At 52.1% G+C, this 56,502-nt stretch carries 59 protein-coding genes, 2 tRNA genes and 2 pseudogenes (1 of these 63 only partly in view); 43 read left to right on the top strand and 20 right to left on the bottom strand.

Annotated elements, in window-relative coordinates; translation table 11 throughout:
• From GXN74_RS08260 to GXN74_RS08170, 19 genes and pseudogenes are all read left to right on the top strand, one after another.
• Positions 1–633: the 3' portion of an aminotransferase class I/II-fold pyridoxal phosphate-dependent enzyme gene (locus tag GXN74_RS08260; RefSeq protein WP_162370461.1), read on the top strand. 795 nt of this gene lie to the left of the window's left edge; only the last 633 of its 1,428 coding nucleotides appear in the window; the start codon falls outside the window, past its left edge; the stop codon is at positions 631–633.
• Positions 634–653: 20 nt separating this feature from the next.
• The gene (gene tmk / locus GXN74_RS08255; RefSeq protein WP_162370460.1) at positions 654–1,283 is read left to right on the top strand and encodes a dTMP kinase; all 630 of its coding nucleotides are present in this window, start codon (positions 654–656) and stop codon (positions 1,281–1,283) included.
• A 33-nt stretch (positions 1,284–1,316) separates the two neighbouring features.
• Complete coding sequence (locus tag GXN74_RS08250; protein ID WP_162370459.1) at positions 1,317–1,646, top strand: cyclic-di-AMP receptor; 330 nt, start codon at positions 1,317–1,319, stop codon at positions 1,644–1,646.
• 13 nt (positions 1,647–1,659) lie between these two features.
• Entirely contained in the window at positions 1,660–2,649 is a 990-nt protein-coding gene (gene holB / locus GXN74_RS08245; protein WP_162370458.1) for a DNA polymerase III subunit delta', read from the top strand.
• A gap of 54 nt (positions 2,650–2,703) precedes the next feature.
• Positions 2,704–3,600 (top strand): annotated as a pseudogene (locus GXN74_RS08240) (PSP1 domain-containing protein); the annotation flags it as partial.
• A 160-nt stretch (positions 3,601–3,760) separates the two neighbouring features.
• A complete protein-coding gene (locus GXN74_RS08235; RefSeq protein WP_162370456.1) occupies positions 3,761–4,495 on the top strand; it encodes a tRNA1(Val) (adenine(37)-N6)-methyltransferase in 735 nt (244 codons plus the stop codon).
• A 17-nt stretch (positions 4,496–4,512) separates the two neighbouring features.
• On the top strand, positions 4,513–5,352 hold the full coding sequence (gene rsmI / locus GXN74_RS08230) for a 16S rRNA (cytidine(1402)-2'-O)-methyltransferase (protein WP_162370455.1): 840 nt from the start codon (positions 4,513–4,515) through the stop codon (positions 5,350–5,352).
• A 521-nt stretch (positions 5,353–5,873) separates the two neighbouring features.
• Complete coding sequence (trpE, locus tag GXN74_RS08225; protein WP_162370454.1) at positions 5,874–7,289, top strand: anthranilate synthase component I; 1,416 nt, start codon at positions 5,874–5,876, stop codon at positions 7,287–7,289.
• A gap of 36 nt (positions 7,290–7,325) precedes the next feature.
• The gene (locus tag GXN74_RS08220) at positions 7,326–7,895 is read left to right on the top strand and encodes an anthranilate synthase component II (RefSeq protein ID WP_162370453.1); all 570 of its coding nucleotides are present in this window, start codon (positions 7,326–7,328) and stop codon (positions 7,893–7,895) included.
• Positions 7,896–7,915: 20 nt separating this feature from the next.
• Positions 7,916–8,929: an anthranilate phosphoribosyltransferase gene (gene trpD / locus GXN74_RS08215; protein WP_162370452.1), complete on the top strand. Its 1,014-nt coding sequence runs from the start codon at positions 7,916–7,918 to the stop codon at positions 8,927–8,929.
• A gap of 12 nt (positions 8,930–8,941) precedes the next feature.
• On the top strand, positions 8,942–9,757 hold the full coding sequence (gene trpC / locus GXN74_RS08210) for an indole-3-glycerol phosphate synthase TrpC (RefSeq protein ID WP_246208640.1): 816 nt from the start codon (positions 8,942–8,944) through the stop codon (positions 9,755–9,757).
• The gene (locus tag GXN74_RS08205; protein ID WP_162370451.1) at positions 9,747–10,391 is read left to right on the top strand and encodes a phosphoribosylanthranilate isomerase; all 645 of its coding nucleotides are present in this window, start codon (positions 9,747–9,749) and stop codon (positions 10,389–10,391) included. Before trpC ends, GXN74_RS08205 begins: the two co-directional genes overlap by 11 nt.
• Positions 10,388–11,596, top strand: coding sequence for a tryptophan synthase subunit beta (gene trpB / locus GXN74_RS08200; RefSeq protein WP_162370450.1), 1,209 nt, complete (start codon positions 10,388–10,390; stop codon positions 11,594–11,596). The genes GXN74_RS08205 and trpB overlap by 4 nt, the downstream gene beginning before the upstream one ends.
• 12 nt (positions 11,597–11,608) lie before the next feature.
• Positions 11,609–12,394, top strand: a complete 786-nt coding sequence (gene trpA / locus GXN74_RS08195; RefSeq protein WP_162370449.1) for a tryptophan synthase subunit alpha — start codon at positions 11,609–11,611, stop codon at positions 12,392–12,394.
• A gap of 61 nt (positions 12,395–12,455) precedes the next feature.
• Positions 12,456–12,929: a MarR family winged helix-turn-helix transcriptional regulator gene (locus GXN74_RS08190; protein WP_212505737.1), complete on the top strand. Its 474-nt coding sequence runs from the start codon at positions 12,456–12,458 to the stop codon at positions 12,927–12,929.
• 137 nt (positions 12,930–13,066) lie between these two features.
• On the top strand, positions 13,067–15,019 hold the full coding sequence (gene metG / locus GXN74_RS08185; protein WP_162370448.1) for a methionine--tRNA ligase: 1,953 nt from the start codon (positions 13,067–13,069) through the stop codon (positions 15,017–15,019).
• A gap of 13 nt (positions 15,020–15,032) precedes the next feature.
• Positions 15,033–15,797: a TatD family hydrolase gene (locus GXN74_RS08180; RefSeq protein ID WP_162370447.1), complete on the top strand. Its 765-nt coding sequence runs from the start codon at positions 15,033–15,035 to the stop codon at positions 15,795–15,797.
• A 42-nt stretch (positions 15,798–15,839) separates the two neighbouring features.
• Positions 15,840–16,850 (top strand): DUF3881 family protein, encoded by a 1,011-nt coding sequence (locus tag GXN74_RS08175; protein WP_162370446.1) that lies wholly within the window; start codon positions 15,840–15,842, stop codon positions 16,848–16,850.
• A gap of 76 nt (positions 16,851–16,926) precedes the next feature.
• Positions 16,927–16,998: transfer RNA gene (locus tag GXN74_RS08170), tRNA-Arg, on the top strand.
• Positions 16,999–17,100: 102 nt separating this feature from the next.
• Here the strand turns inward: GXN74_RS08170 and GXN74_RS08165 are convergent.
• Positions 17,101–17,394 carry a Dabb family protein gene (locus tag GXN74_RS08165; RefSeq protein WP_162370445.1) on the bottom strand — a complete coding sequence of 98 codons (294 nt, stop codon included), beginning with the start codon at positions 17,392–17,394 and terminating at the stop codon, positions 17,101–17,103.
• A gap of 149 nt (positions 17,395–17,543) precedes the next feature.
• Between GXN74_RS08165 and typA the strand changes: the two genes are divergently transcribed.
• A complete protein-coding gene (gene typA, locus GXN74_RS08160; RefSeq protein ID WP_162370444.1) occupies positions 17,544–19,364 on the top strand; it encodes a translational GTPase TypA in 1,821 nt (606 codons plus the stop codon).
• A gap of 191 nt (positions 19,365–19,555) precedes the next feature.
• Complete coding sequence (gene trmB / locus GXN74_RS08155) at positions 19,556–20,206, top strand: tRNA (guanosine(46)-N7)-methyltransferase TrmB (RefSeq protein ID WP_162370443.1); 651 nt, start codon at positions 19,556–19,558, stop codon at positions 20,204–20,206.
• Here trmB and GXN74_RS08150 read toward each other — a convergent pair.
• Complete coding sequence (locus tag GXN74_RS08150; RefSeq protein ID WP_162370442.1) at positions 20,197–21,192, bottom strand: CPBP family intramembrane glutamic endopeptidase; 996 nt, start codon at positions 21,190–21,192, stop codon at positions 20,197–20,199. The genes trmB and GXN74_RS08150 overlap by 10 nt on opposite strands.
• 149 nt (positions 21,193–21,341) lie before the next feature.
• Between GXN74_RS08150 and trxA the strand changes: the two genes are divergently transcribed.
• Both trxA and GXN74_RS08140 read left to right on the top strand, forming a co-directional pair.
• Complete coding sequence (trxA, locus tag GXN74_RS08145) at positions 21,342–21,659, top strand: thioredoxin (protein WP_162370441.1); 318 nt, start codon at positions 21,342–21,344, stop codon at positions 21,657–21,659.
• 151 nt (positions 21,660–21,810) lie between these two features.
• Positions 21,811–22,869: a hypothetical protein gene (locus GXN74_RS08140; RefSeq protein ID WP_162370440.1), complete on the top strand. Its 1,059-nt coding sequence runs from the start codon at positions 21,811–21,813 to the stop codon at positions 22,867–22,869.
• Positions 22,870–22,911: 42 nt separating this feature from the next.
• Here GXN74_RS08140 and GXN74_RS08135 read toward each other — a convergent pair whose 3' ends face one another.
• Positions 22,912–24,111 (bottom strand): AI-2E family transporter, encoded by a 1,200-nt coding sequence (locus GXN74_RS08135; RefSeq protein WP_162370439.1) that lies wholly within the window; start codon positions 24,109–24,111, stop codon positions 22,912–22,914.
• Between the two features lie 148 nt (positions 24,112–24,259).
• Between GXN74_RS08135 and GXN74_RS08130 the strand changes: the two genes are divergently transcribed.
• Positions 24,260–24,333: transfer RNA gene (locus GXN74_RS08130), tRNA-Lys, on the top strand.
• A 92-nt stretch (positions 24,334–24,425) separates the two neighbouring features.
• On the opposite strand, the gene GXN74_RS08125 is transcribed toward GXN74_RS08130, so the two are convergent.
• The 16 genes from GXN74_RS08125 to GXN74_RS08050 form a co-directional block, all read right to left on the bottom strand.
• Positions 24,426–25,307: a tyrosine-type recombinase/integrase gene (locus tag GXN74_RS08125; RefSeq protein WP_162370438.1), complete on the bottom strand. Its 882-nt coding sequence runs from the start codon at positions 25,305–25,307 to the stop codon at positions 24,426–24,428.
• An 8-nt stretch (positions 25,308–25,315) separates the two neighbouring features.
• A complete protein-coding gene (locus GXN74_RS08120) occupies positions 25,316–26,806 on the bottom strand; it encodes a hypothetical protein (RefSeq protein ID WP_162370437.1) in 1,491 nt (496 codons plus the stop codon).
• A 219-nt stretch (positions 26,807–27,025) separates the two neighbouring features.
• Positions 27,026–27,328, bottom strand: coding sequence for a hypothetical protein (locus GXN74_RS08115; protein WP_162370436.1), 303 nt, complete (start codon positions 27,326–27,328; stop codon positions 27,026–27,028).
• A gap of 710 nt (positions 27,329–28,038) precedes the next feature.
• On the bottom strand, positions 28,039–28,641 hold the full coding sequence (locus GXN74_RS08110; RefSeq protein WP_162370435.1) for an ATP-binding protein: 603 nt from the start codon (positions 28,639–28,641) through the stop codon (positions 28,039–28,041).
• A gap of 12 nt (positions 28,642–28,653) precedes the next feature.
• Entirely contained in the window at positions 28,654–28,971 is a 318-nt protein-coding gene (locus tag GXN74_RS08105) for a hypothetical protein (protein WP_162370434.1), read from the bottom strand.
• The gene (locus GXN74_RS08100; RefSeq protein ID WP_162370433.1) at positions 28,971–29,264 is read right to left on the bottom strand and encodes a hypothetical protein; all 294 of its coding nucleotides are present in this window, start codon (positions 29,262–29,264) and stop codon (positions 28,971–28,973) included. The genes GXN74_RS08105 and GXN74_RS08100 overlap by 1 nt, the downstream gene beginning before the upstream one ends.
• A gap of 14 nt (positions 29,265–29,278) precedes the next feature.
• Positions 29,279–29,536: a hypothetical protein gene (locus GXN74_RS08095; protein WP_162370432.1), complete on the bottom strand. Its 258-nt coding sequence runs from the start codon at positions 29,534–29,536 to the stop codon at positions 29,279–29,281.
• A gap of 114 nt (positions 29,537–29,650) precedes the next feature.
• The gene (locus GXN74_RS08090) at positions 29,651–29,821 is read right to left on the bottom strand and encodes a hypothetical protein (protein ID WP_162370431.1); all 171 of its coding nucleotides are present in this window, start codon (positions 29,819–29,821) and stop codon (positions 29,651–29,653) included.
• 376 nt (positions 29,822–30,197) lie between these two features.
• Positions 30,198–30,341, bottom strand: a complete 144-nt coding sequence (locus GXN74_RS08085; protein WP_162370430.1) for a hypothetical protein — start codon at positions 30,339–30,341, stop codon at positions 30,198–30,200.
• Positions 30,342–30,378: 37 nt separating this feature from the next.
• Positions 30,379–30,645: a hypothetical protein gene (locus GXN74_RS08080; protein ID WP_162370429.1), complete on the bottom strand. Its 267-nt coding sequence runs from the start codon at positions 30,643–30,645 to the stop codon at positions 30,379–30,381.
• A gap of 82 nt (positions 30,646–30,727) precedes the next feature.
• The gene (locus tag GXN74_RS08075) at positions 30,728–31,102 is read right to left on the bottom strand and encodes a hypothetical protein (protein WP_162370428.1); all 375 of its coding nucleotides are present in this window, start codon (positions 31,100–31,102) and stop codon (positions 30,728–30,730) included.
• Positions 31,099–33,216 (bottom strand): hypothetical protein, encoded by a 2,118-nt coding sequence (locus GXN74_RS08070; RefSeq protein WP_162370427.1) that lies wholly within the window; start codon positions 33,214–33,216, stop codon positions 31,099–31,101. The genes GXN74_RS08075 and GXN74_RS08070 overlap by 4 nt, the downstream gene beginning before the upstream one ends.
• Positions 33,155–33,379, bottom strand: a complete 225-nt coding sequence (locus tag GXN74_RS08065; RefSeq protein ID WP_162370426.1) for a hypothetical protein — start codon at positions 33,377–33,379, stop codon at positions 33,155–33,157. The genes GXN74_RS08070 and GXN74_RS08065 overlap by 62 nt, the downstream gene beginning before the upstream one ends.
• A 201-nt stretch (positions 33,380–33,580) precedes the next feature.
• Complete coding sequence (locus GXN74_RS08060; protein WP_162370425.1) at positions 33,581–33,901, bottom strand: hypothetical protein; 321 nt, start codon at positions 33,899–33,901, stop codon at positions 33,581–33,583.
• Between the two features lie 21 nt (positions 33,902–33,922).
• On the bottom strand, positions 33,923–34,183 hold the full coding sequence (locus GXN74_RS08055) for a hypothetical protein (protein WP_162370424.1): 261 nt from the start codon (positions 34,181–34,183) through the stop codon (positions 33,923–33,925).
• Between the two features lie 68 nt (positions 34,184–34,251).
• Positions 34,252–34,521: a hypothetical protein gene (locus GXN74_RS08050; RefSeq protein ID WP_162370423.1), complete on the bottom strand. Its 270-nt coding sequence runs from the start codon at positions 34,519–34,521 to the stop codon at positions 34,252–34,254.
• 148 nt (positions 34,522–34,669) lie between these two features.
• Between GXN74_RS08050 and GXN74_RS08045 the strand changes: the two genes are divergently transcribed.
• The 4 genes from GXN74_RS08045 to GXN74_RS08030 all read left to right on the top strand — a co-directional run bounded on the left by GXN74_RS08045 (position 34,670) and on the right by GXN74_RS08030 (position 38,683).
• The gene (locus GXN74_RS08045; protein ID WP_162370422.1) at positions 34,670–35,029 is read left to right on the top strand and encodes a helix-turn-helix domain-containing protein; all 360 of its coding nucleotides are present in this window, start codon (positions 34,670–34,672) and stop codon (positions 35,027–35,029) included.
• Positions 35,030–35,409: 380 nt separating this feature from the next.
• Positions 35,410–36,252, top strand: coding sequence for an L-ribulose-5-phosphate 3-epimerase (locus GXN74_RS08040; RefSeq protein WP_162370421.1), 843 nt, complete (start codon positions 35,410–35,412; stop codon positions 36,250–36,252).
• A gap of 23 nt (positions 36,253–36,275) precedes the next feature.
• Positions 36,276–36,965: an L-ribulose-5-phosphate 4-epimerase gene (locus GXN74_RS08035; protein ID WP_162370420.1), complete on the top strand. Its 690-nt coding sequence runs from the start codon at positions 36,276–36,278 to the stop codon at positions 36,963–36,965.
• On the top strand, positions 36,962–38,683 hold the full coding sequence (locus tag GXN74_RS08030) for a cache domain-containing sensor histidine kinase (RefSeq protein ID WP_162370419.1): 1,722 nt from the start codon (positions 36,962–36,964) through the stop codon (positions 38,681–38,683). The genes GXN74_RS08035 and GXN74_RS08030 overlap by 4 nt, the downstream gene beginning before the upstream one ends.
• Positions 38,684–38,735: 52 nt before the next feature.
• Here GXN74_RS08030 and GXN74_RS08025 read toward each other — a convergent pair whose 3' ends face one another.
• Positions 38,736–40,331 (bottom strand): response regulator transcription factor, encoded by a 1,596-nt coding sequence (locus GXN74_RS08025; RefSeq protein ID WP_162370418.1) that lies wholly within the window; start codon positions 40,329–40,331, stop codon positions 38,736–38,738.
• Between the two features lie 422 nt (positions 40,332–40,753).
• Here GXN74_RS08025 and GXN74_RS08020 point away from each other — a divergent pair, with 422 nt between their 5' ends.
• From GXN74_RS08020 to GXN74_RS07950, 15 genes and pseudogenes are all read left to right on the top strand, one after another.
• Complete coding sequence (locus GXN74_RS08020; protein ID WP_162370417.1) at positions 40,754–42,190, top strand: ABC transporter substrate-binding protein; 1,437 nt, start codon at positions 40,754–40,756, stop codon at positions 42,188–42,190.
• 168 nt (positions 42,191–42,358) lie between these two features.
• Positions 42,359–43,285, top strand: a complete 927-nt coding sequence (locus GXN74_RS08015; protein ID WP_343032808.1) for a carbohydrate ABC transporter permease — start codon at positions 42,359–42,361, stop codon at positions 43,283–43,285.
• 14 nt (positions 43,286–43,299) lie between these two features.
• On the top strand, positions 43,300–44,130 hold the full coding sequence (locus GXN74_RS08010) for a carbohydrate ABC transporter permease (RefSeq protein WP_162370416.1): 831 nt from the start codon (positions 43,300–43,302) through the stop codon (positions 44,128–44,130).
• Positions 44,131–44,143: 13 nt separating this feature from the next.
• Complete coding sequence (locus tag GXN74_RS08005) at positions 44,144–45,280, top strand: ABC transporter ATP-binding protein (RefSeq protein ID WP_162370415.1); 1,137 nt, start codon at positions 44,144–44,146, stop codon at positions 45,278–45,280.
• The gene (locus GXN74_RS08000) at positions 45,280–46,401 is read left to right on the top strand and encodes an ABC transporter ATP-binding protein (protein WP_162370414.1); all 1,122 of its coding nucleotides are present in this window, start codon (positions 45,280–45,282) and stop codon (positions 46,399–46,401) included. Before GXN74_RS08005 ends, GXN74_RS08000 begins: the two co-directional genes overlap by 1 nt.
• Positions 46,402–46,412: 11 nt before the next feature.
• Complete coding sequence (gene rpiB / locus GXN74_RS07995; protein WP_162370413.1) at positions 46,413–46,871, top strand: ribose 5-phosphate isomerase B; 459 nt, start codon at positions 46,413–46,415, stop codon at positions 46,869–46,871.
• A gap of 1 nt (position 46,872) precedes the next feature.
• The gene (locus tag GXN74_RS07990) at positions 46,873–47,877 is read left to right on the top strand and encodes a dihydroxyacetone kinase subunit DhaK (protein ID WP_162370412.1); all 1,005 of its coding nucleotides are present in this window, start codon (positions 46,873–46,875) and stop codon (positions 47,875–47,877) included.
• Positions 47,878–47,904: 27 nt separating this feature from the next.
• Positions 47,905–48,537 (top strand): dihydroxyacetone kinase subunit DhaL, encoded by a 633-nt coding sequence (gene dhaL / locus GXN74_RS07985; protein WP_162370411.1) that lies wholly within the window; start codon positions 47,905–47,907, stop codon positions 48,535–48,537.
• Between the two features lie 52 nt (positions 48,538–48,589).
• Entirely contained in the window at positions 48,590–49,666 is a 1,077-nt protein-coding gene (locus tag GXN74_RS07980) for an MDR/zinc-dependent alcohol dehydrogenase-like family protein (protein ID WP_162370410.1), read from the top strand.
• 90 nt (positions 49,667–49,756) lie between these two features.
• Positions 49,757–51,280, top strand: coding sequence for an FGGY-family carbohydrate kinase (locus GXN74_RS07975; protein ID WP_162370409.1), 1,524 nt, complete (start codon positions 49,757–49,759; stop codon positions 51,278–51,280).
• Positions 51,281–51,301: 21 nt separating this feature from the next.
• Positions 51,302–52,342 carry a 2-hydroxyacid dehydrogenase gene (locus GXN74_RS07970; protein WP_162370408.1) on the top strand — a complete coding sequence of 347 codons (1,041 nt, stop codon included), beginning with the start codon at positions 51,302–51,304 and terminating at the stop codon, positions 52,340–52,342.
• A 39-nt stretch (positions 52,343–52,381) separates the two neighbouring features.
• Positions 52,382–53,905 (top strand): xylulokinase, encoded by a 1,524-nt coding sequence (locus tag GXN74_RS07965; protein WP_162370407.1) that lies wholly within the window; start codon positions 52,382–52,384, stop codon positions 53,903–53,905.
• A gap of 18 nt (positions 53,906–53,923) precedes the next feature.
• Entirely contained in the window at positions 53,924–55,423 is a 1,500-nt protein-coding gene (locus GXN74_RS07960; RefSeq protein ID WP_162370406.1) for an FGGY-family carbohydrate kinase, read from the top strand.
• A 5-nt stretch (positions 55,424–55,428) separates the two neighbouring features.
• A complete protein-coding gene (locus GXN74_RS07955) occupies positions 55,429–56,076 on the top strand; it encodes an L-fuculose-phosphate aldolase (protein ID WP_162370405.1) in 648 nt (215 codons plus the stop codon).
• Positions 56,077–56,102: 26 nt separating this feature from the next.
• Positions 56,103–56,502, top strand: a pseudogene (locus tag GXN74_RS07950) (transketolase); the annotation flags it as partial.

Below are 56,502 nucleotides of genomic sequence, written 5' to 3'. Positions count from 1 at the left end.
GACCGGGAGAAGGAACGCTTCCAGGAGTATGCCGGGCATCTGGAACGGTTGCGGAGCGGAATCGAGGCCTTGGAGTTCGGAACCCTCCTGGGAAAGAGGCACCAGGGATTCCATGGAATCCAGGCGGTGGACCTGGGGAAGATTTGCCTTTTCACCCATGCCCATCTGCCAAACGGAGCGGTTTTGGAGCGGTTCCTGCGGAATCAAGGTGTCCAATTGGAGATGGCGGGTTTGGGTCATGTGGTGGCGATCACAAGTGTGGCGGACAGCAGGGAAGGATTTGCTTTGCTTCTGCAGGGCCTTGAAAAGGCCAAAGAATTTTTCAAAAACAGCCGGGGTTGTGCTATAATGGAAACAGGCATCAGCGGCAAGGAACCTTTCAAACAACCGGTTTCCACGGCTCCCCTGACCCTCTTCGAAGCAGGTACGGCGCCCAAAAGGATGTGCGGTCTGCTGGAGGCGGAAGGGTCCGTTTCGGCGGCCATGGTGCATGTGTATCCCCCAGGGATTCCGCTGCTTGTTCCAGGGGAACGGGTGGAGAAGAAGGCCATTGCCATCCTGCAGGAATGTTTGGAGTCGGGGTTGCATGTGGTGGGATTGGAAGATGGATTGTTGCCGGTGGTGGCGATTTGAGAAAGCAAAGGACAAGAGCCATGAGAGGATTGTTCATTACGCTGGAAGGCATGGATGGTTCGGGGAAATCGACCCAAATCAACCTGCTGGAGGCATATTTCAAGAGCCGGGGAGCCGAAGTGGTCTTGACCCGGGAACCCGGTGGGACCGTCATCGGGGAAGAAATCCGGTCGATGCTCCTGAACAGGGAGTACGCAGAAATGGCGGAAACTACGGAAGCATTGCTTTATGCGGCATCCAGAGCCCAACTGGTGGAGGAGGTCGTGCGGCCGGCCCTGGCTGAAGGGAAAATGGTCATCTGCGACCGGTTCCTGGACTCTTCCCTGGCATACCAGGGAATCGCCCGGGAGCTGGGTGTGGAGCGGGTCGTTTCAATCAACGATTTCGCCTTGGAAGGTTTGCGGCCGGACCTGACCATATTCCTGGATCTGCAGGCAGAGGAAGGTTTGAAAAGGAAAAAGGACCAGAAGGATCTGGACAGGATGGAAATGGAGAAGGTGGATTTCCATCGGAAAGTCAGCGATGCCTACCGGTTCCTGGCCCGGCAGGATTCCGCAAGGATCCTCCAGCTGGATGCAAGTCAGGACCAGGAAGAAATCCACAAGGCCATCGTGGAGAGGATCCGAAAGACATTTACAGACGGACCATGACAAGAGACAGTACGATTGGAAAGGGGTTTTACCATGAAAATGATCATCACCATCATCCATGACGAGGATTCACACAGGCTTCTGCACAGGTTGAACAGCGAAGGCGTCATGGCGACGAAGCTGGCCAGCACGGGAGGCCTGTTGAAGACGGGAAACACCACCTTCTTCATCGGAATCGAAGAAGAGAAGGTGGATTTTGTGATCGGACTGATCAAAGAGGAATGCCAGACGACGAAGCAGATGTCCTTGATCAATCCCCCCATTTCCAACATGCCGGAGGGATTCATGTCCTATCCTGTGGAGGTGACCGTGGGAGGTGCCACGATTTTTGTCATCGATGTGGACCAATACCTGAAGATCTGAGGGCGGAGGGAGCATGTTCGATTACCAGGACGTCATAGGCCATGAAGATGTGCTGTTGCATATGAGGAACGCTGTAAAACGGAACAAGGTCTCCCACGCCTATCTGTTCGCAGGCGAGGAAGGGAGCGGAAAGACACTGCTCTCCCAGGTGTTCGCCAAGGTTTTGCTGTGTGCCGAAGAACAAGAGGAGCCATGCAACGGGTGCTCCTCTTGTATACTTTTCAATGCCGGAAACCATCCGGACCTGGTCCATGTGCGGGCCACGAACAAGACCAGCATGGGGGTGGAGGATGTGCGGGTGCAGGTGCAGGAAGAACTCCATCTGCTGCCCTACCAGTCCAGATACAAGATCTACCTGCTCCATGGGGCGGACCAGATGACCATACAGGCGCAGAACGCCCTGTTGAAGACCTTGGAGGAACCTCCGGAATACGCCATGTTCTTCCTATTGGCGGAAAACCCCGGAAACTTCCTGCCCACCATCCTGTCCCGCTGCGTGCTGCTGCATGTGAAGCCGGTCCCCCATGCCCTGGTGGACCATTACATCCGCACCGTCCTGAAGAAACCCGACTACCAGGCCAGGCTGCTGACCGCCTTTTCCAGAGGCAACATCGGGAGGGCGATCCAACTGTCTTCCTCCCAGGCTTTTCTGGAAGCAAGGGAGTCTGTGATGGGGTTGATGGAAGTGTTTATCAAAGGGAACGAATATGATATAATCGAAGCTGCAGGCGGTCTGGACCAGTACAAGGGAGACTTCCACACGGTGATGGAGCTGTTCCAGACATGGCTGCGGGATTTGCTGGTGGTGAAGGAGGTGGGCGACAGCGCCTACCTGGTCCATCAGGACCAGTACCAGGTTTTGCAGCGGCAGGGGATGCATCTGTCCTATGGACGGATCGGCAAGCTGCTGGAGAATCTGGATCTGCTGCAGCAGCAGATCCGGTTCAATGTGAACTTGACTTTGGCGTTGGAGATGATGTTCCTGAACGCCATGCATGTATAGGCCCAAGGGGGAGAGGAAACTGCCGGAAGGCAAAGAATGGACAAGGAGAACAAGATGGTTAAAGTCATAGGTGTGCGTTTCAAGAAAGCGGGAAAGGTCTACTATTTCGATCCCGAAGGCAAGGATATAGCCAAAGGCCAGCATGTGATCGTCGAGACGGTCCGCGGTGTGGAATATGGGAAGGTGGTCCTGGGCACAAAGGAAGTGCAGGACGAATCGGTGGTGCAGCCGCTGCGGAAAGTGCTTCGGGTGGCCACGGCGGAAGACGACGCACTGGAAGAGGAAAACAAGGCCAAGGAAAGAGAGGCCTTTGCGCTGTGCCAGAAAAAAATAAAAAAACACAACCTGGAGATGAAGCTCGTCGACAGTGAATATACATTCGACAACAACAAGCTGCTGTTCTATTTCACCGCAGACGGACGGATCGATTTCCGCGAGCTGGTGAAGGACCTGGCCTCCGTGTTCAAGACAAGGATCGAGTTGCGCCAGATCGGTGTGCGGGACGAGACCAAGCTGATGGGAAGCATCGGCATCTGCGGGAGGTCCCTGTGCTGCAATTCCTTCCTGAGCGAGTTCCATCCCGTATCCATCAAGATGGCAAAGGAACAGAACCTGTCCTTGAACCCGACAAAGATTTCCGGTGTATGCGGACGGCTGATGTGCTGTCTGAAATATGAGGAATCCACCTACGAGATGCTCCATGACAGCCTGCCCCAAGTGGGGGACATCGTGACGACGCCGGGCGGAAAGGATGCGGAGGTCATCAACATCAACATCATCCGGCAGTTGGTGAAGGTGGTGGTGCGCAACGAAGAAGCCCCTGAAATCCTGGAATACAAAACTTCCGAACTTACGGTCAAGAGCAGGTCCAGGCGTTTCCAGAAGGCTTCCCTCCCCAAGGAGGAATATGCGGAGCTTAAGAAGCTGGAAACCATGGAGAAGACCCAAGGGGAACAGGAACCGGCCACGGAGAAGAAAAGGGAACCGAAAAGGGAACAGCGGCGGGAGCCCAGAAAGGAACAGAGGAAAGACCCAAGGAGGAAACCCCCAAAGGATGCCCCCAAGGACGGACCCAAGGAGCCTTCCGGGGAACCGAAGAAAGAGAGAAGGAATGAAGGCCCTAAGAAAAGGTGAGCGGGTCGATGACCTGCATCGCAACGGATACAAGATCATCCAGCATCCGGAAAGATTCTGTTTCGGCATGGATGCGGTCCTATTGTCGGGATTCGCCCAGGTGAAGAAGGGGGAAAAGGTCCTGGACCTGGGAACAGGCACGGGCATCATCCCCATCCTCCTGGAGGCAAAGACGGAAGGGGAACACTTCACCGGCCTGGAGATCCAGGAGGAAAGCGCGGACATGGCCAGACGTTCTGCTGCCTTGAACGGATTGGAGGAAAAGGTCTCCATCGTGCAGGGGGACATCCGCCAGGCGCCGGAACTGTTCCCGTTGGCCAGTTTCGACGTGGTCACTTCCAACCCCCCCTATATGAATGTGGGGTATGGGTTGAAGAATCCGGATTCCGCCAAGGCCATCGCCAGGCACGAGGTGCTCTGCACCTTGGAGGATGTGGTCCGTGCCGCCGCGAAGCTACTGAAGGTGGGGGGGCGTTTCTATCTGGTGCACAGGCCCCATAGGCTGATTGAAATCATCGGAGCCCTCCAGGGGATGGAGTTGGAGCCGAAGAGGATCAAGATGGTCCATCCCTTCCTGGAGAAGGAGGCCAACATGGTGCTGATCGAGGCGGTCCGGAAGGGAAGGTCCATGGTCAAGGTGGAGCCGCCGTTGGTGGTTTACAGGGAACCAGGGGTCTATACGCCGGAAATATATGACCTGTATGGATACTGACGAGAAAGGAGGAACAGATGGCAGGACAACTGTTCTTGGTGGCCACCCCCATAGGCAATCTGGAGGACCTGTCCGCCAGAGCCCTCAGGACATTGGAAACGGTGGATTACATCGCTGCGGAAGACACGCGGCACACCCTGAAGCTGCTCAACCATTTTGGAATCAAAAAGGAAATGACCAGCTACCATGAGCACAACCAGGTGGAGAAGGGGGAGAAGATCCTGCAGGACCTTCTGGAAGGAAAGCAGGTGGCCCTGGTGAGCGATGCGGGAACCCCCGGGATTTCCGATCCCGGAGAGCTCCTGGTCCGGTCCTGCCACCAGGCGGGGGTGGATGTGACCGCAATCCCCGGTCCGGCGGCCTTGATCCTGGGACTGGTGCTTTCAGGCTTGTCCACCCGCCGTTTCGTCTTCGAAGGATTCCTTCCCGTGCAGAAGAAGGCCAGGCAGAAGATCCTGGAATCCCTGGAGGATGAGACCAGGACGGTCCTGTTCTATGAGGCGCCCCACAAGCTGCGGACAACCCTGCAGGACATGCACCAGGTCCTGGGGAACAGGAAAATCGTCCTGGCCCGGGAATTGACCAAGAAGTTCGAAGAGGTCGTCTCCATGGACCTGGAGGGAGCCATCCATAAATACGCCATGGAGGATCCCCGGGGGGAATACGTGCTGGTGCTGGAGGGGCAGTCCGAATCCTCCCTGGAAGCCAGGGAGTTGGCCCGGTGGGAAGAGATGTCCCTGGAGGAGCACCTGGTGTACTATGAGGAAAGGGGCATGGACCGGAAGGAGGCCATCAAGCAGGTGGCAAAGGACAGGAAGCTTCCCAAGCGGGAGGTCTATGGGCATTTCCATCGATAGTCCATCGATAGAAAAAGATCCGCTTTACAATGAAAATATTCCATGCTATAATTTATTCAATTAGTTTGCATCAACAATTGCATAAGACAAGTCAGTGATTGGAAAGAGTACTTTTTATGGAGTGTTTCAGCGAGCCGTCGGTGGTGTGAGGTACGGTACATGAAGTGATCAGGAATGGGTCCATGAGACGTGAGGCGAAAGCTCCTTGGGAGCCAGTAGCCGCATCCGGGTTCTCCCGTTACAGAGATGGGATATCGGCGGTGATTTGAACCGCATCGTATCTAAAAGCACGCAATTGAGTGGCATGGTAGGCACTTCGTCTCAATGATGGAGGGGCTTATTTTTTTACCTGTTACCAATGGAATGGGTGGCATAGCGAAAGGCATTTTCGTCCCAGAGAAGGGATGGAATTGCCTTTTTTTATACACTGGGAAAGTTCGTCCTAGCTTGTTTGGGACCAAACTTTCCCAGTGTAGTCTGAAAGCATATGAAGTATGCTTTCTTGGTTGTAGGAGGCAGAAATGGACAAGATGGTTTTGAAAGTGTATGAAGAGAAGATTTTTGGAGATGTGGAAACCCCCATCACCCTGTACAAGAAATATGTGAGGAATTCCACAGGGTTCCTGCTGGAAAGCAAGGAGCAGCCCAAAGGCAGGTATTCCTTCCTGGCCGCCAATCCCTTCCTGGAGATCCGGGCATATGGGAACCAGGTCCAGATCTACAAGGAGGATGTCCGGGGCGTGCTGGACAAAAGCCAGGTGGAGGTGCGGGAAGGCAAGGCCTTGGATTTCGTGAAGGAGGAAATCGAGCGGTACGAAATCCGGAACACCACCAGCATCCCTTTCGTAGGGGGGGCCGTGGGAACCGTGGGGTACGACATGATCAAGCAGTACGAGAAGATCCCCCAGGAGAACCTGGACAGTGTGGGGACCCCGGACTTGCATCTGCTGTTCATCCGGGAACTGGTGGTGTACGACCATTACCACCACATGATCCACCTGCTGGTGCTGGAAGAGGAGAACGATGCGGGTGCCAAGAAGGCGGAGGAGAAGCTGGCGGACCTGCACCGCATGCTGAAGAAGGATGTGCTGATCGAGGGGGAATCCTCCCAGCCTCCCCTGCAGTTCCAGAGCAATGTGAGCAGGAAGACCTTCATGGACGCGGTGGAGAAGGCGAAGGACTACATCTATGAGGGGGACATCTTCCAAGTGGTGCTGTCCCAGAGGTGGAGCGCCAGAACGGACTTGGATCCCTTCAGCATGTACCGCAAACTCCGTAGGGTGAACCCCTCCCCCTACCTGTACTACTTCAACATGGGGGATTACCAGATTGTGGGAAGCTCCCCGGAAATGCTGGTGGACCTTCGCAGCGGGACCATCCAGACCTGCCCCATCGCAGGCACCCGGAGGAGGGGGCGCTCGACGGAAGAGGACCAGGAGCTGGCGAAGGAGCTGCTGGCGGACCCGAAGGAGAGGGCGGAGCATGTGATGCTGGTGGACCTGGGCAGGAACGACATGGGGAAGGTCTCCCAGATCGGATCCGTCCATGTGAAGCAGTTCATGGAAGTGCAGAACTATTCCCATGTGATGCACATCGTATCCCTGGTGGAAGGGGAGAAGCGGGAGGACAAGGACATGTTCGAGGTCCTCATGAGCTTCCTGCCGGCAGGGACCTTGTCCGGAGCACCCAAGATCCGGGCCATGGAAATCATCGAAGAGCTGGAAATCTCCAAGCGGGGAATCTATGGCGGCGCCATCGGATATTTCGGCTTCAACGGGAACATGGACATGTGCATCGCCATCCGCACCATTGTGGTGAAGGACGGCGTCGTCCACATCCAGTCGGGAGCGGGAATCGTGGCGGATTCCGAACCGGAAGCCGAATACGAGGAAACCGTGAACAAGGCAAAGGCCATGATGGCCGCCATCAACCAATGACAGGTCCGTAAAAAACGGTTTTGCAGGAGGAATCCCATGATCCTATTGATAGACAATTACGATTCGTTCACCTACAATCTGTACCAGTACATCGGGGAATTCGAGCAGGACATCCTGGTGGTGAGGAACGACGCCATGACGGTGGAGGAAATCGAAGCCCTGGCCCCGGAAAAAATCGTGCTCTCCCCCGGACCCAAGGCCCCCAAAGACGCGGGCATCTGCATGGATGTGATCCGGCATTTCGGAGGAAAGGTCCCCATCCTGGGGGTATGCCTGGGACACCAGTGCATGGGGGAAGCCTATGGAGGGAAAGTGGTCCATGCCAAGCGCCTGGTCCACGGGAAGAGCTCGGTGATCCGGTTGGCCCGGGACCCCCTGTTCGAGGGGGTGGGGGAGGAAATCCAGGTGGCCCGGTACCATTCCCTGATCGTGTCCAAGGAGGGTTTCCCCGATTGCCTGGAGGTCCTTTCCCAGACAGGCGAGGAGGAGATCATGGCAATGAAGCACAAGGATTTTCCCGTCTATGGCCTCCAGTTCCATCCGGAGTCCATCCTGACACCCGAGGGCAAGATCCTCATCCGCAACTTCATCGAGAAGATCCATTGACCGAAAGGGAGGAAAAAACCATGATCCATGAGAACATCCAGAAGATGATGGCAGGGAACAACCTGACCGAGGAAGAGATGCTGGAAACCATGACCAAAATCATGAGCGGAGAGGTGACCGAGAGCCAGATGGCCAGTTTCCTCACCGCATTGAAGATGAAGGGGGAATCGGTTTCCGAAATCGTGGGAGGCGCCAGGGCCATGCGCGGCAAGGCGGACAGGCTGGAGCTCCAGAACTACTACACCGTGGACACCTGCGGCACCGGCGGGGACCATTTCGGAACCTTCAACATCTCCACCGCAACGGCCATCGTGGCCGCAGCCGCGGGCATCAAGGTGGTGAAGCACGGGAACCGTTCCGTGTCCAGCAAATCAGGAAGCGCGGACGTGCTGGAAGCATTGGGGGTCAAGATCGACCTGACCAAGGAACAGGTGGCCCGCTGTCTGGAAGAGACGGGCATCGGATTCTTTTTCGCCCCCATTTTCCACCAGGCCATGAAGCATGTGGGCAAGACCAGGAAGGAGCTGGGATTTCGGACCATCTTCAACATCCTGGGACCCCTGGCGAACCCGGCCAACGCCAATGCCCAAGTGCTGGGCGTGTTCGACGGCGCCCTTCTGGAACCCATGGCCAACGTGCTCCTGAACCTGGGCGTGGAGCGGGCACTTGTGGTCCATGGCCAGGAAGGGCTGGATGAACTGTCCATTTCCGCCGATACGGAAGTGGTGGAAATAAAGGACGGGAAACTGCACCGGTACACCCTCCGGCCGGAAGATTTCGGCATCCGTCGGGTGGGCATCGATGAAATCAAGGGAGGCGATTCCCAGGAGAATGCGCGCATCATCCGGGACCTGCTGGAGGGGATGCAAGGCCCCAAGCGGGATGTGCTGCTGCTGAACGCCGCCGCCGCCCTATACGTGGGGAAAAAGGCGGACAGTCTCCAGGAAGGCATGGGGATGGCGGCTTCCCTGATCGACAGCGGCCAGGCGGCCCGGAAGCTGGAAGAGTTCATCGCCGCATCCAACCGGGTCTGAAAGGGGAAAGCCATGATGGAACAGGATAAGAACATATTGGACAGGATTGTGGAGAAGAAGAGGGAAAGGCTGCAGGAAAAGGGATGGGACCTGGAAGAACTGGTGGGCCAGGTCAATTCCCTGGAGCCCTCCAAGGAACCCTTTCTCTTCTACAAGGCCATGGCCAAGGAAGGGATTTCCATCATCGGGGAAATCAAGAAGGCCTCGCCCAGCAAGGGTGTGATCAAAGAGGACTTCCGTCCTTTGGAACTGGCCAGGGAGTACGAGGGGGCGGTGGATGCCATCTCCGTCCTGACGGAAGAGGACTTCTTCCAAGGAAGCGAAGCGTATCTCCAGGCGGTGAGCCAGGCGGTTTCCCTTCCCACCCTCTACAAGGACTTCATCATCGACAAGGTGCAGGTCTACCGGGCAAAGCTTGCGGGAGCCAGCTGCATCCTGCTGATTGTGGCCATCCTGAAGGAGGAAACCTTGAAGGAGCTGCTGGAACTGGCCGAAAGCCTGGGGATGGATGCCCTGGTGGAAACCCATGACGCGGATGAAATCCAGACGGCCCTTAGGGCCGGAGCCAGGATCGTGGGGGTGAACAACCGGAACCTGAAGACCTTTGCAACAGACCTGGACCTGACCCTGGAGCTGGCGGACCTGATTCCAGAAGGGGTGCTGCTCATCAGCGAAAGCGGCATCGACACCATGGAAGACGTGCAAAAGCTGGCGGGCGCCGGGGTGGACGGCATCCTGGTGGGGGAAAGCTTCATGCGCAGCGGGGACATCAAGGCCAAGGCGGAAGCGTTCAAAAAAGGAGGTCAGGCGGGAAACCATGCAGGTTAAGATCTGTGGCATCAAGCGGATGGAGGAAGTGGAGATCCTGAACCGGTATCCTGTGGATTATGCGGGCTTCATTTTTGCGGCGAGCAAGAGGCAGGTTACGCCGGAGCAGGCAGGGGTCCTGATCGCCCGACTTCGGCCTGGAATCACGCCTGTGGGGGTCTTCGTGGACGAGTCCCCCCAGCGGGTCAACGACTTGGTCCGGGAATGCGGGCTGGAGGTTGTCCAGCTCCACGGGCGGGAATCTGTGGAAGACATCCGGAGGATTAAGGCCAGGGTGTGGAAAACCATCCCGGTGGATGTGGAGGATCCCTCCAGCCTGGAAATCCTGGAATCCTGGGAAGCGGCCCTGCCGAAACTGCCCAACCTGGAGGGATTGCTGCTGGATGCCCGGGTGGGCGGACAGTCGGGGGGGACGGGGAAGGCCTTTCCCTGGTCCTGGGCGGCCGGGCTGGAGGAAAGGTTTCCGCTGTTCCTGGCGGGAGGACTTTGCCCGGAGAACATCCGGGAGGCCATCAGGACCCTGCACCCCGCCCTGGTGGACGTGAACTCGGGTGTGGAAACGGACCTGCTCAAAGACGAGGAGAAGATCCGGCGCCTATTTGAAGAGATCGACAAGGAGGAAAAAGATAGATGAAGAAGAAATTTGGAGAATTTGGCGGCCAGTATGTGCCGGAATCCCTGATGATGCCCCTCCAGGAGCTAGAGGCGGCGTTCATCGACGCCATGGCGGACCCGGCGTTCGTCAAGGAGTACGAGTACTACCTGGAGGAATACGCGGGAAGGGAAACCCCCCTCTACTATGCGAAGCACCTGACGGAAAAGACCGGCGGGGCAAAGATCTATTTGAAAAGGGAGGACCTGAACCATACGGGCGCCCACAAGATCAACAACGTGCTGGGACAGGTCCTGCTGGCCAGGCGGATGGGCAAGAAGCATGTGATTGCCGAGACCGGCGCCGGACAGCACGGGGTTGCCACAGCCACAGCGGCGGCCTTGTTCGGCATGACCTGCACCGTCTACATGGGCGAGGAGGATGTGCACCGGCAGGAGCTGAATGTGTTCAGGATGCAGCTCCTGGGTGCGGAAGTGGTGCCGGTGGTTTCCGGTTCCAAGACCCTCAAGGACGCCACCAACGAGGCCATCCGGGAATGGGTGAAGCGGGCGGAGGACACCTTCTATGTCATCGGGTCCGTCGTGGGTCCCCATCCCTACCCCACCATGGTCCGGGATTTCCAGCGGGTCATCGGGGACGAGACCCGCAGGCAGATCCTGGAGAAGGAGGGACGGCTGCCGGACAGGATCTACGCCTGCGTCGGAGGCGGAAGCAACTCCATGGGCATGTTCTACCCCTTCCTGGACGACACCCAGGTGGAACTGGTGGGCGTGGAGGCCGGGGGGCTTGGGATCGCCTCCGGGAAGCATGCGGTGGTCCTCCATCCGGAAGCCAAAGGCACCCTGGGCGTCTTCCAGGGAATGAAGACCATCCTGCTGACGGACAAGAACGGGAACATCATACCCGCCCATTCCATCTCCGCCGGCCTGGACTATCCCGGTGTGGGACCGGAGCATGCCCATCTGAACCATATCAAACGGGCCCGCTACGAAGTGGTGACGGACCAGGAGGCCCTGGAAGGGTTTGAAATTCTGACCAGGACGGAGGGGATCATCCCGGCCCTGGAAAGCTCCCATGCCATCGCCTGCGCCCTGAAGGAGGCGGCCGCCATGCCGAAGGACAGCATCATCGTCATCAACGTTTCCGGCCGGGGGGACAAGGACACCCACACCATCATGGAATACTACAAACAAGGGAAAAGCGGGCTGGAAAGCCTGAACAAATAGGAGGGGTGCGAAATGAATCCATTGGAAAGAAGGCTACGGGACTTGAGGGCCCAAGGCAAAAAAGGTTTTATCGGATATCTGACCGCGGGGGATCCGTCCATAGCGGAGACGCTGGGACTGATGGAGGCCCTGGACCGGGGAGGATGCGATGTGATCGAGGTGGGCATCCCCTTTTCGGATCCGCTGGCGGACGGACCGGTGATACAGGCCGCCGGCCAAAGGGCCATAGAAAAGGATCTGGGGGTGGAGGAGATCTTCCAGGTGGTCCGCCGTTTCAAGGAAAAAAGCGGCACCCCCTTGGCGTTCCTGGTCTATACCAACACCATCGTGGTGTACGGGAAGGATGAATTCATGCGGGCCTGCAAGGAGATCGGCGTGGACGCCCTGATCGTCCCGGACCTCCCCTACGAGGAGCAGGGGGAAATCAAGGCGGAGGCCGACGCTGCGGGCATCGCCCTGATCCCCTTCGCTTCCCCCACCTCCGGGGATCGGCTGACCTACACCCTCAAGGAAGGGGAAGGATTCGTCTACTGCGTTTCTTCCATGGGGGTTACAGGCAGGGACTCGGAATTCCACAAGGACCTGGACAAGTACATCGCCGCCGTGAAGGAGAACACGGACCTGCCCGTGGCGGTGGGCTTCGGAATCTCCACAAGGGAGGACGTGGTCCGGATGGCGGGCATCGCGGATGCGGTGATCGTGGGTACGGCCATCGTGCGGAAAATCGAGGAAAGCAAGGGAAATCCGTTCGTGGTGGAGGCTTTCGTCCGGGAGCTCTCTTCCGCCCTGGAAAGCTAGGCTTTCCTTGACAGTACTGGAAATGTAGGCTATACTTTGATTATCAAAGTAAAAGTTGGTGATGCATTTGAGCGATCTCTACGAATCCCTGAACGGGCTTCTTGTACGCCTATTCAACCATATCATGACGATTGAAGAAAAAGCACTGATCATCGATGCGTTCAAGGACATTTCCATTACGGACATGCATGTGATAGAAGCCATCGGCTATGACACCGCCCGGAACATGAGCGCCATAGCCCAGGACTTGGATGTGACGGTGGGCACATTGACCATCGCCATCAACAATCTGGTGAAGAAGGAATATGTGCGCAGGGTCCGCAGCGCCAAGGACAAGCGTGTGGTCCTCGTATCCCTCCTCCCCAAAGGGCAGGCGGCGTATCTGCACCATATGGAATTCCACAAGGAGATGGTGGACAACATCATCAAGATGCTGAAGCCGGAGGAAGCGGAAGTGCTGAACAGCGCCCTCCACCAGTTGGAACGGTATTTCGATGCGACCTACAAGGCGGCACAGAGGACATCAGGAAAATGAACAGCAGAAAAGACGCCCCGGATGGGCTTCCGGGGCGTCTTTTCTGCTGTTTCCATTGTATTTGGGGGATGCATGGTGTATAATCTAATGTGCGTTTAACATGGAAATCAATACTAGAATCGGAGGTTCCAACATAGATGAAACCCTATTACATCACCACGGCCATCGCGTACACATCCCGCACCCCCCATATCGGAAACACCTATGAGGCGGTTCTTGCGGACAGCATCGCAAGGTTCAAGAGACAGACGGGCTATGACGTGTTCTTCCAGACAGGCACGGACGAGCACGGCCAGAAGATCCAGCAGCAGGCCCAAGCCAGCGGCGTCACTCCCAAGGAGCTGGTAGACCAGATTGCAGGGGAAGTGAAGCAAATCTGGGATATGATGAACACCAGCTACGACAAGTTCATCCGCACGACCGACGGGGAACACGAAAGGGCCGTCCAGAAGATCTTCCGCAAGCTGTACGACCAGGGGGACATCTACAAGGGAACCTATGAAGGCCTCTACTGCACCCCCTGCGAGTCCTTCTTCACGGAGAGCCAGCTGGTGGAAGGAAAATGTCCGGACTGTGGCCGGGAGGTGGAAAAGACCAGCGAGGAGGCCTATTTCCTGCGGCTGAGCAAGTACCAGGACCGTCTGATGAAGCACATCGAGGAAAATCCGGAGTTCATCCAGCCGGAGTCCCGCAGGAACGAGATGGTGAACAACTTCCTGAAGCCCGGACTCCAGGACCTTTGCGTCTCCCGGACCTCCTTTTCCTGGGGCATCCCTGTTGATTTCGACGACAAGCATGTGGTCTACGTATGGGTGGACGCCCTGTCCAACTACATCACAGGGTTGGGCTACGACCCGGACGGCGAACCGGGGGAGCTCTTCAAGAAATACTGGCCTGCGGATGTCCACCTCATCGGGAAGGACATCCTGCGATTCCACACCATCTACTGGCCGATCATGCTGATGGCCCTGGGGGTGGAGCTTCCCAAGAAGGTGTTCGGCCATCCCTGGCTGATGACGGGGATGGACAAGATGTCCAAGTCCAGAGGGAATGTGATCTATGCGAAACAGCTGGTCCGCCATTTCGGCGTGGACGCCGTGCGCTACTACGTGCTGCATGAGATGCCCTTCGCCCAGGACGGGACCATGACCTACAGCCTGCTGGTCAACCGGATCAACTCCGACCTGGCCAACATCCTGGGGAACCTGGTGAACCGGACGGTGGCCATGGTGGACAAATATTTCGGAGGCGTGGTCCAGGCGCCGTCGGCACCCGGGGAGTTTGACCAGGAGCTGGTGGACCTGGCCCTTTCCACACCGAAGAAGGTGGAGCGGAAGATGGACGACCTGCGGGTTGCGGACGCCATGGACGAGATCTGGACGCTGCTGCGCAGGAGCAACAAATACATCGACGAGACCACCCCCTGGATCCTGGCAAAGGATGAAGCACAGCGGGAGCGGCTGGGGACCGTCCTCTACAACCTGCTGGAATCCATCCGTTTTTCCGCGGTCCTGCTCAAGTCATTCATGCCCGAAACGGCGGAAAAGATCCTGCGCCAGATCAATGCGAAAAAGGAAGCTTGGGAATCCCTGGCGTCCTTCGACGGAACGCTTCCGGGAGAGCCGGTTGGCAAGGCGGAGGTCCTGTTCGCCCGGATCGACGAGGCGGTGAAGCTGGAGGAGATCGAGAAGGAGATGGAACAGGAGGCGACTGGTACGGAGTCGGCGGAAGCCACGGAACCGGAGGAGGAAGCGGCGGCAGTCGAACCCATCACCATCGACGATTTCTTCAAGGTGCAGATGAAGATCGGGGAAGTGCTTTCCTGCGAGCCGGTGAAGAAATCCGACAAGCTCCTGGTTTCCCAGATCAAGGTGGGCAAGGAAACCTGCCAGATCGTATCCGGCATCGCCAACTGGTACAAGCCGGAAGAGATGGTGGGCAAGAAGGTTGTGGTCGTCATGAACCTGAAGCCGGTGAAGCTGAGGGGGGTGCTGTCCGAAGGGATGATCCTGGCCGCCAGCGACGAGGAAGGCAACCTGAATGTGCTCACGGTGGACGGCGGCATCGGAAACGGAGCCGATGTGGGCTGAGGGAGGTGCACCCATGATATTTGAGAGCCATGCCCATTATGACGACGAACGTTTCCAGGAGGACCGGGACCAGGTCCTGTCGTCCTTGGGGGAACACAACATCGGCTATGTGGTCAACATCGGCGCCAGCATGGAATCCACCCGCATGAGCCTGGAGCTGGCCCGACGATATGACTTCGTCTATGCGGCCGTGGGGGTCCATCCCCATGAGGTGGGGGACATGACCGAACAGGACTTGGAGCTGCTGCGGGAATACGGACGCCAGGAGAAGGTGGTGGCTGTGGGGGAAGTGGGCCTGGACTATTACTACGACACGGCCCCACGGGAAGCCCAGAGACGCTGGTTCAGGGAGCAGACCAGACTGGCGGTGGAGCTTGGCCTGCCGGTCGTCGTCCACAGCAGGGACGCCTCCAAGGAAACCTTCGACATCCTCCAGGAGGAGGCCTTCGGCAGGATCTTAGGCGTCATCCATTGTTTTTCCGGAAGCAGGGAAACCGCCTTGGAGTATGTGAAGCACGGGTTTTACATCGGTGTGGGGGGCGTGCTGACGTTCCCCAATTCGAAGGCCCTCCAAAGGGTCGTGGATGCGGTCCCCTTGTCCAGCATCCTTGTGGAGACGGATGCACCTTATCTTGCCCCTGTGCCCAACAGGGGAAGAAGGAACGACAGCAGGAATCTGCCCCATATCATCGAGGCGATCGCCCGGAGGAAAGGGCTGGAGCCGAAAGAAGTGGAGGATGCGACCTTCGAGAACGCGCGAAGGCTGTTTTCCTTGTAACAGGTTTGCATTTGCCGCCAGACGGACGAAGGAGGTGTGGTCATGATTCTATATATCAAGGCATTGGGATTCAGTGAGTACGACAGCAGGGAGAAGGCGGAAGCCCTGGTGGGGGAGGTTCTGAAGGAACCCAGCAAGCGCTTTGCGTCCAACCACCGGTCCAACCAGATCCATGTGGAATACTACAAGGAATACGGTCCCCATTACGGCCTTGTGGCCAGAGGGGAACTGGACGATAAAGAGGAATTGAAGATCCACGCCCTGCTCCCCTACGCGCTGGGAAGCCAGCGTACGGACACACATGAGGTGGATGTGGTCCAGGGGGACAAGCCGGATGTGTTCAGCGGCTACTGCGAGGAAAGCAGGTCCGGCACCCCCATTTCATTCTTCCTGCAGAATGTGATCGACTACTGGGACCTGGAAGACGAGGAGGATGTCTACATCGAAGGCGTGCGGTTGGCGGCGTTTTCCATCGAAGGCACGGTCGTCCTTCCCATCGACAAGGATGAGGAGGAGCTCCTGCTGGAGGCGGAAGAGGACAGGATCCGGGAGGAGCTGCTGGAGGAGGCCCGCAGGGGCAACGAGGAAGCCATGGACATCCTGGAAGAGGAGGCGGACGAGGCCACCGAAATGCTCCATGAGCGGATGAAGTCGGAAGACATCCTGAGCATCCTGGAGGGGTATTTCGTTCCCTTGGGGGACGACGACGACATCTATTCCCTCCTGGGGACCATCGAAAAGGTGAAAAAGCTGAAGAACAAGGTCACAGGAGAAAGCATCTACCAGCTGGTCGTGAAATGCATGAACATCACCATCGACTTGTACATCAACGTGCAGGACATGGTGGGAAAACCTATGGTGGGGATGCGCTTCAAGGGTTCCTGTTGGATCCATGGGACCATCGACTTCATCGACAGCTCCAGCAGAAGGAAGGCCCAGGCGGAAAAATCGGCCGCAGAGGAGACCGGGAAGACCAAGGAAGAAGCGCCTCCTCAAGACGAAGACGAAGACGACTGGGATGCGGACGGGGAAGACGGGGATTTTGAAAATTAGTGCTTGAAAAAGTGGAGCATTGTTGTTATAATAGTCATGCTTGCGTAGTGGAAGCAGGCATGGCTATCATACATCTGCTGGTATAGTTTAATGGATAAAACGAGCCCCTCCTAAGGGTTAGCTATAGGTTCGATTCCTATTACCAGCGTTCTACGGAAAGAGAGACAAAATCCCGCCCAGACAGCGATGTCACGGCGGGATTTTGTCGATGTGGAAATCCATGCATGGAGTGTGCAGGAATAGGGGTGCTCTAAACCTCGTAGTCCACCACAACCCGGTCCTTGACTACGGAGCGTACATACTTGCCGACCTCCACATGGGCCGGATGGACCACATAGGCGTCCAGGTCTTCCTTGGAGTCGAATTCGGTGTACAGGGACACGTCGTGGGACGAATCCGAATCGTTGAAGTTGATGCCCACCTCGATTTTGCGCAGGAAGCCGATCTCCTTGGTGAGGGCTTCCAGCTTTGCCTTCAATGTCTGCAGGACTTCGGCCTTCTCCGGGCCCTCCTGGATGTTCCACAATACGATATGCTTGACCATCTTTTCCTCCTTGATTTGGGATGCCCCCATTATAAGGGATATATTGATGTCTTGTCAAATGCTGAAAAAAATGGTATGATGAATTGCTATGCAATAAAACGGAATACTGTAACGGCCATATCGGCCATCGATCGATGAATGGAGTAAAGATGGAAAAAAGAAGGGATATCATCAATGTGGCGGTAATCGCCCATGTAGATGCCGGAAAATCCACCCTGGTGGATGCGATGCTCAGCCAGAGCGGAGTGTTTAGAGAGAATCAGGAAGTAGTGGAATGCGTGATGGACAGCAACGACCTGGAAAGGGAGCGGGGCATCACCATTTATTCAAAGAATTGTGCCATAGAGTATGAAGGTGTGAAAATCAACATCGTGGATACCCCGGGCCATGCGGACTTCTCCTCGGAAGTGGAGCGGATCATCAAGACGGTGGACACGGCCATCCTGCTGGTGGATTCCAGCGAAGGGCCCATGCCCCAGACCCGGTTCGTGTTGCAGAAGGCGCTGGAGACAGGGATGCGCCCCATCCTGCTGATCAACAAGATCGACAAGAAGGACCAGCGGGCGGAGGAAGTGGTCGACATGACCTTCGACCTGTTCGCGGACCTGGGAGCGGAAGACCACCAGCTGGACTTCCCCATCCTGTATGGGGAGGCCAGGAACGGCGTGGTGAAGTATGAGATGCACCATGAGAACGAGGACATCAAGCCCCTCTTCGACCTGATCCTGAAGCATGTGCCCACCTATCCCCGGAGGGATGACGAGCCCCTGCAGATGCAGGTTTCCGCCCTGGCCTACGACGAGTACATCGGACGCCTGGGAATCGGCCGGGTCACCCGTGGAATCCTGCGCCAGGGACAAGTGGTTGCCGTGGCGGACCAGGAGGACGGCGTACGCAAGGCCAAGGTGACGAAGGTGTTCGTGAACGAAGGCCTGGCCAGGAAAGACGTGAAGGAAGCCTTCAGCGGAGACATGGTGATCATCGCCGGAATCCCGGACATCTCCATCGGGGACACCATCTGCGACGAGAACGTGGTGGAACCCATGGAGAAGATCCGGATCGAGGAGCCCACCCTGTCCATGAACTTCCTGGTCAACAACTCCCCTTTCGCGGGAAAGAGCGGGAAATACGTGACAACGCGCCATATCCGCGCCCGGCTTGAAAAGGAGCTGGAGACCAACGTAGGTCTGAAGGTGGAGGAGATGGAAGGAACGGAAGGATACAAGGTATCCGGCCGTGGAGAGCTGCACCTTTCCGTCCTGCTGGAAAACATGCGCAGGGAGGGCTATGAGCTGTCCGTATCCAAGCCGGAAGTGCTGCTGCACAGGGATGAAAACGGCAAGCTGCTGGAGCCCTTCGAGAAGGTTCTGATCACCGTGCCGGATGAATACAGCGGAACGGTCATCTCCAAGCTGAACATCCGCAAGGGGAACATGGAAGGGATGCTGGCGGAGAACGGATACACGAAACTGGAGTACCTGGTTCCCACCAGGGGGCTGCTGGGATACCGGAGCGAATTCATCAACGATACCCGTGGAGAAGGGGTCCTGGTCCGCTCTGTGGAAGGATACCATCCCCACGTGGGAGAGATCCCCAAACGGAACAACGGCGTCCTGATTTCCCAGGAGGCAGGCTCCACCATGGCCTATTCCCTCTTCAACCTCAGCGAGCGGGGAACCATGTTCGTAGGACCCGCCACAGAGGTCTACGAAGGCATGATCATCGGCATGAACAGCCGTAGGGACGACATGGTCGTGAATCCATGCAAGAACAAGAAGCTGACCAACACCAGGTCCTCGGGTGCGGACGACGCCATCAAGCTTCTGGAACCCAAGGAATTCACCTTGGAGGAGGCGCTGGAATTCATCGAGAGCGACGAATGGGTGGAAGTGACCCCAGACAACATACGTCTCAGGAAGAAGATCCTGAACAATGGCGAACGGGCCAAGGCCAACAAGGCAAGCAAGTAGAATCGGGGAAAATCGATAAAATATACAATATCGTTAAATACTATTCATACTCTGGACATATTTGTTTGGTAACATAGGAAATGTAATAACTATCCCCCCTTTTATTATATATATTATGCTTAGTCCTACCCGTATCGGTTTTGTTGGGTAGGTTTTTTTTGCAAAAAAACATCCAAAGGAGGAGAATGGAGATGAGGATCAGAAATGTGCCGGGAGCCTTCGAGAAGATCATGGCCCATTCCCATGTGGTCTCCAAACCCATGGAACATAAAGGGAGATGGAAGGAGGTCTTCGGAAACGGCAACCCCATCCATCTGGAATTGGGAATGGGCAAGGGAAGGTTCATCCTGGGGCATGCCCAGGCCCATCCGGATGTGAATTATATCGGGTTCGAGAAGTTCAGCAGCGTCCTGTACAGGGCGACGGAAAAGATCGACCATCCCGGCCATCATCCCAATGTCCGCCTGCTGCTGGAAGATGTGGCGAACCTGACGGACATCTTCGAGGAAAACGAGGTGGAAAGGATCTACTTGAACTTCTCCGACCCCTGGCCGAAGGACAGGCATGTCCGCAGGCGGCTCACCCACCGGGATTTTCTGGAAAAATACAGCAGGGTCCTGGGACCCTGCTGCGATCTGGTGTTCAAAACGGACAATCAGAAGCTGTTCGATTTCAGTGTGGAAGAAATGAAGGCGTACGGACTGGAAATCGTGGAATATACCAGGGACCTGCACAACATCCCCTATGCCGAAGGAAACATCATGACGGAATACGAGAAGAAGTTCAGCGGCAAGGGCCATCCCATCTACCGGGTGGCGGTCCGTTTCCGTCCTCAGCCATAGGTCATGAAACGGGGCAGCAGGATTTCGAACAGCACCACATACAGCAGAAAAAGGAAGATCATGAAGAAGAATTGGGGAGTCCATATGGACTCCTCTTCCATTTCCGGCATCGCCGGTTCCCCGGGAACCTGGGGAAGGAACGCCCCCGTAGGGGCATTGGCCTTCAACAGCCCCGCCTTGCCGTTGTACAGGGCCATCAGGCGCAAGACCAGGAGCAGGAGGGGGAACGTCAGGAGGTTCACCAGCAGCAGGGCCCCAGCCGCCGTCAGCAGGCTGTAGTTGTCCACGCCTCCTGCGGGCACCAAAGTGCCCAGGTCCGCCCCCATCCCGTCCATCACATCAAAGATCAGGCGCTGGTAGACCAGCATGGAGGCGTTGATGGTGAAGTGGATGGCCATGGCCGAGAAGATGGAACCTGTCAGGTGGACCACCAAAGCCAGCAGGATCCCCATGAGTACCGCATAGGAAAACTGGTTGAGGTTCAGGTGGAGGATGCCGAAGAAAAGCCCGCTGACCAGGCAGGTCGTCCTGACCGGCTTGCCCCGGTAGTTGCTGAGGATGATGGAACGGGCGGAGAGCTCCTCGAAAATCCCGGGAAAGACCCCGATGAAAAGTATGGAGGTTCCCAGGGAGAGGTCCTGCATCTCCATCAGGCTCTCGGCAATGTAGTTCTTCACCAGGAACTGGGAGAGGATGTTCACCAGGGACAAGGCAGGCATGACGAGAACGGCGATCCCCAGGGAAAGCAGGAGGTTGACGATGTCCAGGCGGTACAGCTGGAAGGTGGGACGGAGGGGGACGCGGGTATACAGGACATAAAGAAGCACGGGCAGGAACACCAGGCCCAACTGGGAAATGGCGGTCAACCCCAAAAAGGGGATTTCCAGGCCGAACCCCTGTATGATCAAACCAAGGGAATTGCTTCCCAACAGGAAAAACAAAATCGCAAACAACTGGTAGTTGTTGCCTCTTCTAACGGAATACATGGACTTTTCCTCCTTAAATGCGGCTCTGTAGACTCATCATACCATAGGTCAAGAAGGAATGGAAAGAAAACTGTTGACTATATCGTATAAACGTAATATAATAATACCAACGCAAGAAATCAATGGTTTTCATATGAGGAGGAAGCGCAATGGCACTTATATTATCAGACGCAACATTCAAAGAGCAAGTATTGGAATCCGATGTTCCTGTATTGGTAGATTTCTACGCTGACTGGTGCGGACCATGCAAGATGATTGCCCCCATCGTGGAAGAGCTTGGAAAGAAATTCGAAGGAAAAGCCAAAGTAGGCAAGCTGGATGTGGACAGCAACGGTGTGACGGCACAGCAATACAGGGTCATGAGCATCCCCACCCTCCTGATCTTCAAGGACGGAAAAGTGGTGGACACCATCGTGGGCGCCGTGCCCAAACAACATCTGGAAGCGAAATTGAACGCAGTACTTTAATGGAATCCGGAAAGCCAAGGGCCTTTGGGAAGAGGGAAAACCTTCTTCCCGGGGCCCTTTCTTCTCGATTGACACCGAAAACGGCGCATGTTATAATTTTGTCAAAGACTGGTGTGCATAATGGCGCATGGAAAGGGAGAGGAGGAAGCTGATGAAGACAATCGCCTACTACATATCGGATGCGGGTTTCGGCCACATGACACGCTCGCTGGCCATCATCGAGCATCTGCTGGAAACCACCGAGCATGACATCTACATCTCTGGAAGCGAGGTCCAGACGGACTACACCAAAATATACCTGGCATCCCATCTGGACAGGATCAAGTTCGACAAGGTACAGACGGACGCCAGGACGGTCTATGTGGACCACAGTTTCGAGGTGGACGTGAAAGCGACGGAGGACAACATCCGGGAGTTCCTGGCAGGACTGGGGGAGGCGGTGGAAACGGAGATGCTGCGTCTGAAGCACCGGAATGTGGCCTGCGTGGTCACGGACCTTTCCATCCTGGGCATCAAGGTGGCAAAGGCCTTGGGAAGGCCGGTGGTGGGCATTTCCAACTACACCTGGTACCACCGGTACAAGAAGTACGGAATCGGGGAAGAACTCATCGCACCCTACCTGGAAGCCTATAATGAAATGGACAAGATGCTGACCTTGGGCCTCTCCGACAGCATGGACGGCTTGGCCTGTCCTACGGAACAGGTGGGTTTCGTGGCCAGGAAGACCAACAGCGCCGCGGACAGGATGCTAAGGACCTCCTATTGGCCCAGCGCCTATGTGTCCATCGGACAGATGGCCAACTACAGCGAGAAGGAGATCGCCGTGGACTTTCCGGACGGGCATGTGTTCGCCACCGGGAATGTGAAGCTCCGGGGCAATGTCCACGTCGCACCCCTTCCGGCCAGGGTGGGGAACACCCAGGATTATGTGGCCTCCAGCTCCATGGCCATCATCAAACCGGGGTGGGCTTCCGTTGCGGAATGCCTGGTGTATGGCGTCCCCTTCGGCGTGGTGAAGACCAACCGGGCGGAAGACGGGGAGATTGTGGAGAAGCTGGTGAAGGAGGGCTGGTGCTTCGCGATGGACCTTGCGGAGCTGCACACGCTGGAAATCCACCGGCTGTACCGGGTGGCGGTCCACCTGCGGGCACCCAAGATGCCCAACAGCGTGCCGGGCATCGTCCAGCGGATCCTGGACATGGCGGTATGAGAAAGCGGATGCGAACCCCGGCAAGGGAGCGCATCCGCTTTCTCATGGCTTTCTTTTCTCTTCCACAGGCAGCACGCTGGACATCCGCCGGTCATACTTGGCGTTGATGCTTTTCTGCACGACCGTGCTGATGACCGCGAAGAAAGGAACACCCAGGAACATCCCGATGAAGCCGAAAATCTTCCCAAAGATGATGATGGAAAAGATGACCCAAAAGGGGCTCAGGCCCGTCGAATCCCCCAGGATCTTGGGTCCCAGGATGTTGGCGTCGAACTGCTGGATGACCAGGACGATCAGCAGGAACCAGAGCGCCCTGGCCGGATCCAGGACCAGCAGGAGGAAAAAGCCGACGCCGCCGCCGATGAAGGGTCCGAAATAGGGGATGATGTTCGTCACGCCCACCAGCACGCTCAGAAGCAGGGTGTAGGGGATTCCGGCGAACAGCAGGACGAAGAAGGTGAGGATCCCTATGAGCAGGGAGTCCAGGAGCTTGCCGATGAAGAAATTGGTGAAGATCCGGTGGCTGTCCTTGAACACGTTCATCAGATAAATGGCCAGCTCCGGAGAAAACACGGCCAGCACCCCCTTTTTTGCCGCCAGGACGGACCGTTCCTTGGCGAAGAGGATGTAGATGGCGATGATCAGCCCCAGAACCAGGTTGAGGAGGCCGGCAGCCAGGCGGGTAATGGAAGTCACCAAAGTGGGAGCGAAGCTCTTCAGCATCTCGGAGAGCTGCTCCAGGGAATCCGGCAGATAGGAATTGATGTAATCGCTGAAAAGGCTCAGGTCCAGATAGTAGTCCGTATCGCCGATCCAGTATTTTCCCTCCTCCATATGCGCCATGATGATCGGCAGGAACCGCTGGGGAAAGTCCGCCACCTCCCGGATGCTAAGGAGCAGCTGGGGAAGAACGAAGGCCAGCAGGATGACCACAAAGCCCAGGATCACCACATAGGCGAGAAAGATGGAGAGCCCCCGCTGCAGCCCCTTGTGGGGAAGGTGGAACTTTCCGATCCGCAACCTGGAAAAAAGCTTCCTTTCGAAAAAATTGACCATGGGGCTGATGAAATAGGCCAGCAGGAAGGCCATCAGGAAGGGATACAGCACGCCGGCCACGGATTTGACCCCCACCAGCGTATTCTCCCAGTTGTCCGTGAATTTATAGATGCCATAGCATACGGCAAAGACAATGACCGCATAGGCCGCTATGGTCGTGTATTTCCGGTTCCAGTCCAATCGCATAAAAAACCTCCTCCATTCGATACATGCATCATAGCAAAAATATCGGGAACATGCCACAGGAAACCGGGAGGAAAGTGAAAAAAACCTTGAAAAAAAACGGTTGACGGATGGGACATTGTTGGGTATAATTAAGTTCGTTCTAGAGAATGCCTCATTAGCTCAGCTGGCTAGAGCACCTGACTCTTAATCAGGGTGTCCACGGTTCGAACCCGTGATGGGGTACTACCTGACAGACATTGAAAAAAGCCATGTTTCAGGCTTTTTTTTATTGTCCAAATGTGGATACCTTATTTTGATTTGTATTGCAGGGAACGTTATAGTATGGTATCCAAGTATGATATTCCTTTCTTCCTGCGGATGAATTGAGTGTTTGCAGCAATGTTCAAGTAGATTTCTGTTGTCTTGCTGCTTGTATGTCCCAAAAGCCGGGAAAGCTGGTAGATGTCTCCCAGGTCGTTGATGAGGAAATTCGTTGCAAATGTGTGCCGAAGAAGATGGGCATGAAGCCGGATGATTCCCGTTTCCATCTTTAGATCCTGGAACATCATCTTTATAACGTTGCTGCTTAATCCATGCCCTTGCTTGTCCAGAAAAAACATTTCCTCTTTAGGATTTTTTGGGGTCCTCTTGTACATGTACTGGAGAAGGGCCTTCTTGGTATTCAGGCCGAAAGGAACAATACGCTGCTTGTTACCTTTTCCCCTCAAAACGATATATTTTTCATCGAAATTGATATCTTTCAGACGAATTTGTTCTATTTCCGATTTCCGGGGGCCGGAATCAAGGAACAACATGCAAATGGCTTTGTTGCGGATCCCTACGGTGGAATTGTCGAAAGAAGAAAACAAAGTGTTGATTTCATCATCCGACATTATTTCAATAGCCACCTTGTTGGCTTTGGGGACCTTGATGTCATCATACCATTTTTCCTTGATATGCTTCTGTTCATACATCGTTTTTATGTAAAACTTGATATGCCTGATATAGGTCTGAATGGATTTGTTTGATATCCCCTTTTTCCTCAAGTGAAGATGATAGTTGTTCACATCCTGAAAAGTAAGCTCTTCAAGGTCCTTGTCTTTCAGATGATCCGCAAACCTAGTGACTATTTCCCGGTAATTCCTGATGGTCTTTGGGGTATTCCCCTTTAGCTCCTGTTCTATTTCGAAAATAGGGATAGATTCCTTTATGGTCATGTTTCAATTCATCTCCTTTTATCCAACAATGGTTTTATCCTTCTTGTGGCTTTTTGTTTGTAAAGGTCATAATCCTTAAGATATTTGCTATTTCGTATGATTTGAATGGGTTCCTTTGTCCTGCTGTCTATCAGCTCATAACGTTTATGGTTGTCGTTCAGATTTGATAGAACATTAAGGATATCATGCTCAAACCCTGTTTCATAGTCCTGGTTGTAAACGGCTGCTTTACCAATCTTGTTGACGGTCATTTGAAGCTGACGCTCCTTGTGCAACCTGCTGCTGTAATCTCTTATAGCAATAGCATCTGAATCTTTCCACCAGTCAATTTTAAGTCGGTTCAAACGGTCCCACCAATCGCAGCGCTTTTCCCCATCGGTGAAGTTCAAAGTGCTTGTTTGCAAGTAGTTTAGAAAAAGCTTCCTGTTGTCCAAAATCCTGTAGATCCTGACAAGCTCCGGGGAGCATTCCTGATGGGGGAGAGTCTCAATCATGGAATCCGAATTATAATAGAACTTGCGTTTTGTCTCGAATTCTATGTTAGTGACTTTCGTCACCTCCGGGAAATACCTGGTTGCGAACCGCTCCCGGTCACACAGAGTTGTGTTGGGGTCCTGGAGGATGCTGTTGATGGCATCCTTAACAATCTGGTCATTGCCATATTCAAGATAATAAAGCATGGCTGCTTCATAGACATAATCAAATTCCTGCTTTTTGAAAGCGTGTTCTAGACAATAACGGTCATACCGTGATATAATTTTGTTGTCAAACCAGATTTTTATGAAGTAGTTTTTTCCAGATGCTTCAATGATTTCCAGGGTTTTATTGTATATCCGAATAAAGGTATTGTTGGACTTGCGCCGTCCAAGAGCTAAATATTCCTTGTTTAGCTTATTTTTTTTGATTCTTCCTGATTGTGTGTAGAATTCCATTTCGGTTTGAAGGTATTTTTCAATGTTTTCATCCTTGAAGAATTGGTTGGGGTTCTGAATGCAGTTGGTATGATAAGCATAGTCGATGCGATTCTCTTTAACATTCAATATCTTGAGGTCATGCTTCTGTATGATCTCTTTTATTTTGTCAATGGTTTCCTCCAGAAGTTCCTTCTGGTCCTCCATCCACAAGGGCGCTGCCCTTATCTGGACGAGTATCCGGGGGGTCTCCATGTTGCGAAGGTATTCTAAGAAGAATATATCATACCTTTCCGGTGATGTTAAGCAGATACCATAGTCATCATGGCGCTTGAGAGAAATCACCAGATCATCATCATAGACTATCTCTTCCGTGGTGGTGCGGGCCATTTCCTTGAAGGTCTTTAGATCCTCAAGAAGCTTCTGGACCTTCTGATTCTCGTTGCAGTCCCCTTCCAGGTAAGCCACATAATAGAGGTTGTCAATGTTATGGATGTACTTTTGCGCCAAAGTATGAAAATGATACTTTAGCTGGTCCTTATCCATTTCCTGTGCGAATACCGTTTTCCTGATGTCGTTTCGTATCATACTTTTCCCCCTTTTTTTATGTCTGCAAGTTGCTTTGCGTATTCCTGCAATTGTCTGTAATAATTCTGTAACACGAAAGCTGTCAGATGCATGTTTGACAGCTTTTTATTTTCGAGTTATCCCCAGTATTTTCCAGGCTTTTTTAAGTTTTTCGCATCGTTTTCCATGGGGCGTATTACATAGACCGCCCCCTCCCTCTCTGAATGAAAGAATGAAAGCTCACGTCTGCAAATCTGTTCGGCTGCGCTCCGGTTCCGTCTCATCCCATACAAGGATATGGGCAAGCTTGTAGTTGAGAGGGGAAGGGACATCCGGCAAAAAGGGCGTTTTTTCCCTTGCGGTGTTGAGGATCCGCGTCTTTTCGGCACTGCGGAGCTGGTAAAGATAATCAAGGGCCTGCTCATAAGCTCCAGGGCCTTCAAATTCGATTATCTTCCGGGCAGAGGGATGTTCATAGAATTGATGGCGGTCCTCCGTCCAATAAATCACATAATGCTCGATTCCGTGATAATGCAAGCTCATATAAGGCTCTCCTTTCGTCTGATTGGTAAAAGGGATACAAAGCTATGCACCCCGGCCTGGAAAGGCCTGGTGGACTTCTGGTGGAGCTATGGCCAACTTCCAAGGGATCACCTCCCCCCGAAGGACGGGGGAAGGGTGGTCAAATGAATCAACTGCTGCCTTATTGGTATCCCAAATAATGAAATCTATCCATCCTGCTTAAAAATGCTGCTCTGCTGTGCTGGTCTCCTTATCCCTAAGCCATACCCGTACCCGGCGCCTGGCGTAGGCAAACAGGTTTTCGTGCGCTGAAGGAGGGAAAGAGAAACACGCCTGTTGGCGTGAACTGGCCTGTTGGCCAGTTGTGCGGTCTGCCGGCCTGACGGCCGTCAAACCTGAATGGACCGCCTGTTGGCGGTCTGCCGGCCTTTGTTAAGGCCGGTTGGTTGCGAGAGTGTAAACCATCAAGGGCTCACGCTCAAAGCGTACCGTGGTTGCTCCGTTGTCCGTAAAGCCTTGGCAGGGGGGCGGTTCGTGTCCTCGGTCGTCACATGGAGTAAGTCTCTAGGGCTTGGCCTTGCTGCTTGAAATGTCGGTTCTTTTAAAGTTATCTACAGGGATAGTTGTCCATTAAGGTTTGTGGGGGCGTTGGTGTTCGGTTAGTTATATATATAATTGTTTGCCTACGCCAGGCGCCGGCTACGCCTAGGCGCCTGGCGCACATCCTAGCCTCATTTTTTAGCACGCTGTATATATTTAATTATATTGGGGTATTGTTTGCGGTAGTAGTTGATTAATTTGTTGCGGAAGTTGTCCATAGTCCAGTCGAAGTCCAGGGGTACATAGCTTGTATCATAGCGAAGCTCTTTGAAGAGTGATTCAGACTTCTGAATCGAAAAATCTTTGTACCCAAGATTTTCACAGTCAAGGATCCTATAGTTGATTGTATCGGTCCTTTGGTTGGTCTTTACCATGACGGCATATTTCATCTGATTGCGGATCCTGTTGTAGACCATGGAGAAATCAATGGTAGTGAAGAGAAAAAGAACGTTCTGCTTGCCTAGAGTGTTGATAAGGATGGAAACGTCCTTGAGGATCTTCCAGTCCTGGGCATCGGCACCGTTGTATATCTCGTCAATCAGAACTATTTTGGGGTCGAAATTCAAAGGAATCTCGTCTATGCTGTTGATGAAGTTGAAATGTTCATCATCAGCCTGGAGGTTGGTGTAGACGGGGATCTTTTCTGCTGTGCTTATGTTCTTGGCGAGCAAGTACATAAGCAGCGTTTTGCCGGAGCGCTGTTGTCCCATCGCTCCTATGATTATTCCTGGCATCGTCCATCCCCCCTATTCGTCCTGCTGGTGCATGACTTGGGGTTTGATGCCTTTTACAAGCTCTTCCATAGTCAGAGCCTTGAGCATGGATTTGATGGCACCATGCTGGAGGAAGTCAAGGTTCTTGTTCCTCTTCTGGTTGTATTCCACTACGGCCTTGAATTCCTCCAGGTCCTTGAGGTCGTACCTGCGGATCATGTAGTTGAGTGTGGCCAAGATTTCAAGCTGGTCCTGGCTGAAGGTGGGGATGATCTCGTAGACGAGCTTTACAGCGTTTCCACCGTCATTGGTTGCTGAAAAGTCGTCGAACATTTTGCTAAAGTCGAGCATCAGGCACCACCTCCCATGCATCCCTGGAGAAGGACTGCCAGGGTAATGAGAAGGTTGGTCAGGATGATGGGCTTGAGGGGGTCCTTCTTGCGGAAAAGCTTGTCGAGGGCCAATGATGAAAGCTTGGCCTTGTCCTGAACGAATTGCCAATCGGAATCGGTAAGGGATACGATCTTCTTGTCGCCTACCTGCTTGAATTCGTTTTCTGTGAGTTTGATTTTATGGGTTTTGTTGATTTTGGAAAGTTTGTTGTCCACTATGATCTCGTTTTCAAGGATTATGATATATTGCATTTTAATATCTCCTTTTAGATGTATTTTCTCTTGTCCAATGAATTGAATATGTTCACAAGTCCGATGATGATGTAAATGGCGAAGAAGAGCGCTGCAACGGATGTGATGTCATGGTCCGGCAGCTCGTAGGTGGGCGGTTCGTACTCTAAGGAGTACATGAGGGTTCCCCCATCACCTTCCAAGGGATCCAGGAGAGGTTCCTCCAGGATTTCGTCAAGGACTGGTTCCTCCAGGGTGCCTTCTTCCCCTTCAATGGTCGTGTTCTCATCCATGGTATGTCCTCCATATAATAAATAGGGTGCCGATTATGGAAAGGAACAGGATCATGAGGTTAAGGGTCCTGATGATCCTGTCAAGTCTCCTGATTTCACGGCTTGCATAGTGGTTCATTTCCTCACCTTCCTTTTGTTGCTGCCTATGTCGAAATCAACGTCATCAAATGTTGTTTTCACAAATGCGATGAGCTTTGCTATGAGTGTAAGTACAACGTCTGCTATTGTGAAAAGGATGAAAAGGATGGCTATGAATGTTATGATCTGCTGTATGTATTCCTGCATTCTCATTTCTCCATTCTCATGTATATGGCTATGGCCATGATGATTGTTATTATCACAATTATGGGTACTATCAATAGTTCCATCAATGCTCTATCCATCGGTTACCCCCTTGAATTGAAATAAAGAATAGTCCCGAAAAGCAGGAAATAAACGGCTCCTATGGCTATAGTGGCATTGATAAGGGTTTGTGCATACATGTTATCATTCCTTTCCTCGTCTAAAGCCGATGAGGGCCACAAGGGTTATAAGGCATCCGATGATTGCGTAATTCTGCGCTATCATGTATTCATAATATATTTCCATTGTTTTCTCCCTAGATACCTTTATTGTTGTTTTGGTTTAAAAGAAAAGGCCGATGAAGGCCGATTCTTTGATGTCAATAATTGAATGCGGATTTAAGCGCCTTGATGATGATGAATGCAAGGGATATCCCCAAGGTGATGTAAATCACCGGCATCATGGCATCAAGGATGCTTTGTGTCCAGGTGAACATCTGTGTCAGGTCCATGTCAAGGAACAATGCTGCACTCGTGGTGGTCTCCATAAGCAGCTACGTTCTAGTAGCTGAATGCGGATTTGAGGGCCCGGATGATGATGAAGGCAAGAGAGATGCCAAGGGTAATGTAGACTACGGGCATCATCATATCGATGATGGATTGTGTCCACACGAACATCTGGGAGGGGTCGAAGTTGAGAGCGAATCCTTGCGGCTCCACTGCGTGGGCTGTGTTGGCAGCTCCTACGACCAGTAGGGCCATGGCGAATGCGGTGAGGGCGTCCTTCTTGCGGATGATTCTGGTCATGATTTCCTTGATTTTCTTCATATTGTTTTTCTCCTTTCGTTGAGAAATGGAATGGAATGCAATCTATATAAAGCGTTGGGCCAACCGGCTCCGGTGCCTTATATCATTTGAAAATGCTTTTGATTATCGTGGATCCAGTGAATCCACCTTTTATCATTTGCCATATGTAATAGCAGAGCTTGTAAATGGTCCAGGTGATGCCTATGAGGATAAGGCCGTAGGTATATACGAAAACGGGATCTCCCACCAGATATCGGTATGCGCCTATGTAGGCAAGCACGTTGAATCCGTCGATGGTGCCGGATGCAGCTGATGCAATCATGCTGTCCATGTAACGCTGTTGGTCCAGCAATGCGTTGTATAGCTGGAGAATGCCGTCAAAGCCGGCCATGAAGCCGTCTATGACGAATGTCGCTATATCGACAACAGATTGGACGAATCCGTTTCCTATGCTTGCAAGCTGCTCTAATGCCGTCATACGTCCAACCTCCCAACCTTTTTGTTAAGCGCCTTGTAGATGGCGAATGTTATAAGGAATGCTCCCAACCAAGACAAAAGGCCTTGGATGGTTATCCCCATGCCTGGAATGGTCTGGTTCCTGGTGAAGGTTATCCCCATCATCACATATTCATTGAATATGGCTGTAGTAGCAGGGATGGCGAAGATGGAACCAACGAAAACCAGGGCCTTGATGAACAGGTACATGACAGCCAGCAGGATAAGCCAAAAGAGCATGAACAAGTTAGAAATGCTGGGGGTCATGACAACAGGAAGTCCACCTGGTGGGGGTTGTCCTCCACCGGTTGGGACCGGAGGGACGGGGGAGGGTTCAGGAAGAGGTGAAGGCTCCGGCAAAGGTGCCGGGTCTATACCCGGTAATCCTTGCGTCAATGCGCCAACTATGGCTCCGGGAAGTCCTGCTATACCGGCAACTATCTCACCAAGCCGGGTAAGTAAACCTTTGTTGGTTTCGTCCTGTGTAAGAGGGTCAGGCTCTTCCTTTGGGGCTGCTGTTGGGTCAGTATAGGTCAAGGGATCCGTAAGGGTTGCAGGGATATATGAGGGAAGTTCAGGGGGATTCGGGAGAATCCAGCCATCATTTTCAGGGTTAAGGTTTATGCTGGTTTCGTCTATGGTTATGGGTTTGATGGTTTCGGTTTCGGGATCGTATTGTCTTGCTTCTGTTGTGTTTCCAGAAGCATCGGATATTTTAGGTTGATATTGTTCTATTTTTGGGGGAACATAAGTTAATTCTTCATTAGTTGCATTTGCTTCCACTGTTTCTGCTTTATTTGTATCATAAAATCCATGAGTTGTTTGAATATATTCATAATTAGGACCTGATAAGGAACCACCAGCATAAACACCACCTTGATATAAATTACCCCATGTTTGGGTTGATGTGTTGTAAGTCAATGTTAATGTTGAAGACCCTCCCATCTCATATATAGATGATCCAGTTACTTGTATACCACTTAAACTAGATGATGCAGACCAATAAATAACACCTGTTGATTTTATTTTCCATAATGCTTGATATGGTCTTTGGGTAAGTTGAAATTGATATTGTATATTGGAATCATATGTTTCATCAATGGATGGATAATCATTCCATTGAATATAATCACTATATGTGATTTCATTTGTTGAAGGAGTATATTCATTCAAAAGAAACTTTTTGAATGCTTCACTTGCTACTGTACTTTCCATACTCATTCCAAGCAAATGCTGGAAAGCATATCTATATGCTTCAGGAACAGCTGCAATCAAATCCTCTATGGTGTCGTATGTTTTCCATACGTTGATGTATTTGCCATAATACTCATGCCACATCTGTTCCCGGAGCTGATATTGTCCATCCTGAATGCGGAAATTGGACTGGAACCAGTTCCTTACGTCTGCTTTCTGGTTTTGTGTGGCAAGCACCGGACCAGCTCCGGTATCTACTTTTATAGGTAGATCTATATCTTCATCTTCTCCTCGAAGGAATTTTTCAAAAGGATCCTGATACATCTGGAAGCCGGTTATCTGTCCGGCTATCCAAACGGTATCATTGATAAAATCAGTAACTTTTGTATACATGGTTTGAGGATAGTCCTGGGGAATGTTCGCAAGTCCATATTGTTGCATAAGGGCTTGCGATATTTCCCCATTTTCCCCAAATTGCTCCACATAACGGTCATAGCTGGCTTTTTGCACCTGCCATCTAGCAATTTCCGCTGCGTCATGAATCATGACGACCCTTGAAGCCATCTGTCCGGCTGTGATCAAAGCTCCCAATCCTGACATGGCGCTGGTACCTATGTTTTTCATCCAGCTATTTGATTCTGTCCCTGTCATTTTGCTTCCAGGGAATTGTATTACCTGACCGGTCTTTGCTGCGTTCACGTTGTTCGCTATCTCCTGAATGGCTGCTTCCTGTTCAGGTGTAAGCAAAGGGGCTGCTGCATGGGCGGTCCAGGTGCATCCCCGGATTACCATCACAACGGCCATAATCAAAAAAAGGACCCTGTAGATGATGGTATTCCTTCTATTGTTTGGAAACTCCGGATTGTAGATCCGTAGATTCTTCATCTTCTGGAATATTCCCATGTTCTAGGCTCCTTTCATACATGTATGCTGCTATCATGGTCATTGGGAAAATGGAAAGTATGACAAGTCCGATTATTATCAAAATATCAATATTCAATTGGATGATGTAGGCTGCTACTTTCAGTACCCGTTCATCCGCCAGAAGCTCCTTCAAAAGTTCCATTTCATCACCTTTTTATAATGTCCCTGGAGGAGAGGTCCAGGGACTAGAAGCGTTAAATAAAGAAATACCATTGATAATCATTGGAACAAGGCTCTCCTTCCTTGTCGGTTAAATTGAATGAGTGTGTGATATATATGAAGCCTTAGGCAAGCTTCCTAAAATAAACCGCCAGCCAGGAGGTGAACCGGCGGTTGATGGGGCCTAGTAGTCTACACCGTCAACAAGGAAATCGTTGACGTATACCTTGCCGGCGATGATGTCGAAGTCCAACTTTCCTTCTACAGGATAAGCTTGGCCACGAAGCTTGGAAACCACGCTTTCATCGGCCTTATAGGTCATGATCTCAATGCCGTATTTCTCGTTGACCTGTTCGGTGCTGGTCTTGATGTCGTACTTTCCGAATTTGCGAGTGCTAACCACAATCTTGTGGCTGTTGATGTCGTTGGCTTTGCCGGTGTTCTGGTCCTCGATGCGTCCGATGAATGATTGTACTGCGTACAGGGTAGCTTCTGCGATTGCCATAGTTTTTTTTCTCCTTTGGGGTTAGCTTATTTTAGGGATATCTTTGAAATCAAGATACTGGAAATAACAGTCTTTCTGCATTTCATATACAATAAGGACGAATTCCTTGTTCTTCTCAATGAGTACCAAGGTTTGTCCTATTTGTTGGATAGTGGAAAATTCAATCTCCTTGAATAGGTGGTGGTATTTCAGGAGGAAGTGGACAAAAAGGTTCCGGTTCTCCTGCGTGAGATGGTCCAGGTCCATCCCCTTCACAACTACGTCTATATAGTTCAGGATCATATGCATCTGCTATATCCTCCGTTCTGGCCCGAAGTCCTTTGCTCCAGGCCAGGAATGCCTGTATGTCCTTAGATAACTGCTTCTGATTTATACTTATCATAATATTCCTGATACTGGTCGAGGTCTTTCTTGTATATCTCATATGATTTAAGAGATTTTATAAGAACATATTGGAAATTAGAAATTACAAAAAATGTTACCTGACTTATGTCTCCATTTGAATTTACAGATAAAACATCTGTAGTTTGTAAATCCATTTCGTTGTCGTACTCTTCCTTTACCAAATCTTCCTTTTCAAGCATCGATTTGAATTCTTTCTCGCTCAACCTTATAATCATATTTTCTCCTTTGCCAGCTCCTTTAAGGCTTGCTGGTCTTGTGCTATAATAAGAGTGTAAAGGTATCTACATGTATTATTATACTCTCAAATGTGAGTAGTGTCAATAACTATACTCATATTTGTGAACAAAGAAAGGGTGTATAGTTATGACCATTGGTGAAAGACTAAAAGATTGGAGAACATCAAACAGTTTTTCAATGGCAGAAATCAGCAAAAACACAGGAATTAGCACAGGGAATATAGCAATGCTTGAAAATGGAAGAAGCTTGCCTTCTTCAAAAGCACTATTAGCATTACATAATGAATATGGACTTTCCATTGATTGGATCCTGACGGGTAAAGAAAAAGCTCCACCTGAAAAGGCGCAGCTCTTTGATGATACTATGAAGGAGATTATCAACATGATCTATCCATTATGTGAGAAGCAGAAGATTGAGATCCTTGGAATGCTGAAGTATTACATGACGGTAAACCAACACGAATACCTACATAAAGTTTCAAATTGAAGGTTGATGAAAAAGAACAAACGCACCTGATTTTACCTGCATCCCTTATTTAGTATGCAAAATGAAAAACAGCATAGCGGTTTTACACCGGAAGTTCTGTTTTAAGGCTTTCAATGTCTCTGATTTTAGAGCACTACTCTTAATCAGGGTGTCCACGGTTCGAGTCCGTGATGGGGTACGCAGAAGGCCGTATATGTACATTGGTGCATGTGCGGTTTTTTTATTTACCTAAGGTTGGGTCAAGTCTGGGGCAGTGGATGTTGACTTGACAATAATAAGATGATACCATGATGAAAACAAAAAAGTGAAAAATCATATAATTCCACTTCAACGAAAGGAAAAGCATGGATACAGCAAATGAATCGCATGCAGAACAGAAAATGAAGCCATACACACTAGGTTTGTACGAAAAATCAATGCCTGCAGCGCTTTCCTGGAAAGAAAAACTTATGGCGGCGAAGGGCGCAGGATATGATTTCATCGAAATCAGCATCGACGAGACCGATGAAAAACTCGAAAGGCTGGACATGCCCCGGGAAGAGAGGAATGCCTTGGTCGACCTGATGGAAGAAGCCGGCATGCCGATCCGGACAATGTGCTTGAGCGGGCATAGGAAGTATCCCTTGGGAAGCTGCAATGAGGAAACAACACGCAGGAGCATGGAAATCATGGAAAAGGCAATCCAACTTTCGGCGGATTTGGGTGTTAGAATCATCCAATTGGCAGGCTATGATGTCTATTACGAAGCAAGCAACGAGGAAACCAGGACACGATTTGAAGACAATCTTCAGAAGGCTTCCCTGTTGGCGGCCAGGTCGGGAGTCATGCTGGCCTTTGAAACCATGGAAACCGAGTTCATGAATACGGTTGAAAAGGCAATGAAATATGTGCGGCAGGTCAAGTCGCCCTATCTGAACGTATATCCGGATGCGGGGAATCTGACGAACGCTGCGTGCATGTATGGAAACGACGTACTGGAGGACTTGAGGAAGGGAGAAGGACACGTTGCGGCTCTCCATTTGAAGGAGACTGTTCCCGGCAAATTCAGGGAGATTCCCTATGGCACGGGGCATGTGGATTTTGAGGCCATAATTGAAACAGCCTGGGGCATGGGGGTGCGGAAATATGTCACGGAATTCTGGTACACTGGAAACCAACGCTGGGAACAGGACCTAAGGGATGCGAACGAAATGATGCGGAACATTTTGTCAAAGCAACGGTGAAAAGGAAAGGGAGGTAACGGAGGGTGCTGGAAGAACTGAAAATGCAAGTCTACGAGGCGAACATGGAATTGCCCAGGAGGGGACTGATCACCTATACGTGGGGGAATGTGAGCGGCATCGACAGGTCTAAAGGCCTGTTGGTCATAAAGCCCAGCGGCATCGAATATGACGAGCTGAGGCCTGAGGACATGGTGGTGATGGATCTGGAGGGGAACCGCGTTGAAGGGAGATACAAGCCCTCATCGGATACATTGACGCATATTGAACTTTACAAGGCGTTTGAATCTGTTGGCGGCATCGTACATACACATTCGCCATGGGCCACGTCATGGGCCCAGGCTTGCAGGGGGATTCCGTGTTATGGAACAACACACGCAGACTATTACTATGGAGAAATCCCTTGCGCAAGGAGCCTGACCGCCGAGGAAATCCAAGAAGGATACGAGAAGAATACCGGATTGGTCATCCTGGAGACGTTTGCAAATAGATTGCCTGGACACGTGCCGGGAGTGCTGTGCTCCAACCATGGTCCGTTCACCTGGGGCAAGGATGCAGGGGAAGCGGTCCACAATGCGGTTGTCTTGGAGGAAGTGGCCAAGATGGCATATCAGACAGAGCAGTTGAAACCGGGACTGCAACAGGCCCCGCAAGCGCTCCAGGACAAGCATTTCGAAAGAAAGCATGGAGCAAACGCATATTACGGTCAAAAATGATGAGGCATGCATCCATTCGGTCAAAGCTTTTTATCCAATATTGCATCTTCATCATCGTCTTCACCGGTTTCATCGGTTATGTGGCCTATTCCTCCTTTTATGAAAAGCTGCAGGAAAACAAGATCGACTACACACTGGAAATTTCCAACAAGACCAAGTACAATCTTGAGTTCCTTTTGACTTCCATACACAACACGGCAACACTTCTTTCTTATGACGAGGAAATACTGGCCAAAATCTCCATTGGCGCCGGCGTGGATGAGGACATCAATAGGATTTTGAAAAACACCATCTCCGTCCAGGAATACATCAAGGGGATTTACATCATCAGTCAGGACGGAAGGGTATGGAAAAGCGATTGGGCCATCAATGACTGGGCCTTGAAGCAAAAGTACAGGCACATCCTGAGGCAAAAAGCCCAGGATGATGGGATCTTCGCCAATGCCTATTCCAGCGAATACCACATCACTTCCCAGATGAAGGTGCTTACCTATGTGCGGAAAATCTACGACTATACCAATGATGTGGATTATGGGATCATCATCATCGACATCAATTACGACTACATACGGGAATTGATCTCCACCATTTCCGTCCAGAACCCCCAAAAGTTGATTCTGGTCAACGGGAACGGAGAAGCGATCTTCACATACCCCATCAACATCCTGTTGGATGAGGTTTTGGTGGACTATCCGGACCTGATCGGCAACCATGGGATGCGGATTGACGGAGTCGTCTTCAAGGAGCCAAGCATCATCATATCGAATCCGATCAAGCTGACGGATTGGACATTGATCGGCATCCACTCGACCAATAAGATATTGGAAGATACGAAAGTCATGTTGCAGTCCTTGCTGGAAATCACCTTCCTGTTCCTGGCCGTCAGCATCGTCATGGCCTACTTCCTGTCCTATCGGATCACAAGACCGATTGCGGAATTGTCGGGTGCAATGAAAAAGGTCGAAAAAGGGGACCTGTCCGTACCTGTAGAGGTGCGGAGCAATGACGAACTTGGACAATTGGGACTTGCATTCAACCATATGCAGGTAAAACTCAAATATTTCATAAACAAGAACATGGAAGCGGAAAAGCAGAGGTCGAAGATGCAGTATGAAGTGCTTCAGGCCCAAATCAATCCGCACTTCCTCTACAACACGTTGGACTCCATCCGTTGGCTGGCATCCTTCAACAACATCAAGACCATAGAAACGATGGTCACTTCCATCATCAATTTATTGCGGTACAATTTTTCCAGAAAAGGGGAGGTTGTGGATCTCCAAGAGGAGGTGGAAAATGTGCAGAACTATCTCCAGATCCAACGGTATAGGTATGGGGATATGTTTGATGCAGTTGTTGAAATTCCGGAAGAGACGAGGAATCTGAAGACGGTGAAATTCATTTTGCAGCCGATTGTGGAGAACTGCATTTTCCACGGATTTGAAGATTTTGACAAGCAAGGTCTGATAAGGATCAGTGCCAGGCTTGCGGAGGAATTCCTGTATATTGTCGTGGAAGACAATGGTGCGGGCATGACGGAAAAGCAAATGGAAGAGCTCAAGCAAGTGAACGATCCCGAGAAGAAGTACAGTGAAATCGGTGTCCGGAACATCGATGAAAGGATCAAATTCTACTGCGGGAAGGAATATGGCCTGCAGATTGAAAGCAAAGTAGGCGAGGGCACGATGGTGACCATCAAGCTGCCTGCGGATCTAAAATAAAAAAGAACACCGGCCCTCCGGACGGAAGGGCGGTGTTCTTTTTTTGGTGGAATCAAAGGGAAGAGGCGTCGTTTGCATGATGCTTGTTCTTGAACTCCTTGCAGGACATGCCCACCCGGTCTTTGAACACCCTGCTGAAATAGTAGGGATTGTCGAATCCCACATGCTCGGCGATTTCATAGACCTTGCAATTGGTCTCGAGAATCAGTTTCTTGGACTGTTCTATGCGGTAATTCGCGAGGAAGTCGGAGAATTTTATCCCCGTCTCCTGCTTGAAGAGAAGGCTCAGATAACTCTTGCTGATTTCAGCCGAGGCGGCGACCTCTTCCAGCGATATGTTGCGCATGTAATTGCGTTTGATGTATGCGATGCTTTTTGCAATCACTGCGGAATACAGACTCTTCCGGCTTCCGGAGGAAGCAAAAATGAAATCGTAGGTGTCGTGGACGTATTTTTTGATGGAATCGAAAGAATCCAGCTTCCAGAAGTTGCTGTAGTCGAACTTCTTCTCCACGACTTCCGTGTCGGAGGCACTGTGTTTTTTGAAGTACAGGATGCGGGCAAAACTGATGAAATCGATGAAGATTTTGTTCACGGAGTTGATGTCGTAGGATGGATAGACCGTTTGGAATACGGCATCGATATAATCATGCAGCCTGCTGCAGTCAAGGGTGTCCACGTGCTCGGAGATTCCATTGTAGTCGACGCTGCAGGCTACGGGGTGCGTCTCCTCCAGGGAATTGTAGAAAAAGATGGTTTTGGAGCCGTCAAAATAGTGCCTCTCCGCCGCGGTTCTAGCCTGGTCCAGAAGCAGGGGGATTTCATAGACATCCTTGCTGGTCCTGCTTATTCCGAAGATCATGTCGATTTCAAGAAATTGTTGCAGATGCTTTTCCAGCGAAAGGGCATATTCCAATTGCTCCGCTTCGGGATTGTCCGTAAGGAAGTCGATGTTGAACAGCAGCAGCAGGTTTTCCTCGGATGAAATCTCGGCGTAACGGCTGTTGTCCCTCAGCAAAAGGGATTTTGACATGTTCTTTATCAGGGTGTTTTCCCGCATGTCGATTTCCTTGTCGCTATTGTAAATCAATTTTCCAAATAGGATAAAAAAAGAAGGGTACTCGACCGAAAGGCTGTTCTTGTCCAAGAGGTCCTTGAGGGGGTGTTTCCCCACGGCGGAAAGATACGATTTTTCCAGGATTTGCTCGAGGGAAGACTGGTACGGAAGTACGGATGGCTCCGCCGGCTGTCGGGAGGTTTCTCCCTCCGCGGAAGAGATCTCCAGGGATAATCTCTTCAGGATGCCGAGCAATTCTTCGGAGGAAAGGTTGTGCTTGAGGATGTATTCGGACGCCCCAAGCTTGATGGCCTTTTGCGCATAGGCAAAATCATCATAGTGGGTCAAAATGATGGATTTCAAATTCTTTTTCTTTTTCTGCAGCGTCTGGATCAGCTGCAGTCCATCGATGATGGGCATGCGGATGTCTGTGATCAGAATGTCGGGGTCATATCTGTCAAAAAGCTCAATGGCCTCTTTGCCGTTTTGGGCTTCACCAACGATGGAAAACCCATTCTTCTCCCAATCGATTGTGGTCTTCAACCCGATCCGCACCAACAACTCGTCGTCTGCTATCAAAACCTTTTTCAAAATGAGCCCCCCGCTGTGGTCGGCATCCACAAAAAAAACCGCCCGATGCGCGCAATTATGTCATTTACGTGCGCGTGAAGGCATTTTTCGGTGGATTATGGGAATATTCAACAAAACATAAAACCGTTTGCTAAAACCAAACTTAGTATAGCACCATCAAGTGGAACATTCAATGCAAATATTAAAAATATTGATATAACCTGAAAAATATTACTGTCAATATTGTGAAAAATGAGACACCTAACAGAAAGTATGAAAAAAGTATGAAGAAATCGTGAATGAAATTTCCATATTTAAAAACAGAGTTCATTTTTATTTTCCAGGGCCGGTGCTATAATAACCTTACGAGATGTACAACATATACAATCAAAACGAGTTGCACATCCGGAAAGTATCAATAAACAACAAAAGGAGGTAAGGTTATGATCGTTTCAAAGAAGTTCAAAGGCATCATTTCGGCAATGCTGGTGGTGCTGATCATGGCAAGTCTGGTTGGTTGTGGAAAACAAGAACCGGCACCTGGAGGAGGAACCGCTACAGGCGGTGGTGGAGCAGCAACTCCATCGGAAGGATTCAGTTGGGATATGGCTTCCGGATCCAAGATCCAGGTGATGTTCAATCAACATACCTATGCGGATGGCATCATCCAAAAGATTCCGGAATTTGAAGCGCTCACAGGAATAAAAGTGGAATATGCGCTCACACCGGAAGAAAACTATTTCGACAAACTGACCACAGCGCTCAACTCCCGTTCAGGCAATCCGGACATCTTCATGACGGGCGCCTACCAGCTTTGGCAATATGCTCCAGCCGGTTATGTTGCGGACTTGACGCCTTTCATCGAAGACCCGAACATGACCAACCCCGATTACAACATGGACGACTTCTTCCCCAAAATCGTGGATGCCTTGAAATGGGACCTTGTTCCAGGCAACAAGGTGGGCACAGGCCCCCAATGGGCGCTGCCGATCGGATTCGAGACAAACAACCTTGCGTACAACAAGAAGGTGTTTGAGGAAAGAGGTCTGGAGCCCCCGAAAACAATGGAAGACCTGCTGAAGTTGACAAAGGAACTGAACGAGTTCGACGGACCTGGCACCTATGCGCTTGCAATCCGCGGTGCGAGAAACTGGGGAACAATCCATGCCGGATACATGACCACCTATTCCAACTACGGTGCGGTGGACTTCGCAGTGGAAGACGGCAAGCTGGTGTCGAAAGTAAACTCTCCTGAAGCGATTGAAATGACCGAAATGTGGGTGGACCTGATCAAAGCGGGCGGATCACCTTCCTGGTCCAGCTACACCTGGTATCAGGCGGGCGCAGACTTTGGTGCCGGCAAAGCGGCCATGCTGTTCGATGCAAGCTGCAACGGCTATTTCCAGAATCCCGACGGTGCTTCCCAGGAAGCCGGAAATCTTGCTTGGGTAAGCCCTCCGCTGCCTGAAGGAATGACGCAAATCAATTCCAACCTTTGGACCTGGTCCCTGGGGATGAACGAGTATTCAAAGAACAAGACAGCCGCTTGGTTGTTCATGCAGTACTTCACAGGACCCGAATATCAGTTGTGGGCGGCGATCAACGCCAGCGCGGTTGACCCTGCTAGACAATCCGTGTTCAACGATCCCGAATTCCAGGCGGTCTTTGCCAAATCCAAAGGATATGCGCAAGCAATGGAAGAAACGGTTGACGGCACCACAATCCAGTTCACACCCCAACCCCATTTCTTTGAAACGACTACAGAATGGGCAGCAACCCTGCAAGACATCGTTGGTGGAAAATATGCATCTGTTGAAGAAGGAATGAATGCACTCAAGGTCAAAATGGATCAGATTGTTTCGGATGTCGTAATAGAATAATCTTAATCTAAGCCTGTATTTGCATAAAGATGAGCAGATGTGTCTACTTGAAGTTGGAGGGTATGCCGGCAAAAGACATCCATCATTCAATGGGCCATCTGCTTTTATCTTACATAAGGACGAAAAAAACGTGCCAGGAATATGAATTACGATAAGGAGGAACTATTCGTGGAAAAAAGCATGAATGTTCATTATACGCACGATAAGCATAATAAGGTACCATTTTGGACAAAGGCAAGACCCTATTTGATCATAGCCCCATCGCTGCTCTTGACAATCGGAATCCTTGTTCCGTTTGCAACGGCCATATTCTACTCGCTGACGAACTACTCCTTCGCAAGGCAAGGTTATGAATTTGTCGCATTAAGAAATTGGCAAAACATCCTGGGGTCAAGCGTTTTTTGGCACTCGGTGAAAGTCACCGCCCAATACGGGTTGTTGACGACGGGGCTGCAAATGTGCATCGGCCTGGGAGTCGCCCTGCTGCTGATGCGTGAGAACCGATACACGAAAATCCTCAGAATCCTCTTGATTTTTCCGCTGATGATTGCTCCGGTAATCGCCACACTCATTTGGCAACTGATGTTGAACAACTCGGTGGGAATCGTGGAGAAATTCCTTAACCTGTTCGGCGTTTACAATTTCCCTTGGGCATCCTCTCCGGATACGGCCCTGATGACCGCCGTGATGATCGACTGCTGGGTCTACATCCCCTTCGTCATGCTGCTGATGTTGGCAGGGCTGCAGTCGCTGCCCAAATCCCCCTTCGAATCCGCAAAAATCGACGGCGGATCCGCCTGGTTCACTTTCAGGACCCTGACACTGCCCATGTTGAAACCCTTCATCTTCATCGCCCTGATTTTCCGGCTGATGGCTGCTTTGCAGGAATATGCGATCATTTTTGCATTGACCAAAGGCGGTCCGGGAAATACCCTGATGAATCTGTCCCTTACAGGATACAATACCGGATTTGCGTTCATGAAACTGGGCGAGGCGCTTCCTTACCTGCTGTTCCTTTGGGCGGTCATTTACTTCATCAGCAGCAAACTGGTCAAAGCATGGCTCAAGGTCCAGAAACAGGCCGCCGGCAATTAACATAGGAGGTAACTATGAATCACAAATCGAAAGAGATGTTAAAATCAATAGGATTCACAGGCTTGCTTACAATCTATGCGATTTTCGCGATATTCCCGCTTTTCTGGCTGATCCTTCTCACATTCAAAAGCGATGCCCAGATGTTCAATACAACCTTTGTCTTCACACCGACGCTGGAAAATTACCGGATTGTCATCCTGCAGGGAACGGATTATGTCAAGGCCTTTATCAACAACATCATCGTCAGCGGTGGTGCAGTGCTCCTCTCCCTGTTGGTGGGGGTTCCGGGTGCCTATGCGCTGGCAAGATACAATTTCTCCAAAAAGGAGGACTTGGCATTCACCATCCTATCCTTCAGGTTTGCCCCCGAAATCCTGGTCATCCTGCCCTTGTTCATGATCTACCAGAAGATCGGCCTGTACGACACCTATTTCGGCCTGATCTGGGTTTACCAATTGATTACCTTGCCGCTTCTGATCTGGGTTCTTAGAGGCTACTTCGAGGATATTTCCGTTGAAGTGGAACAGGCGGCGAATCTGGACGGATATTCCTGGTATCAGGTGTTCTTCAAGATCCTGCTTCCCTTGATCAAGCCCGGCCTGGTGGCATCCGCGCTGCTTGCCTTCATCTTTGCATGGAACAACTTCACGTTCCCCCTGTTGCTCAGCGGATTCCAGATTGAAACGGTAACGGTAGCAGCCCTCAGGTACATCGGTTCCGACACGGTCCACTATGGCCAGATGGCGGTAGCGGCAGCGGTGGCGGCACTGCCCGAAGTCGTTCTGGCTCTGATCATCCAGAAACACCTTGTAAGGGGACTGAGTTTTGGAGCAGTAAAAGGATAAGGAGAGTATTCATATGGCAAAAATCGATTTGGTCAACGTAACGAAAAGATTCAACAAGACGGTTGCCCTGGACGGCATCGACCTGACGATCCATGATAAAGAGTTCTTTGTGCTTTTCGGTCCGGCGGGAGCCGGCAAGACGACCCTGCTGAAAGTCATCGCCGGCGTGGAATTTCCCGAAGTGGGAGAGGTGAGGATCAGCGATGAGAACGTGAACCTTGTGGAGCCTGCGAAGAGGAACATTTCCATGGTGTTTGAAAACTATGCGCTGTACCCCCACATGAACATATTCGACAACATCGCATCCCCCATGCGGAGCCCCCTGTATAAGAAAGATGAAGCGACAATCAAAAGGGAAGTGCACAAGGTTGCAAGCATGATGAAAATCGACCATCTGCTGGAACGTCTTCCCAGCCAGGTCAGCAACGGCCAGCGGCAGCGGACCGCATTGGGAAGAGCCCTGGTGCGGGATCCCAATGTCTTCCTGATGGACGAGCCCATCGCCCACCTGGATGCGAAACTCAGGCACGTCATGAGGGCGGAGCTGAAGGAAATGCAGCACGAATTCAGCACGACAACCATCTATGTCACCCACGATTACCTGGAGGCGTTGAGCCTGGGGGACCGGGTGGGAATCATCAATGAAGGGAAAATCGTCCAGATCGGAACGGGAGAGGAAGTCTACCTGACACCGGCCAATGAGTTTGTGGCGAGGTTGATGGGGGATCCTGAAATCAACATATTTGAAATCGATCTGGTGGATGAGGATGGTGTTCTGGGTGGGGTGATGCTTGGCCAGAAGAAGCCGCATCTGATACCGGAAGACGTGGCCAAGGTCATCAACGACGGCGGCTATACGAAAATCAGGATAGGCCTCAGGGGAAACGACTTCAACTACAGTTTCACGAAAGTTTCCCCCGAGTATATGGATGCGACCGTCTACAGTGTGGAGCCGATTGGAAACAAGACGATCCTTGTGGTCGACGTCAACGGAGAGAAACTGCGGGTCATCGCCCCCAATGATATCAAGGTCGAATTGGACCAACCGATCTACGTGAACGTAAAAATGGATAAAGCAATGTTTTTCAATGCCGAGGATGGAAACTTCATCATCAGGCATAATCAGAAGCAGTTGCTGGAGGTGGACTAATGGCGAAGCTGATCCTGAAGAACGTATTCAAAAGATATGAGAACAAGGACAAGAAAAAGAAGAAAGCGGTCAATCCCCTTGCGGTCAACAACTTCAGCCTGGAGACGGAAGACGGGGAATTCATCGGCATCCTGGGACCATCCGGTTGCGGAAAGACGACGAGCCTGCGCATGATCGCCGGCCTGGAGGATATCACCGACGGTGAAATCTACATTGGCGATATGAAAGTGAACGACGTGGACCCCAAAGACCGGGGCATCGGCCTGGCATTCGAAGACTATGCCTTGTATCCCCCGCTTTCCGTCTATGACAACATCGCGTTCAACCTGAAGGCAAAAAACGTATCTGCGGATGACATCAAGAAGGAAATCGACCGGATCGCCCCCATGCTGAAAGTTGAGGAATTGCTTGAGATGCGGCCGGCAAAACTCAGCGGCGGACAGAAACAAAGGGTCAACCTGGCGCGTGCGATCATCAGGAAGCCCAAGCTGTTGCTGCTGGATGAGCCCATGTCCCATTTGGATGGGAAAATGCGGCAGGTGCTGCGGATCGAGCTGCAGAGGCTGCACAAGGAAATCAAATGCACAACCATCATCGTGACCCACGACCAGTTGGAGGCCATGTCCTTGGCGGACAGGATCGCAATCATGAAAGATGGTGAGCTGCAGCAGTTCGGGACACCTTTGGAAGTCTATGACAATCCGGTCAATGAATTCGTTGCCGGATTCATCGGGGAACCCCCCATGAACATCAACACCGTAAAAGTAGAAAAAACCGACAAGGGAACCTTCTTCAAATTTGTCGATGCCGACATAGCGATACCTGTTCCGGATAGATACCTTCCTGTGGTGTCCGAAGGCATGAAGGTCAGATTGGGCGTAAGGCCCACAGACCTGATGATTGGTGATGAAAACAGCAAGGGGTCCGACGCCAAGATTTCCGTATTCGAGAACCTGGGAGAAGAAAGGAAAATCAGCTTCAGGGTAGGGACGGAGTTCCTTACACTGGTCACTCCGGATGAGAAGAGATACAAGCAGGGAGACCCGGTGAAGCTTGAAGTCAAGGCGGACAAGACCCATCTCTTCGACGTTGAAACAGGCGAAGTCATTCGTGCAAAATAGGAGGTAGAGCATTGAAAATAGCAATCGGTTGCGATGATGCCGCCATCGCATTGAAGGAAACGATAAAAATCCTGTTGGTTGAACTGGGACATGAGGTGGAGGACTACGGCGTATACACCCCAGAACCTTCCCTGTACCCCGATACGGCTGTAAAGGTCTGCGAGGGCGTATTGGCAGGAGACCAGGAAAGGGGAATCCTCATTTGTGGAACAGGAATCGGAATGGCCATTGCAGCCAACAAGGTGCCTGGAATCCGTGCAGCGGTCTGCCATGACCTTTTCTCCACCCAGAGGTCCATAAGAAGCAACGACTGCCAGATCATGACCCTGGGGGAACGTGTCATCGGCCCCGAACTGGCCAAAGAGCTGGTCAAGGTGTGGTTGGAGTGTGATTTCGCAGGTGGAGGATCCGCCGCCAAAGTGGAAAAGATCATGGAGTACGAGCAAAAATTCATCAGAGGAGGCAAATGACATGCAAAGAATGGTGAACAATCCGGATTACGCGGTTGAGGATATGCTGAAGGGATTCGTCAAAGTGCACAGCGACATCCTGGTGGGAACAGAGAACCCCAGGGTCCTGAAATACAAGGACGCGCCGGTGAAGGGAAAGGTCGGGATCGTAACCGGTGGAGGTTCCGGACACAAGCCCGCCTTTGCGGGATATATCGGAAGAAACATGGTGGACGCGGTAGCCGTTGGAGAGATTTTTTCCTCCCCGACAGCCAAGGCATTCTTCGACGCATTCAAGGAAGCCGATTCGGGGGCTGGAATCGCTTGTCTGTACGGAAACTATGCAGGTGACAACATGAACGTGAAGATGGCGATGAAGATGGCGGAAATGGAAGACATCACCGTCAAGACGGTTGTCGCCAACGATGACGTGGCATCCGCGCCCAAGGACCAACCGGAAAAAAGAAGGGGCGTAGCCGGCGAGATCTTCATGTGGAAAGTGGGAGGCGCCAAGGCTGCGTTGGGCGGAACGCTGGACGAAGTCATAGCGGTCGCCCAGAAGGCCATCGACAACACCAAGAGCGTCGGGGTGGGACTGGCACCGTGCACCATCCCATCCGTGGGGTCGCCCAACTTCCAGATCGAGCCGGGGACCATGGAAGTGGGTATCGGACACCATGGGGAGCCGGGAGTTAAGGTTATGCCTTTGGGAACCGCCGATGAAATAGCAGAAATCATGACCGACATCATCCTGCCGGACCAGCCTTTTATGTCGGGAGACGAGGTTGTCGTCCTGGTTTCCGGACTGGGTGCCACTCCGGTCATGGAACAGTATATCGTGTACAACCGGGTGGAAGAGATTCTGGCTGAAAAGGGCATCAAGGTACACAGGTCTTATGTGGGCAACTACTTCACGTCCCTGGAAATGATGGGTGTGACGTTGAGCATCTTGAAGCTGGACGAGGAGTTGAAGGAACTTGTCGACATGGAAGTGGATACAATGGGATTGAAGCAATTTAAATATTAAACGAAGACTTGCTCTGGAGGTATTTGAATGGAAAGTTTCAAAAATCAAGACGGAAAGAGGATTGTGGAAAATCTGATCAAGGTGATCCAGGAGAACAGGGATTACCTCAGCAAAATCGATGGTGAAATCGGGGACGGTGACCATGGAATCAACATGAACAAGGGATTCAGCATCTGCCAAGAGAGGATCGAAGGGAAGGACATGAACCTCACGGAAGCCTTCAAAACCTTGGCGATGGTCCTGATGACGGAAATCGGCGGTTCTATGGGACCGTTGTACGGGACCATGTTCATCGAGATGGCCAAGCAATCGAAAGGAAAAGAGGAAATCGACAAGGAAGTATTCCGTCAGATGCTTGCATCCGCCATTAAGGAAATCCAGGAGATCGGAAATGCGAAGGTGGGGGACAAGACGTTGATGGATACCCTGATTCCCGCCCTGGAAGCATACGAGGCCGCCATGGACGAAGGTTTTGCGACCGCCTTGGAAAAGATGTCCGCAGCCGCTGAGAGGGGAAAGGACTCCACCATTGACCTGGTGGCGAAAATCGGGAGGGCAAGCAGATTGGGCGAACGCTCCCGGGGGGTATTGGACGCGGGAGCGACCTCCTGTTGGCTGATGCTCAAGAGCATGGCCGATTCCATGGTCCAGATGGTGTAAGTGTACCGGTTGAGAACAAAACAATCATATTCGATACAAGGAGGAAAAATCGATGTCAAACTTGCCTACAACCATGAAAGGCCTTATGGCCTACGCACCTGGAGACTACCGCTTTGAAACGGACATTCCCGTGCCCAAAGCAGGTGAAGGAGAAATCATCATCAAGGTGGAGGCGTGCGGCGTCTGTGCCGGAGACGTGAAGGCGGAGCATGGTGCCGAATCCTTCTGGGGTGGAGAAGGGCAACCGGCTTGGATCAAGTCGCCCATGATTCCGGGGCACGAATTCATCGGACATATCGTGGAAATCGGAGAAAAGGTAAAGGGGTTCGAAGTGGGGGACCGGGTCGCCTCCGACCAGATCGTACCCTGCTGGGAGTGCAAATTCTGCAAGACAGGCAAGTATTGGATGTGTGAGAAACATGACATCTACGGTTTCCAAAACAACGTGAACGGCGGCATGGCAGAATACATGCGGTTGCCCAAGGGGGCATTGGTCTACAAGGTTCCCCAGGACCTGCCGATTGAAAAGGCGATTCTGATCGAACCCTATGGATGCTCCAAGCATGCGGTGGACAGAGGCAGCATCTCGAATGAAGACGTCGTGGTCATTTCAGGAGCGGGAACCCTGGGTCTTGGAATGGTGGGAGCGGCAAAGCTGAAGAATCCCAAGACGCTGGTCGTACTGGATATGAAGGATGACCGGCTGGAACTTGCCAAGAAGTTTGGCGCAGACGTGGTGATCAATCCAGGAAAGGACGATGCCGTCCAGATGGTGAAGGATATGACCGACGGATATGGCTGTGATGTATATATCGAGGCCACCGGACATCCCTCCAGTGTCATCCAAGGACTCACCATGATACGGAAACTGGGAAGATTTGTAGAGTTCAGTGTCTTCAACAGTGCTACAACCGTCGACTGGAGCATCATCGGCGACAGAAAGGAACTGGACATCCTGGGTGCCCACTTGAGCCCCTACTGCTTTGAACCGGTCATCGAATGGATCGGGAACGGGAAGTTGCCGACAGAAGGTGTCGTGACCCATCAGTATCCCCTGGAGAAGTGGGCAGAAGCATTTGAAATGGCGGGCAAGGGGGAAGGTTCGCTGAAGGTCATATTGAAACCCTAGTGGTTAAAATCAAGTGTATAGTGATGGCCGCAAGGCCGTTGCTATACACTTCCTTATAGCAGGAAGCATGTTCATTTGGAGGCGGTATCTATGGCAAAATATTTGATGGGTTTGGACAATGGTGGAACCACCACGAAGGCGGTGATTTTCGACCTGGAAGGCAATACGATTGCAATCTCCAACAAGCAGACGGAATTGCTTGCATTGGGTGGTGGAAGAACCGAGAGGGACATGGAACAGCTTTGGGAAGTCAACTGCGAAGTCATCCGGGAAGCGGTGGCTTCGGCGGGCATCGATGCGGAGGAGATACTGGGCCTTTCCCTGTCGGGGCATGGGAAAGGACTCTATCTTTGGGGAAAAGACAACCGGCCCGCATACAACGGCATCGTGTCGACGGACACCAGAGCCTACAGGTATCCGGAAAAATGGGAGGCGGACGGAACAGCCGACCGGATATTCGCCAAGACCTGTCAAAGGATCCTACCGTCCCAACCGGTTTCGCTGGTCCGCTGGCTGATGGACAATGAGCCCCAGGTCATCGAAAAGACCCAATGGATTTTTGGCGTCAAGGACTACATCCGGTTCAGGTTGACCGGGCAGGCGGCAGCGGAAATGACGGACTTTTCCGGTTCGAACCTCGTCAATATCAAGGAGGCGGCATATGACAGGGAGCTGTTGGATGCGTTCGGCCTTGGTGACATCTACGGAAAGCTGCCGCCGCTGAAATACTCCACTGAAATCACAGGCCATATCACCGAAGAGAGCTCGGGAAAAACGGGTCTGAAGGCGGGGACGCCGGTGGCTGCGGGAATGTTCGACATCGACGCCTCGGCCATTGCGATGGATATCACCGACCAGGACAAGCTCTGCGTCATCGCAGGAACATGGAGCATCAACGAATACATTTCGAAAGAACCGGTATTGAACAAGACGGTCATGATGAACTCCCTGTACTGCCTGCCCGGCTACTACCTGGTGGAGGAATGCAGCCCAACCTCGGCTGCCAACAACGAATGGTTCATCGGCAGATTCATGGAAAAGGAAAAGGAACAGGCCCGGAAGGAAGGGGCCAGCATCTATGAAGCGATGAACCGCATGGTGGAAGGGGTATCGCCGGAGGAACAGGACATCCTGTTCCTGCCCTACATCTTTGGATCGAATTACAACCCATTGGCCAAGGCCTGTTTCATCGGAATGGAGAGCCATCATTCAAAGGCCCAGATTGCAAGAGCCGTATATGAAGGCATCGTATTTTGCCACAAGGTGCATATCGAAAAACTGTTGAAGAACAATCCAAACCTGCGGACGGTCAGGTTGGCAGGTGGGGCCGCCAATTCGGCGGTCTGGGTGCAGATTTTTGCGGATGTGCTGGACCTGCCCATCGAGACCATCGATACGAAAGAGCTGGGGGCTTTGGGCGCCGCCATGGCTGCCGGCGTTGCTGCTGGTGTGTATGAAGACCTGCAGGATGCCGCAAAAAAGATCGTGAAAATCAAGGACCGGGTGGAGCCGATCCAGAAGAATGTGGAGACCTACAGGAGGAAATACCGGCTCTACAGGGAAGCGGAGGAAGCATTGGACGGGTTGTGGAAAAAGTTCCGTGTTTCCGAGTGATGTTGGGGAAAGGAGCAGGCAATGAAGATACTGGTTTTGGGCGACCACTTCCTGAAGAAGGAGATTGTGGAGCAAAAGCTTTCGGATGCCTTGAAAGGGTTTGAACAAGTGGAATTCATCGGCATGACGTCAAACTGGCCCATGACGCCCTTTGCGAAAAATGAGGAAATTGCGGAATATGAAGGGTCTGAAGAAGTAATCATAAGCGCCATAAAAGAAGCCGATGCTGTCGTCCTTCACGCGGCCCCGATCAGTGAAAGGGTTCTGGCGGCGGCGGAAAACCTGAAACTGATCGGTGTCGTAAGGGGGGGGCCCCGGAATGTCAACGTGGATGCAGCCACAAGACGGGGAATCCCTGTCATCAACACGCCGGGCAGAAATGCGGTGGCGGTTGTGGAATTCACCGTAGGGCTCATTCTGGCGGAATTGAAAAACATCGCAAGAGCCCACGCGAACATGGTGCAGGGCGATTGGCGGAAGGAATATTATCTGTATGACCAATGCAAATTCGAACTGACGGACAAGACAATCGGTTTGGTCGGTTTCGGGAACATCGCCTACCGGTTGAGCACAATCCTGAAGGCTTTCGGGATGCGGGTCGTCGCCTATGACCCCTTTGTTCCGGACCGGCAAATGGAAGCGTATGGCGTGGAGCCCGTCGGTTTCGAAGAGCTGCTGGAACGGTCGGACATCGTGTCCGTGCATGCAAGGCTCACCCAGGAAACGAAGGAGATGTTCAATGCGGCCGTGTTCAAACAAATGAAGAAGTCGGCCCTCTTCGTCAACACGGCAAGAGGCGGACTGGTCAACTACAAGGATCTGGCGGATGCCCTCGACAGCGGCGAAATCGCCTGCGCCGCACTGGATGTATACGCAGAAGAGCCAGTGGACTTCGACAGTCCGATCATGCGGTGCTCCAATGTGACGTTCACCCCCCATATCGCAGGAGCCACCAAGGATACGGTGCATTATGGGCTTGATCTGTTGTCGAAAGACATCGTAAATTTCTTCAAAGGCGAGAAAATCGACAATTGCCTGAATCCCTCCGTGTTGAGGGTTTAGCGGAAACAGGCGATAGGGATGCTTGGAGGGAGAGAGCGTATGGCTGAATTGCTTTTGGGAATCGATATCGGTACCACGAATGTGAAAGCAGCGGTTTATGACAGCGACCTGAAGTTCATTGCGGAGGCTTCCTCGGAACACCCGACAAATTTTCCTTTTGCGGGAGGAGCGGAACAGGATCCAATCCAATGGTGGGCGGGCGTAACAGCGGCAGTGAAAGAACTCCTGGGGAAGACCCAGGTGGACGCCCGCAGGATTGCCGGGATTTGCGTCAGCTCCCAGGCACCGGCATTGGTCCCCATCGACAGGGAAGGGAAGATTGTGCGCAATGCCATGATTTGGATGGACCGGAGAGCGGAAGGACAATGCGCCAAAATCAGGGAACAACTGGGGACGAAGGAAGTCCTTGCCATTACAGGGAACAAAATCGACCCCTATTTCCTCTTGGGAAAGATGCTGTGGTTCAAGGAAAAGGAATACGAAAAATATGCGGTGACGGACAAAATCCTTCAAGTGAACGGCTACATCAACTACAAGCTCACGGGGAAATGCACCATCGACAAAGTGCATGCCAGCCTTACGGGCATCTATGACATCCATCGGGGCACCTGGTCCCAGACAATCCTGCAGGCGCTGGGACTGTCCGGAAACAAACTGCCCGAAGTTTATGGTTCGACGGAAGTCATCGGGACGGTGGGAAAAGAGGCGGCCCAGGCCATGGGGCTCTCCGAGGGGATTCCGGTGGTTGCAGGCAATGTGGATGCATCCTCGTCGGCGCTGGAATCAGGTGTCCTGGGGGAAGGGGAAGCGGTCGACATGACAGGCACCTCGACAGTCTTGATGATCGGTTCCGGCAGATGGAGAAGCAGTGAGACGCTCGTCTCCATGCACCATCCCGTCGGGAACAATACCCTGCTTTTCGGTCCGATCAGCTCCACTGGCGCATCCTTGAAATGGTTCAAGGACCAGCTGGGCAAGCAGGAGACGGAAGCCGCCAGGGAACTGGGGTTGGGATGCTTCGACATCTTGAACCTGCAGGCCCAGAAAGCCAATCCGGGTGCAAACAATCTGGTGTTTTTGCCCTACATGGCGGGAGAACGGGCACCCATCTGGGATACCAATGCCAGAGGCGTGTTCTTCGGATTGAACTTCAACACCACAAAAAACGATATGGTTAGAGCTATTCTGGAAGGCTCGGCCTTTGCGCTTCGACAGAATATGGAGGAAGCCGCAAAGATGGGAGTGGAAATCAAGAACCTGCGTGCTGTGGGCGGAGGGAGCAAGAGTCCCCTATGGCTGCAGATCAAGGCGTCCATCACCAAGACACCCGTCATCACAATTGAAAAAGCATCCAGTGGAGCGTTCGGGAATACTCTGCTTGCGGGGCAGGGGATCGGATTGTACGGAGACATCGCCTCCGTGCTAAAAAACAACATCAAATTCAAGACGGTGTATACACCGGACGAATCCCTGTACGACCGGTATGACAAGCTCTATGACATCTACAAGGCAATCTATATGAACACCCGGGATGAAATGCGCAAGCTGTCGCAGATGGGATGAGGGATAGGAGGTGATTGCATGTATCTGCTCGGGGTTGACGTCGGAACTTCCAAAATAAAGGCGGCTCTTACGGATTTTGGGGGAAAACAGTTGGATATGGAAAGCATGCCCGTAAAAACCCTCCACCCCTTTGAAGGCGCTTCGGAAATCGACATGGATGCCCTTTGGGGGTCCTTCTGCAGAATCGTCAAAATCCTGGTGGAAAGGAATCCGCAGGTGGCTGGAAAGGTTGAAGGGATCGGTGTCACAGGTCAGGGAGACGGATTATGGGCGATCGACGGGCAGGGAAAGCCGGTGGGGAATGCAATCCTGTGGAACGACACCAGGAGCAAGTTCCTGCAGTTGGACAACAGGGAGGAAATAGACGACATCTGTGTTCGCCACAATGCCAATGTGGTGTACGCGGGATCCTGGCATATCCTCCTCCGGTGGATGAAAGAGCATAAGAGGAAGGAATATGATTCCATAGCGGCATTGCTGCACTGCAAGGATTGGATCAACTACAAACTGACAGGAGCCATCGGCACGGACCATTCCGATGCGTCCACAGCGCTGCTGGACACCTACGAGAAGACCTATGCGACGGAAATCCTGGATGCCATGGGATTGGAAGGCAAAGGGGAACTCTTTCCCAAGCCGGTGCCCTCCACCACTGTGATCGGCAGGACCACGAAGGCGGCTGGTATGGAAACAGGGTTGGAGGAAGGGATTGCGGTGGTGGCCGGATCCATTGATGTCGCAGCGGTGGCTCTTGGCCTTGGAGTTGCGGAGACGGGGAATGCCTGCACGATCATCGGCACCACGCTGTGCAATGAAATCGTACTTGAAAAAGGGAATCTGGATTTCAGGAACAATATGGTGGTCTGCCACATACCGGAAGAACGATATATGAGCGTGATGCCTACTCTGAACGGGACATCCGCCATCGACTGGATCAAGGACATGCTGTTTCCCGGGGATGGATTCGATGTGCTGGAGAAAAGGCTCTCGGATGTTCCCGTAGGCAGCGGAGGGGTTGTCTTCCACCCCTACCTATATGGGGAAAGGGCGCCCTTCAGGAACCCCTTCGCCACAGGAAGTTTTTTGGGCCTGACAGTGACAAGCACGAAGGATGACCTGGGAAGGGCTGCATACGAAGGATTAGCCATGTCCCTCTGTGAATGCTACCGTTCCTTTCCCGACATTTACGATTCCATCCGTGTCTCGGGAGGCGGAGCCAACAGCCGGCTGCTGTGTCAAATCATCGCAGACAGCATGGGAAAACCAGTCATACGTCCCAACGAGGAAGAGCTTGGAATCAAGGGAATCATCCGGACGCTCCAGCTGGGCTTGGGACTGGAAGAAGCTTCCAATAGAGGGTATCTGGAGGGGAGAGACGAGGGCGCATCCGTCTTCATCCCGGATGAAGGAAACCATCGGGAATACGAAGCTATTTTGGAGAGATTTTTGGATTTGAGGAACCAGATGGCAAGCACATGGAAGAGAGACTGGAAAGGCCAGCATAGAAACGAGAGGTAGAAAATATGATCATGCAGAAAGAGCGGGAAGAGATTGTCCGATACTGCCAGAAGCTCATCACCACCGGATTGACAACCGGTACCGGAGGCAACATCAGCATCTACAACGAGGAGCTGAAGCTGATGGCCATCAGCCCCAGCGGCCTGGATTATTTTGAAACGACCCCGGAGGACATTGTCGTCATGGACTTGGAAGGGAAGGTGGTGGATGGAAAGAGAAAGCCTTCCAGCGAATATGAGATGCACAAGATATTTTACGAGAAAAGGCCGGGTGTCAATGCCGTGGTGCATACCCACTCCAAGTACTCCGCAATCCTGGCCTGTCTGCGCTGGGGAATCGAACCGACCCATTACCTGATCGGGTTCGCAGGTCCCAATGTGCGCTGTGCGGAATACCAGACGTTCGGCACGACCGCTTTGGCAGAGGCGGCTTTGGAGGGAATGAGGGACCGGTATGGGGTCCTTCTGGCGAACCACGGCTTGCTGACATGCGGTCCCGACATCCGGTACGCATTCGACACGGCGGAGGAAACAGAGTTTTGCGCTGAAATATACTACAAGGCAAAGCTTGCAGGGAATCCGGTCGTCTTGGAGGATGACGAAATGCAGATTGTTTTGGAGAAATTCAAATCCTATGGCCAAAAAAACAAATGATCATAGATCAAGGAGGAAATAATCCCATGAATCAGAAAGTAATCGCAAGCATCCGGCTGCTGTCCGCCCAAATGGTGGAAAAGGCCTGTTCGGGCCATCCCGGCCTGCCCCTGGGGGCGGCCCCCATGGCCCAGGTCCTGTGGTCCAGGCACCTGGACTTCGACCCGGCGGCCAGCCGCTGGCCGGACCGGGACCGGTTCATCCTTTCCGCCGGCCACGGCTCGGCGCTGCTGTACTCCCTGCTGCACCTCTACGGCTACGACCTGTCCATGGAGGACCTGAAGAACTTCCGCCAGTACGGAAGCAAGACCCCCGGCCATCCGGAATACGGCCACACGGACGGGGTGGAGACCACCACCGGCCCCTTGGGCCAGGGCATCGCCAACGGGGTGGGCATGGCCATGGCGGAACGGCATCTGGCGGCAA

The organism is Anaerotalea alkaliphila, from assembly GCF_010179735.1.
GTDB classification, from domain to species: domain Bacteria; phylum Bacillota; class Clostridia; order Lachnospirales; family Vallitaleaceae; genus Anaerotalea; species Anaerotalea alkaliphila.
This window is presented reverse-complemented; position numbering and strand designations above follow the sequence as displayed.

Excerpts from the sequence above, each read along its gene's own strand:
- metG (WP_162370448.1), top strand. The coding sequence starts at position 13,067 with ATGAAACCCTATTACATCACCACGGCCATCGCGTACACATCCCGCACC.
- GXN74_RS08120 (WP_162370437.1), bottom strand. The coding sequence starts at position 26,806 with ATGATACGAAACGACATCAGGAAAACGGTATTCGCACAGGAAATGGAT.
- GXN74_RS08070 (WP_162370427.1), bottom strand. The coding sequence starts at position 33,216 with ATGGGAATATTCCAGAAGATGAAGAATCTACGGATCTACAATCCGGAG.
- GXN74_RS08220 (WP_162370453.1), top strand. The coding sequence starts at position 7,326 with ATGATCCTATTGATAGACAATTACGATTCGTTCACCTACAATCTGTAC.
- GXN74_RS08235 (WP_162370456.1), top strand. The coding sequence starts at position 3,761 with ATGAAGGCCCTAAGAAAAGGTGAGCGGGTCGATGACCTGCATCGCAAC.
- trpC (WP_246208640.1), top strand. The coding sequence starts at position 8,942 with ATGATGGAACAGGATAAGAACATATTGGACAGGATTGTGGAGAAGAAG.
- trxA (WP_162370441.1), top strand. The coding sequence starts at position 21,342 with ATGGCACTTATATTATCAGACGCAACATTCAAAGAGCAAGTATTGGAA.
- GXN74_RS08140 (WP_162370440.1), top strand. The coding sequence starts at position 21,811 with ATGAAGACAATCGCCTACTACATATCGGATGCGGGTTTCGGCCACATG.
- tmk (WP_162370460.1), top strand. The coding sequence starts at position 654 with ATGAGAGGATTGTTCATTACGCTGGAAGGCATGGATGGTTCGGGGAAA.
- GXN74_RS08110 (WP_162370435.1), bottom strand. The coding sequence starts at position 28,641 with ATGCCAGGAATAATCATAGGAGCGATGGGACAACAGCGCTCCGGCAAA.
- GXN74_RS08000 (WP_162370414.1), top strand. The coding sequence starts at position 45,280 with ATGGCGAAGCTGATCCTGAAGAACGTATTCAAAAGATATGAGAACAAG.
- trpD (WP_162370452.1), top strand. The coding sequence starts at position 7,916 with ATGATCCATGAGAACATCCAGAAGATGATGGCAGGGAACAACCTGACC.
- GXN74_RS07975 (WP_162370409.1), top strand. The coding sequence starts at position 49,757 with ATGGCAAAATATTTGATGGGTTTGGACAATGGTGGAACCACCACGAAG.
- GXN74_RS08020 (WP_162370417.1), top strand. The coding sequence starts at position 40,754 with ATGATCGTTTCAAAGAAGTTCAAAGGCATCATTTCGGCAATGCTGGTG.
- rsmI (WP_162370455.1), top strand. The coding sequence starts at position 4,513 with ATGGCAGGACAACTGTTCTTGGTGGCCACCCCCATAGGCAATCTGGAG.
- GXN74_RS08180 (WP_162370447.1), top strand. The coding sequence starts at position 15,033 with ATGATATTTGAGAGCCATGCCCATTATGACGACGAACGTTTCCAGGAG.
- dhaL (WP_162370411.1), top strand. The coding sequence starts at position 47,905 with ATGGAAAGTTTCAAAAATCAAGACGGAAAGAGGATTGTGGAAAATCTG.
- GXN74_RS08165 (WP_162370445.1), bottom strand. The coding sequence starts at position 17,394 with ATGGTCAAGCATATCGTATTGTGGAACATCCAGGAGGGCCCGGAGAAG.
- GXN74_RS08205 (WP_162370451.1), top strand. The coding sequence starts at position 9,747 with ATGCAGGTTAAGATCTGTGGCATCAAGCGGATGGAGGAAGTGGAGATC.
- holB (WP_162370458.1), top strand. The coding sequence starts at position 1,660 with ATGTTCGATTACCAGGACGTCATAGGCCATGAAGATGTGCTGTTGCAT.
- GXN74_RS08175 (WP_162370446.1), top strand. The coding sequence starts at position 15,840 with ATGATTCTATATATCAAGGCATTGGGATTCAGTGAGTACGACAGCAGG.
- GXN74_RS08080 (WP_162370429.1), bottom strand. The coding sequence starts at position 30,645 with ATGAAGAAAATCAAGGAAATCATGACCAGAATCATCCGCAAGAAGGAC.
- GXN74_RS08090 (WP_162370431.1), bottom strand. The coding sequence starts at position 29,821 with ATGCAGGAATACATACAGCAGATCATAACATTCATAGCCATCCTTTTC.
- GXN74_RS08040 (WP_162370421.1), top strand. The coding sequence starts at position 35,410 with ATGAAGCCATACACACTAGGTTTGTACGAAAAATCAATGCCTGCAGCG.
- typA (WP_162370444.1), top strand. The coding sequence starts at position 17,544 with ATGGAAAAAAGAAGGGATATCATCAATGTGGCGGTAATCGCCCATGTA.
- GXN74_RS08055 (WP_162370424.1), bottom strand. The coding sequence starts at position 34,183 with ATGATCCTGAACTATATAGACGTAGTTGTGAAGGGGATGGACCTGGAC.
- GXN74_RS08050 (WP_162370423.1), bottom strand. The coding sequence starts at position 34,521 with ATGATTATAAGGTTGAGCGAGAAAGAATTCAAATCGATGCTTGAAAAG.
- GXN74_RS08060 (WP_162370425.1), bottom strand. The coding sequence starts at position 33,901 with ATGGCAATCGCAGAAGCTACCCTGTACGCAGTACAATCATTCATCGGA.
- GXN74_RS08105 (WP_162370434.1), bottom strand. The coding sequence starts at position 28,971 with ATGCTCGACTTTAGCAAAATGTTCGACGACTTTTCAGCAACCAATGAC.
- GXN74_RS08150 (WP_162370442.1), bottom strand. The coding sequence starts at position 21,192 with ATGTATTCCGTTAGAAGAGGCAACAACTACCAGTTGTTTGCGATTTTG.
- GXN74_RS08065 (WP_162370426.1), bottom strand. The coding sequence starts at position 33,379 with ATGGAACTTTTGAAGGAGCTTCTGGCGGATGAACGGGTACTGAAAGTA.
- GXN74_RS07970 (WP_162370408.1), top strand. The coding sequence starts at position 51,302 with ATGAAGATACTGGTTTTGGGCGACCACTTCCTGAAGAAGGAGATTGTG.
- GXN74_RS08045 (WP_162370422.1), top strand. The coding sequence starts at position 34,670 with ATGACCATTGGTGAAAGACTAAAAGATTGGAGAACATCAAACAGTTTT.
- GXN74_RS07980 (WP_162370410.1), top strand. The coding sequence starts at position 48,590 with ATGTCAAACTTGCCTACAACCATGAAAGGCCTTATGGCCTACGCACCT.
- GXN74_RS08095 (WP_162370432.1), bottom strand. The coding sequence starts at position 29,536 with ATGGATGAGAACACGACCATTGAAGGGGAAGAAGGCACCCTGGAGGAA.
- GXN74_RS08075 (WP_162370428.1), bottom strand. The coding sequence starts at position 31,102 with ATGACGGCATTAGAGCAGCTTGCAAGCATAGGAAACGGATTCGTCCAA.
- GXN74_RS08125 (WP_162370438.1), bottom strand. The coding sequence starts at position 25,307 with ATGACCATAAAGGAATCTATCCCTATTTTCGAAATAGAACAGGAGCTA.
- GXN74_RS07965 (WP_162370407.1), top strand. The coding sequence starts at position 52,382 with ATGGCTGAATTGCTTTTGGGAATCGATATCGGTACCACGAATGTGAAA.
- GXN74_RS08010 (WP_162370416.1), top strand. The coding sequence starts at position 43,300 with ATGAATCACAAATCGAAAGAGATGTTAAAATCAATAGGATTCACAGGC.
- GXN74_RS08115 (WP_162370436.1), bottom strand. The coding sequence starts at position 27,328 with ATGAGCTTGCATTATCACGGAATCGAGCATTATGTGATTTATTGGACG.
- GXN74_RS07955 (WP_162370405.1), top strand. The coding sequence starts at position 55,429 with ATGATCATGCAGAAAGAGCGGGAAGAGATTGTCCGATACTGCCAGAAG.
- GXN74_RS07990 (WP_162370412.1), top strand. The coding sequence starts at position 46,873 with ATGCAAAGAATGGTGAACAATCCGGATTACGCGGTTGAGGATATGCTG.
- trpB (WP_162370450.1), top strand. The coding sequence starts at position 10,388 with ATGAAGAAGAAATTTGGAGAATTTGGCGGCCAGTATGTGCCGGAATCC.
- GXN74_RS08030 (WP_162370419.1), top strand. The coding sequence starts at position 36,962 with ATGATGAGGCATGCATCCATTCGGTCAAAGCTTTTTATCCAATATTGC.
- GXN74_RS08005 (WP_162370415.1), top strand. The coding sequence starts at position 44,144 with ATGGCAAAAATCGATTTGGTCAACGTAACGAAAAGATTCAACAAGACG.
- trmB (WP_162370443.1), top strand. The coding sequence starts at position 19,556 with ATGAGGATCAGAAATGTGCCGGGAGCCTTCGAGAAGATCATGGCCCAT.
- GXN74_RS07960 (WP_162370406.1), top strand. The coding sequence starts at position 53,924 with ATGTATCTGCTCGGGGTTGACGTCGGAACTTCCAAAATAAAGGCGGCT.
- GXN74_RS08250 (WP_162370459.1), top strand. The coding sequence starts at position 1,317 with ATGAAAATGATCATCACCATCATCCATGACGAGGATTCACACAGGCTT.
- GXN74_RS08100 (WP_162370433.1), bottom strand. The coding sequence starts at position 29,264 with ATGCAATATATCATAATCCTTGAAAACGAGATCATAGTGGACAACAAA.
- GXN74_RS08190 (WP_212505737.1), top strand. The coding sequence starts at position 12,456 with ATGCATTTGAGCGATCTCTACGAATCCCTGAACGGGCTTCTTGTACGC.
- trpE (WP_162370454.1), top strand. The coding sequence starts at position 5,874 with ATGGACAAGATGGTTTTGAAAGTGTATGAAGAGAAGATTTTTGGAGAT.
- trpA (WP_162370449.1), top strand. The coding sequence starts at position 11,609 with ATGAATCCATTGGAAAGAAGGCTACGGGACTTGAGGGCCCAAGGCAAA.
- GXN74_RS08135 (WP_162370439.1), bottom strand. The coding sequence starts at position 24,111 with ATGCGATTGGACTGGAACCGGAAATACACGACCATAGCGGCCTATGCG.